Below are 57671 nucleotides of genomic sequence, written 5' to 3'. Positions count from 1 at the left end.
AAGTTTAAACCGGCACGCTTATTCAAGATGGCGCGGTCTAAAGCCTATCTTTACGCCGGCGTTGAAATTCGTTGGAAATGCGATCCAGAACAGGCCAGTGAAGATGTTCCGGCAGAAGCCGTGTTTCAATTTCCTGGTGGCTTATCTGATCATTTGCGCGAACAATTGAGTGGCCGTGAATGTGTCACAACCGACTTTTTCGCGGGTAATCAGGATTTTCCTGATAATGCTGGGCGTGTTGAATGGGCCATAACCTGGCCCATCTGGACCGATGGCAGCTACAGCTGGTATTGCAACACCATTCCGACACCTAATGGCGGCACTCATGAAACCGGCCTGCGGAACGCGCTGGTTAAGGGTATGCGAACCTTTGGAGAATTGGTGCAGCTAAAAAAGGCATCGCAGCTGACTGCCGACGATATTATCTCAGGCGGGGAGATGATGCTGTCCGTTTTCATCCGTGATCCGCAGTTCCAGAGCCAGACCAAGGACCGGCTGACATCTCCCGAAGCCGCGAAATATGTTGAAAATGCCGTGCGCGATCATTTCGACCATTTCCTGACCGATAATATGGACCGCGGCAAGGCGCTGCTTGGTTTTGTCATGGAACGGATGGACGAGCGGCTAAAACGCAAAGCCGAACGCGAAGTCAAACGCAAAACCGCTACCAGTGGACGCAAAGTGCGTTTGCCTGGTAAGCTCACCGATTGTTCTGGCAATGACGCAGACGGCACAGAAATATTTATTGTCGAAGGAGACAGCGCTGGCGGGTCTGCAAAACAGGCGCGAAATCGTAAAACCCAAGCCATTTTGCCCATACGCGGCAAAATCCTCAACGTTGCTTCGGCCAATAGCGCCAAGATTTTTGCCAATTCGGAGATAGCCGATCTGACATTGGCACTTGGTTGCGGTACTCGCAAAGACTGTGATCCGGACAATTTACGCTATGAACGCGTGATCATCATGACGGATGCAGATGTCGATGGCGCGCATATCGCTACGCTGCTGATGACCTATTTCTTTCAGGAAATGCCGGAATTGGTTCGTCAGGGCCATTTGTTTCTTGCCCGTCCTCCGCTTTATCGCCTGACCGCCAGTGGCAAGAGCCTGTATGCACAGGATGATGAAGCACGCGCAGAAATTGAGAACGGTCCGTTTAAAGGAAAGAAAGTTGACGTCAGTCGGTTCAAAGGCCTCGGCGAGATGAACCCGGGCCAACTCAAAGAAACTACGATGGATCCCGAAACGCGGTCCCTGTACCGGGTGACTTTGCCGCAAGAATATGAAAACCGGGCTGTCGTAAAGGACCTTGTCGACCGGCTGATGGGTAAAAACCCCGAACATCGATTTAATTTCATCCAACAAAATGCCGCCAGTCTTGACGAGGAAGCCATTGATGCTTGATCGGCTAAGCCGGTTCTGGATTTTCTTGGCGTTTGCGATTATGGCCGCCGCAGGGGTTCCCTCCCCAGCAAGGGCGGAACAAATGTCGACTGCTTCTTCCGAATATCAAGACCGCGCGTCCCAATTACTCGAAATTCTGAAAGGCTCAGAACAAGAAGAAAGTTTCTTTGCCAGTTCGTTTCTCGATGCAATCCCCGTGACTCAGTTTCGGACGTTGGTGGCACAGCTTGAGACACAATATGGAGAACCTCTCACCATCGCCCGTGTCATTCCTGCGAGCAATCAGGATGGGACGGTCGAAATTGCTTATGCCAAGGCGACTTTGGCAATGCGCATGGTTCTGGATGGCTCTGCACCTTATCCCGTGATCGGACTGCAAGTCACTGGTGCCAATATGACTGACGACAGCATCGAAAAGATCAAGCGCGAGATGGAAGCATTACCTGGCGCTGCTGGATTTGAGATCGCCGAAATCAGCGCCGATCAGACGAGCATCATGGCATCTCTAAATGCTGATCGGCAACTTGCCATCGGCTCAACGTTCAAACTCTATGTCCTTGCCGCGCTCTCATCCAAGATAACCAATAGCGACCGAAGTTGGAGCGATGTTGTTCCACTCTATAGAAAGTCCTTACCGTCCGGAGTTTTACAAACCTGGCCGGACGGAACACCGATGACACTGCAAGCCCTGGCGACGCTAATGATTTCCGTAAGCGACAATACCGCAACAGATATTTTAATGACCGAACTCGGCAGTAAGGCCATTGATGATATGGTGTATAAAAGCGGCCATCGTGCGCCTGACAAGATACTTCCGATGTTGAACACCGTAGAGTTTTTTGACCTAAAAATGCCAAATAGTGCAGATGTTCGGGATCTCTACATTGCTGCAAGCAACAATGAACAAAGGAATTTGCTCAGCAAACATGGCATCGGGCTCTCCCCGGAATCGATCGAAATCAGCAACCTGGCGAACAAACCCCAACATATCGACACGATAGAATGGTTTGCCGCACCTTCCGATATTACCGGGCTGCTAAAGATTATCGAAGAAATTGAGGACCCAGTGGTAAAGAATATCCTCAAGATCAACCCTTTGATCCCGCCAGGAGATGCTTTGCGATGGAGCTATATTGGCGGCAAAGGTGGTTCGGAACCTGGCGTCATTTCCTTGGCCTTTTTGACCAAGTCAAAATCAGGCAGAAGCTATGTGGTTTCGGGAAGCTGGAACAACAGCAAGGCGCCTGTCGATAATGACAAATTCACTTTGATGATGAACCGATTGTTGAACCTGGTTGCGGCTCGTTAGATTACGGACTGACGTTTTGTCAGTCATCTTGCAGCAACCCGAATATCAAACTGTCGCGGATTCCGATATGTGTTTTTGATTCCTGCCGCAAATGCGCTTCCTGTTGAAAACCAAGAACTTTTAATAGCTTGATCGAAGACATATTCTCGGGATCAACATCTGCGTAGATGCGTCGGAGACCTAGTTCTTCGAATCCATATCGGATCACCCGGCTAACCGCCTCTCGCGCTATTCCCGCTCCCCAAGCGGAACGGTTCAAGATATAACCAATTTCTCTAACATTCGGGCGGTCTTTCGAATGAATGAAAACTACCCAACCCAGTGCCGTATCGTCTTGCATTCTGGTTATCGCCCAAGTTTGCCAAGGCTCCCCTTCGCAATTTTGCGCCACATATTCCCGCGTTTCTGAAACAGATTTATGGGGCCCGCTGGACCACCAGCGCATTAGGTCCGCATCTGCAAAGACAGGATGAAGGGCATCGGCATCTTCCAGTCGCAACGGGCGCAAACGCAGCCGTTCCGTCAACAAAACGGAGAAGGTCATGCCGAAAGCGCTGCAACTAGTGCCTTGACCTTTTTCTGCCGCCATTGCGGGAGCGGAGCAACCAACCAATAGCCGCGAGAGGATTTACTATCCTCACCGATCACCTCAACCCGACCTGCTGCAATATCTTGCTGCACCAGCATCTTTGGCACCCATGCATGGCCAAAGTCGTTGGCAGCAGCCTCTATTGCTAATCCGCCATCAGCGACCCGCATCAGCGTTTCTTCGCCTTCAGAAATCGGACAACCGGGCCAGTCAATTTTCTGACCCGCCTTGCCGCCGGGTGCAGCGACTTTAACGAACATGGTGTCGCCAATGATCACGCCTTCGTTATCCCCAGGTCCGTCTGTCAGACCAATTGCCACATCAAGATTGGCTTCGGTAAAATCGGCGCCACCTTCGGAAGCAACAACAGCAAAACTGACGTCTTTATTGTCCTGCGAGAATTTCGCCAGCCTCTCGTTCAACCATTTAGCCGTCAGATCACGCGGTGCAGCGATGGTCAGTTTATGAGAAGACTGACCAGCTTGCATCGCCCGAACAGCATCTTCAAATTCCAGAAAGCCTGACCGCAGCGCGTCCAGACCTGCGGCCGCCTCATCGGTCAGCTCCAGTCCTTTCGGTGTGCGCCGAAACATAACAACGCCCAGCATATCTTCGAGCGCTCTAATCTGCTGCCCGACAGCCGCCGGCGTGACTGCAAGCTCATCTGCGGCCCGTGTGAAGCTGAGATGCCGTGCCGCTGCATCGAGCACACGCAGCCCGTTTAACGGCAAATGGGTACGCTTCATTGCTCTACAGTTGGTGCTGTAAGAGGGAAGTGAGGAATACGAACTTCAAAGGCGTCCGGTGCAGAACCCACAAACATAAAATGACCCGCCATCGCACCGCTTGGCGTATTGAGCGGGCAGCCAGAGACATAGTCATGCGATTTTCCCGGTTGGATGACAGGTTGTTCACCAATCACCCCGTCACCATCGACTCTGTGCAAAGCTCCGCGCGCGTCAGAAATACGCCAATGACGGGTTAGTAGTTGAACCGCGCTATCACGCTCGTTTTCAATACGTATATGATAAGCCCAGAACCAGCGCAGGCCATCTATGTCTGACTGCTCCGGTAAAAACGTGACCGATACCCTTACGGTGACCCCGTCGGTGGTTTCTGAGAATGGGAAGAACGCCTGCATCATCTATTTATAATAGCGTCAAAGACCAACAGACGAAAGGGCTTGATCCAAATCTTCGATCAAATCGATAGGGTCTTCCAGTCCGACATTGATCCTTAACATATCTTCAGTGATCCCGATTTCTAACCGTGCGTCCTCCCCCAGACCATGATGAGTCGTCGACGCGGGATGACACATTAACGATCGACTATCCCCTATATTATTCGATATATCTATAAGATTCAATGCGTTAAGTAGATTATGCGCTTGCTTGCGACCGCCGCCAACATAGAGCGAAAAGATCGGTCCTGCCGCTTCCATCTGGCTCATCGCAAGATTATGTTGCGGATGACTGGGTAGGCCAGGGTGCAATATTTTTTCTACCCGTTGCTCCAAAAACTTACCCACCTCTAAGGCATTATTGCTCTGCTTGCGGATACGCAGGTCAAGAGTCTCGAGTCCTTTCAGAACAACCCAGGCATTAAACGCACTTAGAGTCGGACCTGTGTTGCGGGTAAAAGCCAGCAAAATTTCCTCGATAAACTCTTCCGTACCACAAACAGCACCAGCCAATACGCGCCCCTGCCCGTCCATCATCTTGGTTGCGCTATAGGCTACAATATCGGCACCAAATTCCATCGGCCGCTGAAGAACATTGGTGGCGAAAGCATTGTCGACAACACTTATAATACCTTTCGCCCGTGCCAGATCGCAAACAGACCGCAGGTCGATGACGTCCATGGTCGGGTTCGCTGGCGTTTCAAAGAAGAATACTTTTGTCTTGGGCGTGATCGCTTGTTCCCAATTATCGATATCGCGGCCATCGATAACCGTGGTCTCTATACCGAATTTCGGTAACAGACTGTCGGTCAACCAGCGGCAAGAACCAAAAAGGGCACGGCTCGCCACGACATGATCACCGGCTTCCAATTGGCACAACAATGCGGCAGTCATTGCTGCCATACCGGACGCTGTTGCACGGCAGGCCTCCGCACCTTCCATCACCGCAATCCGCTCTTCCAACATCTGCACCGTCGGGTTTTGCAAGCGGCTGTAAGTCATGCCGGATTGCTCACCATTAAAACGGGCTGCCGCATCTTCGGCACAGTCATAAGTGTAACCGGATGTCAGGAACAAGGCTTCCGATGTCTCGCCAAATTCACTGCGCATCGTGCCGCTACGAATGGCTTTCGTTGCTGGGCGCCAGTTTTTCGTAATCGCGCGATCTTGACCGGTATCTCTTTTCATATCTTTTCTTAAGCCCCTTGGCGCTTAGCTGGCAAGCCGTGCAACAACCGCATCGCCAATTTCACATGTCGATGCCCTGCCGCCCAGATCATGGCCGAGTATCCCCTGCTGCAGAACGTCAGCCACAGCCCTTTCAATCTGCGAAGCTTTTTCTTCCATATCGAAACTGTGGCGCAGCATCATCGCAGCGGACAAGATCATCGCAGAGGGGTTGGCAATACCCTGCCCGGCTATGTCCGGCGCACTGCCATGAATCGGCTCATAGAGTCCGCGGGTTCCGGTGCCCAAAGACGCGGACGCCAGTAGCCCAATCGATCCGACACACATGCTGGCCTGGTCAGAGAGGATATCACCGAAAATATTCCCGGTTAGCATAACATCAAACTGCCCTGGATTGCGCACCAGCTGCATCGCAGCATTGTCGACATACATATGACTGAGTTCGACATCCGGGTAATCGGCGGCAACTTCATTAACGACTGCCCGCCACAAAACCGATGTTTGCAACACATTCGCTTTGTCCACTGAGCATAGCTTTTTGCGGCGCCCCTGTGCCGCATTGAACGCGATATGGGCGATACGGCTGATCTCTTCCTCATCATAGGCCATGATATCATAGCCTTCGCGTAACCCTGCGTCTGTGGTGCGTTGGCCTTTTTCACCGAAATAGATATCGCCGGTCAGTTCCCGGAAAATCAATAGATTAATCGCACCCGCGATATCCGGCTTCAGGGCAGAGAGGTTTTCAAGCCCGGCAAAAGCTTTCGCAGGGCGCAAGTTGGCGAATGTCTGCATTTCCTTGCGCAATCCAAGCACGGCTTGTTCCGGGCGCAAATGGCGTTCCAGATCATCGCATTCGGGATCACCCACCGCTCCAAATAATACGGCATCGGCGGCCATGACCAATTCCAGGGTCTCTGGCGGCAATGGATGACCGTGGTTCTTGTATGCCACGCCGCCGACATCCGCATGATCCAAACGCAAATCAGGGAGTCCCAGAGCGTCCAATACCCGCAAGGCTTCGACCATGATTTCCTGACCAATGCCGTCACCTGCAAGCACCGCAATATGCATGTTATTCTCCCCAGAATTCTTGGCCAAGTTTCCGCTACTCCCTGCCCCGCTCAACGGGATTAGGCAACCACCCTTTTTAATCGATCTACCAAAACCGAGCGCGCCGCCATGACGTCATTCCGGCTGTCTTCGAAAAAGTGACGTTTGAGAAAAAACCCTGTGACCTTCAAACCATCAAAAATATCATCCCATTCAGGACTCGCTGTGCCCTTTAGAAAGTCTGGTAACGGTAAGAGCCTATCCTTGTAAATCTGCCCTGCCCCTTGGCTTACCGCTGTCGCACTTTTGGGACTAATATAGACCAAATCATCCGCGCTGCCCGTCACTGCGCATCTATCGAGCGACAAGCCAAATCCCAGCTCTGACAACAATAACAGCTCATAGCGCACCAACGCTACAGCCCAACCCTTGGCCGATGGCGCACCGCATATTGCATCCAGCAAGGCAGACAGAGCCGAGTGAAGCTGCGGATAATTTTGCTCTTCCGGTAATATCGCAGCGGTCAGCGCGGTTACCCAGCCCAGCGCGGAACTGGCCAAAGGCTCCCCAAGATACGGCCCCCGGCTTTGCTGCAATTCGGCCGTCATCGACGCGAGTTGAGCCTCGGTCCGCACGCGATAATCGGCTTGCACGATGTTGGAAGGAATCAACACCGGTCGCATCGTTCGTGAACGTGCACCGCGTACATAGCCCGCCATCAATCCATTTCTCGGGGTCAGTGAGCGCACCACCGCACCATGTTCGCCATGTTGCCGGACGGAACAGATAATCGCAGAGGTTCGCAGGCTAGCCATGGAAATAGTCATATACTTTTTGCGCCACAGTTGCAGAAACTCCGGGTGCACCCTGCAGGTCTTCCAACGATGCATTCTTCACAGCCCGCGCGGTTCCGAAATGCAGCAACATCGCCTTTTTCCGAGCCGGACCGATACCCGGCACATCATCGAGCGAACTGTGACCAACGGTTTTAGCGCGTTTCTGACGATGCGCGCCAATCGCGAACCTGTGTGCTTCGTCGCGCAAGCGTTGAAGGTAAAACAGCACCGGGCTGTTAATCGGCAAGTTCAGTTCTCGGCCGTCGATAAAATGAAAAGTCTCGCGCCCAGCATTGCGATCCGGCCCCTTGGACACGCCGATCATATTGACATCTTCGACTCCAATTTCCGCTAGCGCGTCCTTCGCAGCACTCATCTGCCCCTTACCGCCGTCGATCAGAACGAGATCCGGCCATTCACCCTTCTCCCGATCCGGATCCTCTTTTTGGGCACGCGCGAAACGCCGTTCGAGCACCTCTCGCATCATCGCGAAATCATCACCGGGCTTGGTGTCAGGGTTTTTGATGTTGAACTTGCGATAAGCATTTTTACGAAAACCCTCGGGCCCGGCAACAACCATACCGCCGACCATATTTGTTCCTTGAATATGACTGTTATCGTAAATCTCGATGCGGTCTGGCACTGTTTCCAGTTCCAGCAGATCGACCATTTCACGCATAATCTTCGCTTGGGTAGATGATTCGGCCAAACGCCGGTCCAGCGCCTCCTCAGCGTTTCGGCTCGCTTGTTTGAGCAGCTTCAAGCGATCACCCCGCTGGGGCTTTGAAACGCTAACCTTGTAATCCGCGCGGGTACCAAGCGCTTCCGACAACAAAGCCTCATCAGGCAGTTCGCGATCCAGCAATACCAGTTTCGGCGGCGGCATCCGATCATAAAATTGCATCAGGAAACTGGAGAACACCTCTTCGATCTCAACATGGGTTGTATGCGCCGGAAAGAAGCTGCGATGCCCCCAATTCTGCCCACCGCGGATAAAAAACGCCTGTACGCAAACCGTAGAACCCTTGGCCGCCAGCGCGAATATATCTGCGTCTGGCAGACCTGCAGCGTTAACAGCCTGATTACCCTGAATGAAGGTAAGCGCCTTTAAGCGGTCGCGATAAAGCGCCGCCATCTCGAAATCGAGATCTTCCGCCGCTTTCTCCATCTGCGCGCCCAGTTTTTGTTGCACCTCCGTAGATTTTCCAGAGAGGAAGTTGCGCGAATCCTCAACCAACTCTGCATAATCATTCTTGGAAATCCGGTCCACGCAAGGCGCCGAGCAGCGTTTGATTTGATAGAGCAAGCAAGGCCGCGAGCGGTTGTTGAAAAAACTGTCGGTACAGGATCTGAGTAGAAACAGCTTTTGCAAAGCGTTCAGCGTTTGATTGACTGATCCTGCGCTGGCAAAGGGTCCGAAATATCTGCCCTTCGCTTTTTGCGCCCCGCGATGTTTCTGGATACGCGGAAAGTCATGATCCTCGCGTAACAAGATGAAGGGAAAGCTTTTGTCGTCGCGCAGTAGCACATTATAGGCGGGACGAAATTTTTTAATCAACTGCGCTTCAAGCAGCAGTGCTTCTGCCTCGCTGCCCGTCGTCACGATGGTCATGGACCGGGTTTGCGCGACCATACGAAGCAATCTGTGCGGTAGTCGGTTCATCTGGACATAGGACCCGACCCGGTTTTTCAGGGAACGGGCCTTGCCGACGTAAAGGACATCGCCGCGACTATCCTGCATCCTGTAGACGCCCGGTCGGGTCGGTAGTGTATTTAAGGTCTCACGGATCGCCGCCATGCCCGTTTCAAGGTCCGGTGTTTCATTGCCGCGTACGGCATAGGTCGCCTTGTCTTCGTTAAAACGGTCGGGAGATTGTGGGCCTGACATGATCTATATCTAAGCGTGAGCGCTGATGATTACCAGCGCCCAATCCAAGCCAAAATGCTCTGAATTAGTTAAGTTTAGTACCCAAATCGCTGATCGTTTTGTCGATCAGGCTCTTGTCTGCAGCTGCATCATGCTTTGCGGCAATTAAGTTCTGCGCCGCAACCGTGGCCGCACTGGCTGCTTTTGCCCGAACATCGGCAACCGCGGCACGTTCGGCAGCGGCAATTTTATCTTCGGCCATTTTTTTGCGGCGAGCGATAAGATCGGTCGTGGCTTTTTTGGCATCCGCAACCACCAATTCGGCTTCGCTTTCTGCTTGCGCCAAGATTTCAGCTGCTTCGTCGTCGGCAGCTCGCAAACGGGATTCATATTTTGCGCGCAGCTCTTCGGATTCTTCACGCAGCTTTTTCGCTTCGTCCAATTGCTCACGAATATCGGCGATTTTCTTGTCCAGTGATGCACCAATAAGCGCCGGCACCTTTTTCCAAAGCACTAGGGCAACGACAACCAACATCGACAATGATACAAAAACGGTTGCATCCAAACCGAATACCGCTGGCGAAACATGCGCGTCGGTTGATCCTGTTTCCAGCGCTTCCACTCCGGTAACAGGCATAGGTTCGTTATCCAACGGCGTATCAAGCCGCTCTGCTACCGTTTCAGACGCCGCGTCCATGGCCTCTGGTCCGGAACTGGATTGATCTGTCTGTGCTTGTGCTTCAACCATGTTTCAAAGCTGCCTTTGTTTCTTTCAATGCTGCCGCTTTGGTTACTTTCGCACCGGAAATTTTGGCAACCATATCCTGCGCCACTTCGGCGGAAACGCCTTCAATCTCTTTTAACGCTTCGCCGGCACGCGCCTTGATGTCCGCTTCTGCTGCCGCCAGTTTGGTGGCAATATCAGCATTGGCTTTATCTTTGCGCTTTTCCGCAGCGGCATTGGCCTTCGCCTTGCTCGCTTCTACCAGGGCCTGCGCTTCGCTACGGTCATTTTCCATTTTGACACGGTAGCTTTCTTCCAGTTCGTCCGCTGTCACATTAGCGGCACGCGCCGCTTCAAGATCATCGGCAATCCGCTTATCCCGGGCATCAACCGTACCTTGAATTTTCGGAAACATGCCTAAACCGATGACAAAAAATGTAATCCCGAATGTCAGCAAAAGCCAGAAAATCTGAGATCCATAGGTTGCGGCGATTTGATCAATTTGTGGCATTGAACCAGAGGCTCCAATATTTTGAAACAGCGGAGCGGTTCAAATGCCGCCCCGCTCGTTTCACATCATTATTAGGCAACGAAAATCAGGATCATTGCGACAACAAATGCCAGCAGACCCAAAAGCTCGGCAGCGGCAAAGCCGATGAACAAACGGCCCTGTTGGCCGTCAGCAGCTGATGGATTGCGCAATGCGCTTTCCAGGAAGCTTCCGAATACGTTACCCACACCTACGGCGGCTACACCGGCACCAATTGCTGCCAGACCTGCGCCCAATAATTTTGCTGCTTCTGCGTCCATGATAATAACTCCTGTTCAAAAATATCGTTTGGAAATAAAGTCTTGTTTCAAATCAATGCAGGTTTTCTGCATCATTTATGTAAAGCGATGTCAGCAACGCAAACACATAGGCCTGCACAACCGCCACCAGCAATTCGAGAGCACTAATACCAATCATTAGCGCAAAACTTGGGATACCGACGAGCACGCCATAACCGGCGCCTGCGTTGGAACTGTTGATGACAAAGCCCGCCAAAACCTTCAGCAATATGTGGCCCGCAGTCATGGCTACAAACAAACGCAGTGCAAGGCTGAAAGGACGAACCAGGAAGGACAATAGCTCAACAATGAAAATAAACGGAATCATTGGGAGTGGCGTGCCATGCGGAACGAATAGTGAGAAAAAGTGAAGCTTATGCTTGGCAAAACCAACGATCAAAACAATCGAGAAGCTGATAATTGCCAATACACCGGTCACCGTCAAATGACTGGTCACTGTAAAGGGATGCAGACCCAGCACGCCTACCGGCAGCAGGCCCAAAACGTTGGAAAATAATATGAACATAAAGAGCGAAAATACATAAGGCGCATATTTCCGGCCAGCCGGACCGATATTCGCATCCATCATATTGTCGATAAAGCCGGTAAAGCCCTCGACCATCATTTGCCAGCGCCCCGGCACGAGCTCGCGCTTCATACCGCCAAGCATAAAAGCCCATAAAGCGGCTACGGAAAACATCATCCATACGGCGCTATTGGTTAAAGCGATCTGTTGACCGCCCAACGAAAAGCCCTCAAAAATCGTCTGTACCTCGAACTGGTACATTGGATCGATTTTACCTTCTTCAGTCGCCACGCAAGGGACCCCTGTTTTTCAAATGGTACGCAAAATCACTTGTGCTTTTTTGCGCTCTCATTTGAGAGTTTAATAATATTTCTGAACGCCACGATGATCCCTAGAAACAGGAATACCAAAAGAAGCCAAGGCGAGGTTCCGATAAAATGGTCCAGCACCCAGCCGACCAATGCACCGCCACCAATACCCGCAATCAAATCCGCCAAAACCCGGTTTCCGAGCCGATAATTATCATCGACCCCTTTTTGGGTTTTGCCTGATCTAACGGCTTCTTCCGACGTCGCTTGATCGATCCGCTTTTTTAACGCGTCTATCTTAGCATCATCGTCCATCAGACTTACCGGGTCCATTCTCTGTCGTGATTCTGTGAAAAACTGTTGAAAATCAGCGACAAAGCCGATTAACTTGGTTCTACTCACGACAGCGAGTAGCCCCGCTAACCGCGCCCGTTTAGAAAAGCGGGTGCGCCAAGTCAACAGCGATGCTGCACTGCAGAAATTTCGATAAAAATTCAGGAATTTAAATCAAAAAAAAGCGCGCCAAAATTGCTGGCGCGCTTGATGTAAAAATATTGTGTTCAATTGAACTTAAGGGCAACGCGAATCCCGCGTGGGAGCTGCCGATGTTCTGGTCTGCCAGCTGCCGTCCGGAGCCTGGTATTTCTCGCCAGCATCCGTGCGCATGATTAAATTGCACCCAGAAGTAAATGCAAATTGCTCCACTGTGGAATTTGTTTCCTGCGCCTTCCGGGTGTAAGCCGCCTTACGCTTAATATTCAAATCCTCGACCATGGCTTTAACAGACGCTGATGGCGATGTCACATAACCCAGATATCCATCGGGCTTCTCACCAATCACGCCAGAAGAACGCGCTGCAGCATAGGCGGGATCGCGCTGTGCCATTACCGGCGTCGCAACTATTGCGGTCAAAGCCAATCCGCCAACAACGGCAACTGCTCTATTTTTCCGTATAAACTCAAACATCAGAAAATCTCCGCTTCACTGTTAATCAAATCTTTTGCGTCGCCATCCAGCCGATAGACGACTTCCTGTTTTATGTTGATATTCAAGTTGATCACGATGGGTTTGTCGGGCGCAGAAACCTGCACACATCCTGCCAGAACGGCACTTAGCCCCAAGGTGACACCCGATATCAGGCCAGATGTCTTCCTACTCTTCATAATTGAACGAATCGCATTTCCAGATGCATCCGTCAATTGACTTATCTTATGGTTCATTGTCGCTTTCCCGTGGCTGAACAGTTGATTCAGAATTGTTTTCCAATGCTTTGGCGGCCTCCGCAGCCCGCTCTTCCTGCGCCCTGAGCAAAGCCGGTAAATTTTGACCGACTAATATTTCTGGCTCGTAAAAAGCCTTTGCACTGCTCATTAGCTGCATGAAGGGTGCCTGGATCCGCACATTAAATTCCAGCGGAATTTTGGCCAGTTGCTTGGTAATGAAGTTCTTACTCGCATCATCTCCCTGTTGGAGCCCGGCAAACTTTACTTCGGTGATAATTTCGCCGTCAATTGCGCCATCCATGCCGATCGTCAATTGCTGGTATTTTAACGATTTCAGAGCGTTAAAGGCAAAATTTGCAAAAGTGCCCATATCTTCATAGGTCAACTCACCAATATAGGCGAGCGAACCACCGCCTTTTCGTGCGACCAAATAACCACCGGCGATCCGACCACCATCCTGATCGAAGATCATCGGCAATTTCCCGTCAAAAACGCCTGTGGCGGTCAGATTTTCAAAATCAAATTGAGTCAGAAACTGCGCTGCATCGACACCCACAACTGTAAATTCTAGCCTTCTCTCCGCATCCTCTCCAAGGTCAAGGATCGTGGGTTCCAGATACAGCATCCCGCCGGCGAACGGCCATTGGCCTCCCTCAACCTGCATTTTATAGTCCGGCAGCAAACGATAGAAAAGCTCGCCATTAAAAGCCGCTACACCAGGATTGACCTCGGCCATTCGAACCTGTTGGCCCGGTGCTGTCTCCAGACTGAGCAAGTCCGAAAACCTGATTTCCCCCGCAAGACCGGTGACTGGTCCAAATGCTGCTGCAAGATTAATAGAATCGGTGCGAAAAACGCCCGTACTCTGAACGCCGTCTTTTTGCGCGTCCCAGTTAATTCTTCCGGTACCGGTCACCGCGCCATTGACATTTGCGATGACACCAAGCGTCAATGGCGTGAGCATTTCGGGTTGAAGCTGATCATCAAAAGTCAGCCCTGAGACATCGATAATTGCCTCTCCTGTAGTGTTGTCAAGCCTATGGTTCATGCTGACAGTTGCGACTGCGCGCTGGGTCGTCGGCTCTCGCAAAAGACCATCTGCGGTAATTTCCCCGTCGGCAAATTTCAACTGTACATTGTTGCTGATCAATGGCCGATAGCGCTCTACTTGTTTGGCGTCGCGCACCCGAAGCTGTGCATCTGCCAAAAAGGCCCCGTCAACGAAACGCCAATCTCCATCTACATCGTCAAACAATAACGGAACATTCGCTATCTGCCCCTCACCACCCTTGATTTTGCCGGTAACGACGCGGCCAAATGCAGCACTTACCAAGGCCATATCGAACTTTGTCATGCTGTCCGGTGTACCCATGCGAACAGAGACATTTTCAGCGGTCATGCCTTTGCTCATTGAAAAACCGAGTGCACCGCTGGACAGGGCAAGCGGTGTGCCGCCAACTGCACCGTTAAGGTCAAATGACGGAGCATTGGCTGCGATATTCACTCCGCTACCACTATTTGAGACGATGCCTGCATTCCCGGCCGGACATAATCTTGTCCGCGTCGGACCAGCGACAAAAGCAGCTGTTCGCAAGCTGGCAAATTGCAGGTCGACACATTCACGATAAAGGGAAAATCCACCACGTCCGCCAATCACACCTTTGATTGGAATTTGCAGCCCGGTGACTTGCCCATCGGCGAACGGCCCCGACAGCATGATACGGCCATCGATATTAGTGCCGCCGCCACTGGAGGGCGAAAAATCAAGGTTAGGGATATTAAGCTTTGCTGTGCCCGCTTGATAAGCAGCCATTTGCAGGCTGCCGGAAAAACCGTTTACCAGACTGCCATCATTTAGGTCGATTTGTGCATCCGGAAAGCCGCCACCATTCAAAAGAAGGTCGCCTTCTGCCAGCATCTTCACATCATCGCCGATAAAGGTTAGTAAAATGGCGTCATCCAGCATCATCTCTCCACCGGACCGCGATGTTGCGTTTAATGCGTTGATCGCCAACTTGGTTCCATCTGCCTCCATCTCAAACTTCACATCACCAGTGAGATTGAGCGAGTTGCCAGCATTCCGGATCGCATTGGCAAGTTTTTTGGCAATTGGTCCTATTGGTGTTTCGTCAGTTGATGCTGCCCAACCAGCGGTTTGCTTCATCAGGCCATTAGATATTTTTGCAGACCGGATTTCAGGAGTGCCTTCAAACCGTGCTGTCATAGGATCATCGCCATAGCCGATTTGAAATGGTCCGCTGACTCGTCCAATTTCGGCGCGGCCATATGGTGATGTCACGTCATTTGTCGTGAGGTCGATATTCCCGCTGCTGCGATCCAGGTCACCGGTAAAGGAAATAGTCGATTTAACTGCTTTGGCACTGTAATCTGAAAAAACTGCAGGTCCGCTTGATATCCCCGCATCGCCAGTCCAGCTCGTAAAATCCTGTCCCAACTCCAAAGCCAGCTGAACACCGACATCTTGTGCAGAAACATCCAATTCCGGACATTGGACGGTTGGCAACCGCAATGGACCATCCAAGCGGGGCTTGCGCTCGCTAATCGCGATTTCACCAAAGTAGCTGAGCTTCGAAATTGCGCAGCCGCCCAATTCGAGCTCTTCGCTCAAAGCAGCAAGTTCGCCTTCAAAGCCATTATGCAAATTGCCGGCTCCGTTCAGCGCCAGCCCAATCGGACCGTAGTCGCTGTCGATCCGCAGTTGGGCCTTTTCAAGCGTCAGCGAAATATCGGGTAGCGCCAAAGGGCTATCATCCTCTGGGTCAGAAAACTTATCGAGCGCCCCAAAGGATAGCTTGCCATCGCGCAAGCGACCAAAGGCCTTGACCCCAGTGGCTCTCACCCAGTTTATGCCAGCGCCGTCAGTGCCCAGGCTGTTGCCGATTTCAACCAGATCAGCGGTCAGGTCAGGCTTGTCGGGATCGCCAATCACCAGATTGCGAATGGTCTGTTTGCGAAAACCGATATCTTCAATTTCGTAACTGGCTTCCACGCCCCGTTTATCCAACTCGCCACGAACAAAATTGTCAGCAATGGTAATCCGACTGAACCACAGCACAATGAAACCAACAAGCAATAGAAAGAGGATCAGATAGACGAATAGCCTTGGCCGCAATCGGCTGCCCAAAGGGCCTGGTTCAATTTCTTCCTCCATCCCAGCTGAAATGCAGAAGTCTAGCTTAAGTTGCAATGTACAAGTGGAGCAACTGTACAGTTTTTATGATATTTATTCACGATTGGACATATTCGGCCAATTAATACTAAAAATCGGCTTTCTTATCCCATTTGCGCGCAAACTGGCTATGTTTCGTTATGGCCAAATTGGATGATGCAGAAATTTCCAAAATCCATCATGGAAAAGGCCATCGCGCGAGGCTGCGCGGACGGCTACTCAATGGCGGCGGCGATACGCTGCTCGATCATGAATTGGTTGAATATCTGCTGGCCATTGCCATCCCACGCCGCGATACCAAGCCGCTGGCAAAGGAACTGATCGAAACATTTGGTGGTCTATCGGCTTTGTTAACTGCCGACGGACAATCGATTCAGAAAGTCCCAGGCATGGGCGAGACCAGCGCTGCGGCCATCAAGATTGTTCAAGCGGCTGCATTGCGGCTTATTTCTGAACCCATCCGCGAGCAGCCAATCCTGACCAGCTGGCAGGCTCTGCTGGACTATCTCCGTGCCGATATGGCGCATCTGGTCCATGAACGGGTCCGGGTGCTGCATCTCAACAGCAAAAACCGTTTGATTCGCGACGAGTTGGTCAGCGAAGGGTCGATCGATCAGGCTGCTATATATACGCGAGAAGTGATCAAGCGCGCGCTGGAGCTGGGGTCAGCGGCAATTATATTGGTCCATAATCATCCCAGTGGAGACAGCGCGCCCAGCCGCCAGGATATCGCGATTACCAAAGATATATGCGATGCCGGACGTAAATTGGGTATCGCGGTGCATGATCATATCATCATCGGCAAGGACGGACACACGTCCTTCCGGTCAAAAGGCTTGATTTAAACACATCTCTAAGCGCCGCTATCCTTGCCTGTGATCAGCCGGATACCGAGCTGCAGTGTGAAATAGGACCATATCCAGTTCACCAATACCGCTATCCGGTTCCGCATGCCAGAAAGGAAGCCAACGTGCACCGCGCCCCAAAGCCACCAGGCGAGCGCCCCGTGTAATTTCATAAAGCCAAAATCGGCGACCGCGCTTTTCCGACCGATGGTCGCGAGGCTGCCTTGATGCTTATATTTGAAAGGAGCCATTTGTTTGTCGTCGAGAAGCTGGTTTTGAATGTAGCTGGCAACATATGCGCCGGCTTGCTTGGCTGCAGGTGCCAGTCCCGGAACCGGATTGCCATCCCAAGCGTTGCTGCCCGCTGTATCACCTATTGCAAAGACATTTTCGTGCCCCGCAACCCGCATATAGTCGTCTACTGCGACCCGCCCTGCCCGATCGGTATCGGCTTCCAGCCATTTTCCTGCCGGAGATGCAATCACCCCTGCAGCCCAAAGTACGGTCTCGGTCGCGATCTCCATATCGTCGCCAATTTTCACCCGATCAGCTGAAATATCTGTCACGCGTGATTTCAAGCGAATATCCACGCCCAAATTGCTGAGCGAGGCCGCAGCATGAGCCGACAACTCTTCGGGAAAGGCTGGCAATATCCGATCACCCGATTGCACGAGAATGATCTGCGCCTGCGCGGGATCAATCCGGCTAAATTCGTCTTTCAGACCATGATGCGCGAGTTCGGCAATGGCACCAGCCAGCTCAACACCGGTCGGCCCCGCACCGACAATCACAAAAGTCAGCAGACGTTTAACCCGTTCCGAATCATTGGATGATTCTGCCCGCTCAAACGCGCGCAGCACATGACCTCGGACCGAAACGCCATCCTCGATAGTCTTCAAGCCAGGCGCAAAAGGCGCCCATTCATCTTTGCCGAAATAGCTGTGCGATGCACCTGTAGCCAGCACCAGATGATCGTAGTCCAGGCCATTCTGGCCATAGGTCAGTGTTTTCTTGGCGCTATCAATACTGCTTACTTCGCCCAGCAATACGCGGACGTTACCATCGTTGCGGAACAACCCCCGTATAGGAGTGGCCACATCCGCTGGCGACAGCGCAGCCGTTGCAATTTGATAGAGCAGCGGCTGAAACAAATGATAGTTATGTCGGTCAATTAGAGTGATACGCACTGGCAGGTTCTTGAGTTTACCAACGCAGGCCAGACCGCCAAAGCCAGCGCCCACAACAACAATATGCGGCCAGTTCTCGGGCACATCCTCATATTTCCGGTCGAACAATATATTGGATTCCAGCCAGCCGGAAATCATCCGGTCGACCGACAAATAGCCCGCACCAAATATGGCGATCAATCCAAAGAGCAACATCGGATAAAATGTGAGATCAGGATGCAGCCCCATGACAGCCAATGTGCTGAGCGAGAGTATAAGCATTAGACCCGTTACAGGAACAACGAGTCCGATGATGAGTAACACCGCCAAACAGACAGCCAATGCGGGATTAATATCGGCAAAGCTTTTGACCGGCAGAAAAACGTCCGGACCTGCCAAACCGATGATGCCAACCACGGCAAGCAATGTTACTGCTAACCATATCCGAATGGCGAGCAACCATACAGGTGCTACCTTATCGGTCAAAAACCGGAACAAGCCCATGACTGGCCGCGCAAATGGCAAAGCGCTGTCGCCCAATCCGCCGGCAACGGCGCGATCAAAGGAAAAGCCTCCTGCTCCGCGCAAAACATACCATCCCGATATGGCAATCAACCAAAGATTCAGATCGGTCGGAATATATTCAATCTGACTAATTGCCAACAGGGTCAAGATCGCCAAGGCTGCGCCACGCGTAAACAGGCCCGCTAACAGCAATATCGGCGCTATAATTTCTATGGTTACGCCAACCACAGCAGCCGTTTCAGGAGCCATCCATGACACCGGATATTCAAAGCGTGCGAGATTGAGAGCTGTATCCCAATCAGACAATTTTACGACGCCCGAGCGGAATATAGCCTGCGCGACAAATAGTCGAACCAGTAGATCAAAAAGCGGGCTGATCAACGATATGATTGAGCGATAGGTCTTTACCCATATTCGGAGTGTAACTCGCAAAAATGGTGACAGGCGTTCTTCTTGCAAAACAGCTTGGTCGATAGTCATTTCGTGATCCCCTCATCACCCTATTCGTCGCGACGGCTTAATAGTTACAGCCGTCCCCATGCGCTCAATATAGAAACATCGGCATGTCCTCTATCTGCACAAGATTGGCGCGATATTGACGCGCATCATATAAACCAGAAACATTCACGCCTTTGGTGCCTTCCAGCAGCGTTCCAATAGGCACAACGCCATAATTGCCGTCGGTCAGGCAAACCATGTTGGACGTCCGGCCCTCCTCTATTAGCTGCACCGCCAAAGCGCCAAATGCAAAGCCGACCATCCGATCCATCGCATCGGGTTCGCCAGCGCGCATCAGATAGGCCAATTCCTGCACGATGGTGCGTTCGGGCGACCGCGCCTCGATTTCTCTCGCCAATTGAGTACCGATATTCACGCCGATACGATTGGTGTTGGATTTGCTGATCTCGGCGTCATCAACTTCGTTGCCTGCCAACTTGGCGCCTTCTGACACCAGGCAAATGGCGTAACTTTCCGGATTATTTGCTTTGTCTGCAAGCAATAGCGGCAATAGCTGATCAATATCCACCGGTACTTCTGCAATAACGGTACGATCAGCCTGAGACAGAAAACCGGATAACAAAGCGGTCTCTCCGGACCGGCGCCCGAACAGCTCGATAACGGCTATCCGTTCATGGCTCGCTACCGTGGTTCGGAGCGCATTAATCGCTTCCACTGACCGTGTGACAGCAGTGGAAAAGCCGATACAATAATCGGTACCAAAAACATCGTTATCCATCGTCTTCGGGATGGAAATCACATTGCGCCCCAAACTGGCGAGATGGGCTGAAAACCGCAATGTACCATCACCGCCCATTGTGATGAGAGCATCCACTTTCAGTGCATCCAATATGTCGAGAACCTTTTGTGTCTGATCTCCGTCGGGGGTTACCCGCGGGTCACACCGAGAGCTGTGCAATATGGTTCCACCTTGCCGGTCAATCCCGCGCACCGCATCCTTGTCGAGCACCATCGCGGAATTTTCCAGCGACCAGGGATCCGTCGGATCGGTCTCCAGCACCCCTTCCCAGCCCCGGCGCAGGCCAATAACATCCCAGCCGCGCTGCCAAGCCGACATCGCAATTGACCGGATGCAAGGGTTGAGGCCCGGAACGTCGCCGCCGCCGGTTAATACTGCCAGACGCATATTATTCTCCCTGTTGTGCCATTCCCTCAGCGCCACACATTGCCGACTCATTATGTAGCTGCTAGCGGGGCGGCAATTCTCAGATCATCTAAAGTCTGGATTAAACCAGCTTTTTCAGTTTCAAGGAAAGAAAAAATGATACCGCGCTATTCCCGCCCCGAAATGGTTGCCATTTGGGAGCCTGAATCCAAGTTCCAAATCTGGTTTGAAATAGAAGCGCATGCCACTGATGCGCTCGCTGAATTAGGCGTGGTTCCCAAGGAAGCAGCAGCAGCGATCTGGGCCAAAGGGAAATTTGACGTTGCGCGGATTGACGAGATTGAACGCGAAGTGAAGCATGATGTCATCGCCTTTCTGACGAATGTTGCCGAAAATGTCGGTGAAGAGGCGCGTTTCATGCATCAAGGCATGACGTCGAGCGACGTACTCGACACGTGCGTTGCGGTGCAGCTGACCCGCGCCACCGATATTTTGCTGGCCGATATGGACAAGCTGCTCGCGGCGATCAAAACCCGTGCTTATGAGCATAAATTGACCCCGACCATCGGCCGCAGCCACGGTATTCATGGCGAGCCCGTCACCTTCGGAATGAAACTGGCGCAGGCTTATGCCGAATTTGAACGAAATCGCGATCGACTGGTCCTCGCGCGCAAGGAAGTCGCAACCTGTGCCATATCCGGCGCGGTCGGCACGTTTGCCAATATCGATCCCAAGGTCGAAGCGCATGTGGCGGAAAAAATGGGTCTCGAAATTGAGCCTGTCTCAACACAAGTCATTCCCCGCGACCGCCATGCACAATATTTTGCCACGCTGGCGGTTGTAGCTTCCTCCGTAGAGCGACTTGCGGTTGAAATTCGCCATTTGCAACGCACCGAAGTGCTGGAAGCCGAGGAATATTTTTCGCCGGGTCAAAAAGGCTCCAGCGCAATGCCGCACAAGCGCAACCCGATTCTGACCGAAAATCTGACCGGTCTTGCTCGCATGGTGCGCAGCTATGCTCTGCCCGCGATGGAAAATGTCGCCTTGTGGCATGAGCGCGATATCTCGCACAGTTCGGTCGAGCGCATGATCGGCCCTGATGCCACGATCACCTTGGACTTTGCCCTCGCCCGTCTAACCGGAGTCATTGAAAAACTGCTCATCTATCCAGAGCGTATGCAGAAAAATCTCGATCGGATGGGCGGCCTTGTGCACTCTCAGCGGGTTCTGCTGGCGCTGACTCAAGCGGGTATCAGCCGCGAAGACAGTTACCGGATTGTTCAACGCAACGCTATGAAGGTTTGGGAATCGGATGGCGAAATCGCACTGCTCGATCTGCTCAAAGCCGATCCTGATGTCACCGGGAAGTTGTCAGATGCCGAGCTGGAAGAACGGTTTAATCTGGATTATCACTTCAAGCATATCGATACGATTTTTGCCCGCGTTTTTGGTGAATAAGTCTTTAGCTTAACCCTAAATAGTAACAACTCTGGTCACTGATCGAATTTACGCGTAATATGTAAAAAAATGCGCAAATGAGGGTTTCGTATGCAGTTTATTAAAACGCTTTTCTGGGTCATATTGGCGGTCATATTGGTTGTATTTGCAGTCAATAACTGGTCGCCCACATCCGTGTTGATCTGGGAAGACGTCCGCGTTGATACCAAATTACCGGTACTTGTAATTGGCGCCTTTTTGCTGGGTTTTGTGCCTTTATGGCTGATCCACCGTACATCGAAGTGGCGTTTGAACAGGCGGATCAAGACATTGGAAGCGGCAGCGCGGCCAGCACCGACACCGGCTACGCCGACGACACGTCCAGCAACATCTGCTCCGGCGGCCCCGGCATCACCGAAGCCGCCCGCATCGGCGCCACTCGATCTCGGCAAAGACCAGATTGCTGAACCGGCACCAGCGGTTTCGCCGATCACAGCTTCCGCCGCTAAAGATGACAAGGCAGCAGGCACATGACCAACCCCATATTTGTTGCGCTCGACACACCGATACTGGACAATGCGATTGAGCTAGCCCAATCCGTAAAAGGTCATATTGGCGGCCTGAAACTTGGCCTGGAATTTTTCTGCGCCAATGGTCATCATGGCGTACATGAAATCCAGAAAATCGGCCTACCGATTTTTCTGGACCTCAAGCTTCATGATATTCCCAATACCGTCGCGAAAGCCATGCAGGCCATCAATGTCCTGGAGCCGGCCATTGTCACGATCCACGCGTCAGGCGGGCGGGCGATGATGGAGGATGCGAAAGCCGCAGCGGGTAGCCATACCAAGGTTGTTGGCGTCACACTGCTCACCTCGCTGGACGAGCGCGACATGGGGGCGGTCGGCTATAGCGGGAGTCCCCATGATCAGGTGGAGCGACTGGCTAATCTGGCTGGCGAAGCGGGGTTGGATGGTATTGTCTGTTCCGGCAATGAAGTTGGTGCAGCGCATAAAATTTGGAAAAATGGCTATTTTGTTGTCCCCGGGCTGCGCCCTGCTAACGGCAAGGCCGGCGACCAGAAACGGACGGTAACGCCGCGTGCAGCGCGTGATGATGGCGCCAGCGTGTTGGTAATCGGTCGTCCGATTACTGCAGCAGAGAACCCCAATGCGGCGGCGCGGTCAATTGAGGCCACGCTCTAAGCCAGCCGATGAAGACTGAAATCAAAATATGTGGCTTGTCCAACGAAGCCAGCATCGCAGCTGCTGCTAAGGCAGGAGCCGACTATATCGGCCTTGTGCATTTCGAGAAAAGCCCGCGCCATGTATCACTGGAACGTGCTGCGGAATTGCGGGAAGCCACGCTGGGGGCGATGAAAACGGTGCTCTTGCTGGTCAATGCAGACCCAAAGCTCACCGGGCAAGCGGTGCATATCGTTCGCCCTGACGTTATCCAATTTCATGGCAGAGAGACACCTGAGTGGATCAAACTGGTACGCGATCAGAGCAATGTTGAGGTCTGGAAAGCCCTCGGTTTGCGAGACCAAGCGACATTGGCAAAGAGCAGCCGCTTTGAGGGCGCTGCCGACCGGCTGTTATTCGATGCTCCGGCCAAAGCCCTGCCCGGCGGCACAGGAACAAGTTTTGATTGGACTGTGCTGGAAGGCCATAAGCATAAGGTGCCATGGGGCCTTGCTGGCGGTTTAGATTCCGACAACATAGCGCAAGCCATCGAAGCCACAAACCCGCCGCTGGTCGATGTTTCCTCAGGCGTAGAATCCGCGCCGGGCGTCAAAGATGTGGACAGAATCGCTGCCTTTTGCCAAGCGGTTCAGGACTTTGATAACCGCCGTTCGTCCTGAGCCTGTCGAAGGATGATTGGCAAAACGCCACCGATAAATATGTTTCGACAGGCTCAGCATAAGCGGAAATTTGAAAAATGAACGACCAACCTAACAGCTTCCGCAACCAACCCGACGATCGCGGCCATTTCGGCCAATTTGGTGGGCGTTATGTGGCCGAGACGCTGATGCCGCTGATTCTCGACCTGGAAAAGCATTATCGCGCGGCACAGGCCGACCCGGCTTTTGCGGAAGAATTTGATGACCTGCTGGAGCATTATGTCGGTCGTCCCAGCCCGCTCTATTTTGCCGAGCGCCTGACCGAGCACGTCCGGAAAGACGCGCCAGAAGGCAAAGGCGCGCAAATCTGGTTCAAGCGCGATGAGCTCAACCATACCGGCGCGCACAAGATTAACAATTGCATCGGCCAGATATTGCTCGCCAAACGCATGGGCAAGACGCGGATCATCGCGGAAACCGGCGCGGGTCAGCACGGTGTGGCAACGGCGACTGTCTGCGCCCGCTTTGGCCTGCCCTGCGTGATCTATATGGGCGCGACCGATATTGAGCGGCAGAAGCCGAATATTTTCCGGATGCGGTTGCTAGGCGCAGAGGTCGTGCCAGTGACCAGTGGCTCGGCGACGCTGAAGGACGCCATGAACGACGCTTTGCGCGACTGGGTCGCCAATGTGCATGATACTTTCTACATCATCGGAACGGCCGCTGGCCCCCATCCCTATCCTGAACTGGTTCGCGATTTTCAAAGTGTCATTGGCCGCGAAGCGCGCGAACAGATGCTGGCGCGTACAGGTCGCCTGCCCGACATGCTGGTTGCAGCCATTGGCGGGGATCTAACGCTATTGGCCTGTTCCATCCATTTCTGGATGATCCCGATGTCGAAATGCTCGGCATTGAGGCGGCGGGCCATGGCCTGGAAAAAGAACATGCTGCATCGCTGGCGGGCGGGAAACCCGGCATTTTGCACGGCAACAAAACATATTTGCTGCAGGACGAAGACGGGCAGATTGACGAAGCCCATTCGATCAGCGCCGGTCTCGACTATCCCGGCATTGGTCCGGAACATAGCTGGCTGAAAGAATCCGGCCGAGTGCGTTATGACAGCGTGACCGATACCGAAGCGCTGGAAGCGTTTCAACTGCTCTGTGGCACGGAGGGCATCATTCCGGCGCTGGAGCCGAGCCATGCGATTGCCGCCGTGGCACGGGAAGCGGTCAAGATGGACAAGGATCAGATAATCTTGGCCAACCTCTGTGGGCGCGGGGACAAGGATATTTTCACGGTCGCTGAGGCTTTGGGGACGGAGATATGACTGAGCGAACGAAGGCATTTCTCCTTTATTTGTCTGTTGCGCTTCCACTTGGTGTCGTTTTCATTTGGCTGTTGAAACAGGTTCCTCAACTCGGAAACAACGAGTATTTTACGACTTTGCCAGCTGTCTTAGTTGCGATCACAATCGCTCACTGGGTTAGAAAAAGGGTCTTTGGAGAACATGGCCTCGGAGAAGGCAAATGACCCGCCTGGCCTCTGCCTTCCCAACGGACCGCGCAGCCCTTGTCGCATTCGTAACCGGCGGTGATCCGACCGCTACCGATACTGGCGCTGTCCTTGACGCCCTAGTCGATGGCGGTGCCGATATTATCGAACTCGGCATGCCGTTCACCGATCCCATGGCCGATGGTCCCGCCATTCAGGCAGCAAATATCCGTAGCCTCAGCGCAGGTACAAAAACCGCGGACATATTGAATATCGCCACAGCCTTTCGGGAACGCCATCCTACGGTGCCGCTTGTTTTGATGGGCTATGCCAATCCGATGACGATCCGCGGGGCCGACTGGTTCGCCGATGCTTGCGTCAACGCAGGCGTTGATGGCGTTATCTGTGTCGATATTCCCGTGGAGGAAGATGACAGCTTGGGCGATAGTCTGCGCGCAAAGGATGTCGCTGTAATCCGTCTCGCCACACCAACGACCGATGCCGAACGCTTGCCAGAAATCCTCAACAACGCTTCGGGCTTTCTCTATTATGTTTCTGTCGCCGGGATTACCGGGCTGCAACAGGCGGCACAGGCCAGCATCGAGGAAGCGGTCTCTCGCCTGAAAGCGGGCACAGACCTGCCCGTCGCCGTGGGCTTCGGGGTTCGCACGCCGGAGCAAGCCGCTGATATCGCGCGCGTTGCCGACGGCGTTGTCGTTGGCTCCGCGATTGTCGAGATCATCGCCGAACATGGCGCCGACGCTGCTCCACATGTCAAAGACTATGTAAAATCACTTTCTGATGCTATCAGAAGCGCACGCTAAAAAATCTGGGGAATTGACGCATGTCTTGGCTTAGCAATGTCCGTAACAAGATCGCTTCGATCACCAAGAAAGAATCGCCGGATAATCTCTGGCACAAATGCAAAAAATGCGAAGCCATGGTCTTCCTCAAGGAGTTTGAGGAGAATATGCAAGTCTGCCCGAAATGCGAGCATCATGACCGCATCGGGCCGATGATCCGCTTTGAGCAGATTATGGACGAGAATAGCTGGAAGATTATTCCCTTCACATTAGTCAAAGAAGATCCTCTGCGCTTCAAAGACCAGAAAAAATATACCGATCGCCTGAAAGCCGCACGCGCCAAGACCGAGGAACAGGATGCACTGATTACGGCCACTGGCACTATCGACAATATTCCCTGTGTGGTCGGTGTTCAGGACTTTGCTTTCATGGGTGGTTCGATGGGTCTCGCCGTAGGTCAGGCTTTTGTTGACGGCGCAAACCGTGCGTTAGAAGAGCAATGCCCCTATATTATTTTCACAGCGGCAGGCGGCGCACGGATGCAGGAAGGCATTTTGTCGCTGATGCAGATGCCCAAGACCACCGTGGCCATATCGATGCTGCGCGAAGCGGGTCTGCCGTTTATCGTTGTGCTGACCGATCCGACCACCGGCGGCGTTACGGCAAGCTATGCAATGCTTGGCGATGTCCAGATATCAGAGCCCGGCGCTCTGATCGGTTTTGCTGGCCAGCGTGTGATTGAAAACACCATCCGGGAAAAACTGCCTGAAGGGTTCCAGACCGCAGAATATCTGCTGGAACATGGCATGATCGACATGGTTGTCCACCGCAAGGAGTTGCGCAACCAATTGGCGCAAGTCATGTCTTACCTTATGGCCTGGAAGACAGCGGCTTAAACCAGCCGTATTCACTCATGGCAGACGGCGCACGATCCGACCATCCGGCGGTTCAGAAACAACTCGATCGGCTTTCGCTGCTATCGCCCGGACGCGATGTTCTGGGACTGGAGCGGATCAGCGCGGTTCTGGAACGCGTGGGCAACCCGCATCTGAACCTGCCACCGGTTTTTCATGTCGCCGGAACCAATGGCAAAGGGTCCACCTGCGCCTTTTTGCGCGCGGCAGTGGAAGCCGAAGGCCTGAAAGCACATGTCTATTCCAGTCCGCATCTGGTGCGTTTCAATGAACGGATCAGGCTGGCCGGGACATTGATCGAAGACGAATATCTTGCGGCGTTGTTGGCGCGTGTCCTCGACGCCAGCGAAGATATCAATCCCAGCTTTTTCGAAGCGACCACCGCGGCGGCCATGTTAGCATTTGCCGAAACACCCGCCGATGCCTGCATATTGGAAGTCGGTCTGGGCGGCCGGTTGGACGCGACCAATATCGTGGCGGCCCCTGCGGCAACCGGCATGGCCGCGCTTGGCATCGACCATAAGGAATTTCTGCTGTCCCCCGAAAAGGGGACCCCGACTGATCCATTGGTGCGCATCGGCTGGGAAAAAGCAGGTATTGCAAAGCCCGGAGTGCCGTTGCTCACGCAAAAATATCGCAACAATGTGGCGCAGGCAATTGCGGATCACGCTGCTGCGACCGGCGCACACTATCTACCGCGCGGCGAAACTTGGGATGCCGCAATTTACGAAGACCAGCTCCACTATTGCGATGATCGGGGGAAATTGAAACTTCCCCTCCCCGCCCTGCCCGGCGTGCACCAGGCCGATAACGCCGCGCTCGCTATTGCCATGTTGCGGCATCAAGATGAGATCGCAATTTCCGAAGCCGCCTTCCGCGCCGCCATGGGATGGGCGAAATGGCCCGCACGATTGCAAAAATTATCACCTGGGCCCCTACGTGATTTACTGTCGGAAACAGCTGAATTATGGCTCGATGGCGGGCATAATGTAAACGCAGGCGAAGCGCTGGCCGCGCATTTTGATAGCTATGATGATAGCTCAATCCATCTCATAACCGGCATGCTCGCCAATAAAGATCCGGCAGCGATCATAGATCCACTACGATCCAAAATCGCCAGCGTCACTGTCGTCCCCATTGAGGGGCATGCATCCCATGCCGTGGGCGATTTCCCCGAAACCGAGGCCCCGATTTCAAGCGCAGCGAATGTCGCAAGTGCTTTGAAAGCAATCGCCGAACGAGAGCCGCAAACCGTCCTGATTGCCGGGACGCTCTATCTTGCTGGCGGAGTGTTAGAGGATAATCGGCAAGCGCCAGATTAAGGTACTTCTTTGACCTCACTATCCGTCGCATGCTCTGTACCGGCCGTGCCCAAGGATCGATCGACCAATCCAGACCGGATCATCAGCCAGAACATAATGACACCAGGAAACGCGGCTAGCGTGGTCAGCAGGTAAAAATTAACATAGCCCATGGCTTCGATCAAAGACCCTGCGGTTGTCCCGGTCAGGAAACGCCCTAAAATGCTCGCCGCTGCCGAAAGCAACGCAAATTGGGTAGCTGTGAAGCTGAGATTACAAAGCGCTGAAAGATAGGCAACAACCGCCACTCCGCCAATGCCACTGGCGAAATTCTCGAATCCGATCGCGGCCGCCATTGCCCAATTATTGTGACCGCTAGCAGCAAGACCGGCGAAAGAAAGATTGCTAACGGCCATGAGCACAAGGCTCAACATCACCGCCTTTTTCATGCCCAGGCGCGAATAGACAATGCCGCCAACGAAGATACCGATCAGGAAGGCGAAAAAGCCCAGGCTGACATCATAAAAGGCAATCTCATCATTGGTAAACCCAAGATCTTCGAACAATAACCGGAACGTCAAGTTGGCCAACGTATCACCGATTTTGTGGACCAACACAAACAGCAGAACCACCGGAGCGCCAGAGCGCTTGAAAAATTCAACAAGCGGGCTAAGATAGGCCCTTACCGCTTCAATCGGCCCCTTCAACGGTTTTGGTTCCTGCCGCCGAGCAGGCTCGCGCATGACCAATCCGACAAACACGGCAAATAACGCGAAGAGCGAGCAGACATAATAGGCAATGGACCAGTTGCTGCGCGCCGCGATCACCAGCGCGACTGCGCCTGCTGAGGCCGCGCCGATACGCCAGCCATATTGCGACATGCCTGATCCGACACCCAATTGTTCAGGTTCCAGTAGTTCGATGCGATAAGCATCAATCACAACGTCAAATGTCGCCCCTGCTATGCCCACCATGATGGCGGCAATGGCAACCGCGACAATGTCCGCTTGCGGATCCAATGATCCCAAATAAATAATCGCTGCCATGGCCAGCGCCGCGGTCAGGATCAACCAGGACAGGCGTTGCCCCATCCGGCCAATTATCGGCAGTTTGACGACATCGATAATCGGAGCCCAAAGCCATTTAAAATTGTAGGCGAGAAACGTCAGCGCAAAAGCCGTAACGGTAGATTTCTCAATCCCGGCCTGTGCCAAACGCGTTGTCAGGGTCGCCGCGATCATGGTCAGCGGCAGCGCCGACGAAATGCCCAGGAAAAAAGCCGCTAGCGGGGCGGCCTCACTGTAAGGCCGGACACCTGAGGGTAAAATTTTACGCCATCCGATGTCTGCTGTCTGTCCACTCACGCGATACTCTCCCTTGAACTGAGAGAAACACTAGCGGCAAATGCTTTGAATACCAGTCAGATTTTTCGAATGCGCTTAAATATCGAGCAGCTTGGCGCCGACAATGGTTCCGGCACCGGGACGCTGGACGATAATCGCGTATTTATCGGCGCCTGCTACGCTCAGGTCCGTGCTCGACAATTTGACGCGCATCGATGTGCCGTCCCAGCTACCCAGATTGCGCTCGCTTTTAACAACGTTGGTATAATGCAGCTTGCGGCCACCATTTTCGCCGCGACCAACCTGAACGGTTTCCGACGAGCTTAATGCCAAGAGCGAAACGCCGGCCATATAGCGGGATTTCCCCTTGATGGTGACCGTAACATCACCATTATCCGCGCGATTGGTTTCGATAACAGGACCGGTGTCGTTTTTCGCCAAGCGAACCAATGATCGAATATCGCCCTCGCGCGAACCCACGGCTCCACCACCGCCATTGACCACCATCTGCGGTGTATAAACGCCGGAACCGGCTTTGCCTTTACTGGCATAGGTGCGCTGAAGCCGCGTGTTATCTTCTCTTGCCAACGTATCCTTCCAGCCGAGCCGGTCCCAGTAGGTAACGGGCCGCGAAATCACCAGCAGGGCGCTATCTTTGGCTAGCCGGGACGCTAGCATGTCTGCAGGGGGGCAGGATGAGCATCCCTGACTGGTGAAGAGTTCGACGACGACCGGATTAGAGCCCGGATTAGGGGAAACCGTTTCGTCGCCAAAATTTTTCGCGCCATTAGACGCTGCGGGTGTAGTCACTTGTGCGGAAGCGCCGCTAGATGATTGGGCGATTTGGGCACCCATAAAGCCAGCAAATGCTGTTGCTGCAACCATTGCTGGCAATATTATATAACGCATCGTGACACCTTCCAAACAAGTAACTATCCAGCCATTCGCCTGCATCACCCAATCGGTTACAGATTGCAGCAAAGTTTTTTTTCCGCCATGCGAAATAGCATGACCGATAAAGAAACCAAGAGCGATTCTGGCAAAGTTTACAAAGCCAAGCCTACACGCGGAGCAAAGCAAGAACCTGCCAAGGCCAAACCGCCAGAAGCGCAAGTCCGCGAAGGGCAACGCATTGCCAAATTGCTGGCCCGCGCTGGCGTGGCATCACGCCGGGAAATTGAGCGGATGATTGGAGAAGAACGGATCGCTCTAAACGGGGTTACCGTCGATCATCCATCCTTACTACTCAAAAATCTCACCGGGATCACAGTCGACGGCAATCCCGTCGCGGAGCCCGCGCCTGCCAAGCTGTTTCGTTTTCACAAGCCTAATGGATATATTACCGCGGAGCGCGATGCCTCGGGCAAGAAAACCATCTATGATGTGCTGCCGGATGATCTGGAGCGGGTCATGCCGATTGGACGGCTCGATTTGAACACCGAAGGCTTGCTTTTAATGACCACCGATGGCGAGTTTAAGCGAGAGATGGAACTCCCCAAAACTGGCGTCGAGCGCACGTATCGCGCGCGAACTTTTGGCGACATCACGCAGAATCAGCTCGAAGAGCTGTACCGGGGCGTCATTGTCGAAGGCATGCACTATGGCCCGATTGAAGCCAATCTGGAGCGCCGCACCGGCCGCAATCAGTGGATTGAAATGACTTTGACCGAGGGTAAAAACCGCGAAGTCCGCCGTGTATTGGAATATCTCGGCCTAAAAGTCTCGCGCCTGATCCGCACCCGCTATGGCCCTTTTATACTTGGCAATCTCGCCAAGGGAGACATAGAAGCTGTCCGACGGCACGATCTGGTCAAATTTCGACGGACGTTGAAATAGAACAGACCGAGCGGCTAGTCGCAAATCGGGTTCTTGCCATAGAGATCGCTACGCTGCATCCGCCGGCTTAAGTCTTCCGACTTTGCTGCTTTTACGCTTTCGCATTTATCATCTGACTCCACGATATCAGACAGGTCTTCCAGCATATCTTCAACCCGTTCCAACTTTTTGACAGTGGACGCAGGCATCCCGCGCGCTTCAATTTCCGCTTCGATGATTTCCAGCAATCGCTTGGCAAAGTCGAGCTCTTCCGACACCCTTTGATCCACAGGATCATCTGATTTTTTTTGCTTCGGTTTCGAGAAACTTTCTCGAAGGGTCAACAGATCATCAATCCGCATTTTGCGTATCTCATCCTCTGTTACTGGAGTGCCGCCTGACACCGCCTTACCAAAACCAAACTGTTCCATCTTACGACCTTTGTAATTATGTTGTTACTGACTATTACGGCAAAGCGTGAAGGACTTAATAAAAAGCAGATGAAAAGAAATATTTTATGAGAATAATCGCGGGCGATTGGCGCGGCCGGAAAATTGTCGCGCCCAAGGGGGATACCACGCGTCCAACCGCCGATCGCACGCGAGAACGGTTGTTTTCCATGCTCACCAGCCGATTGGGTGATTTTGCCGATTTACAGGTCCTGGATCTGTTTTCTGGTGCTGGCGCGCTTGGTTTGGAAGCTTTATCGCGCGGCGCGGCGCATTGTACTTTTGTCGAACAAGACCGCGAAGCGCTGAAGGCTCTCGAAAAAAACATCGAAACGTTGGATGCCAAAGCAGATGTTCGTATCGGTTCAGTGCTGGCTCTTGGCCTCGCCCGCCAACCTTATGACTTAATTCTGATGGACCCGCCTTATGGAACCGGGGCCGGCGCGGTTGCGCTCGATAAGTTGAATCGCCACGGCTGGTTTTCGCCTTCCAGTTGGATTGCGATAGAAACGTCCCGCAACGAGAACATAGCTGTTAAGGGTTTTGAATTGGAAAGTGAACGGGATAGCGGCAAAGCAAGACTCCACATATTGCGCCCCGCCTGATTATTGGCCTAGCTGTTGGCGGTCTCGTAAGCCGTTGCTGTTTCGGCACTGTCATTTTGCATATGCGAATAAGCCGTGGTTGTCGCCATCATTACGGTCGCGATAATTGCACTAAACATCAAACGTTTGCTCATATTCATTTCCTGTCTTTGGCAGCATTTTAAGTATGATTTGCTTATGCTGCATCGCAACATGATCCACAACCTGCACCTTGGGTCATGTCAAAACTGATATTAGCCTTGCCGCCGCTGCGGATGTTCCCTAACTGTTCACCTGTGTCCAACGCTGTAAACATGCCCGCTGAATCGGATCCGCCTTACGTGCGTGGCCTTAACACGCCGCAGCGCGATGCGGTGCTGACCACCGAAGGGCCGGTATTGGTTCTGGCCGGTGCCGGCACTGGCAAAACCGCCGCTCTTACTCGGCGGCTGGCGCATTTGGTTTATTCCCGCAAGGCCTGGCCGTCCGAGATTTTGGCCGTAACCTTCACCAACAAGGCTGCGCGCGAGATGAAAGAGCGGATCGGCACAATTGTCGGCGATGCGGTCGAAGGCATGCCCTGGCTCGGCACATTCCATAGCATCGGGGCCAAAATGCTGCGCCGCCATGCGGAACTGGTCGGGCTGCAAAGCAACTTTACGATCCTCGACACCGATGACCAGCTGCGGCTACTGAAACAGCTCATTCAGGCCGAAGAACTGGACGAAAAGCGCTGGCCTGCGCGGTCACTCGCTAGCCTGATCGATCAATGGAAAAACCGCGGGCTAAACCCTGCGGATCTCGATGCCAATGAGAATGAACGCTACGCCAACGGCCGTGGTCAGGAATTTTATGCCGCCTATCAGGCGCGGTTAAAGGTACTCAACGCCTGCGATTTTGGCGATCTTTTGCTGCATATCCTTAATCTGCTCAAAACCGACCGAGAGATTTTGAAACTCTACCAGGAACGTTTTAAATATATCCTTGTCGACGAATATCAGGATACGAATAGCAGCCAATATCTGTGGCTGCGGCTGCTCGCGCAGGAGCGCAAGAATATCTGCTGTGTCGGCGATGATGACCAGAGCATTTATTCATGGCGCGGAGCAGAAGTCGCCAATATCCTGCGCTTCGAGAAAGATTTTCCGGATGCCAAGGTCATCAAGCTGGAGCAAAATTATCGCTCCACGCCGCACATATTGGCGGCTGCCTCTGCGCTGATCGCCAATAATAGCGGGCGCCTTGGCAAGACCCTTTGGACCGAGGAAGAAGAGGGTGACAAGGTTCAGGTCACCGGCGTCTGGGACGGTCCCGAAGAAGCCCGCCGCACCGGCGAAGAAATGGAGAGCCTTCAAAACAAGGGCGTTTCGCTCAACGACATGGCGATCCTCGTTCGCGCGCAGTTTCAGACACGCGAATTTGAGGACCGGTTTATCTCCATCGGCATGCCGTACAAGATTATCGGTGGTTTTCGTTTTTACGAGCGGGCGGAAATTCGCGACGCCCTCGCCTATCTGCGAGTCATTGCGCAACCCGCCGATGATCTGGCCTTTGAACGGATCGTCAACGTGCCCAAGCGCGGCCTTGGGGATAAAACTGTGGAAAAAGTCCACCGGCTCGCACGGGCACAGAGCATTCCGCTGGCCGCAGCGGCTTTGAGCATCTGCGATACGGATGAATTGCCGGCCCGAGCACGCAATACGCTGCAGGAGCTGATGCGCAATTTTGCCAGATGGCAGACCAATGCCGAGGAGCTACCGCATGCGGAGCTGGCACGGGTAGTGCTCGACGAATGTGGTTATACCGCCATGTTGCAGGCCGACCGTACGCCAGAAGCCGCTGGACGGCTCGAAAACCTGACCGAACTGACGCGCGCGATGGAGGAATATGAGACGCTTGGCGACTTCCTTGAACATGTGTCGCTGGTCATGGACAATGATGCAGCAAGTGACGAAGCCAAGGTCACGATCATGACCATGCATGGGGCCAAAGGTCTGGAATATGACCATGTTTTTTGCGCCGGATGGGAGGAAGGTGTCTTCCCGTCCCAGCGCAGTCTTGACGAAGGCGGCAATGCCAGTCTGGAGGAAGAACGCCGCCTCGCCTATGTTGCGATTACCCGGGCGAAGAAAAAATGCACGATCTTCCACGCAGCCAATCGGCGGATTTATGGTCAGTGGACCAGCTCTATCCCGTCCCGCTTTATCGGCGAATTGCCGCCGGAACATATCGAAGAAGAATCCAGCATGATGGGCGGCGAAAGCCTGTGGCGCGCCAATTGGTCGGAACGTGCTGATCCCTTTGCCGACGCCGCGCGTGGGACTACGCGCGGCCCAGGCTGGAAACGGGCGCGTAATACAGGCGGCTTCGACAGCACGCCCAAAAATATCAAGGAAGCACGGCGCAGTGCCGTCTCGCTGGGCAATAAAGGCCGCGATGATGTCACGGTTGGCATGCGCGTTTTCCACACGAAATTCGGCTATGGCGAAGTGATGGAGAAAGAGGGCAACAAGCTGGAAATCGAGTTTGAAAAAAGCGGCCAGAAGCGCGTACTCGATAGTTTTGTCGAAGTGGCTTGAGCGAACAGCTTGATCTTTAAGCAAAAACAAGGGAAGTAAAGCGGCATGCCTGCTCTCCATAATCGCGCCGCCCATTTCATCCTCAAGCGCCTCGGCCTGTTCAATCGCAGCTATACCGAAGAAGCTTTTGGCCGCCATTTTGTGGTGCCGATTATCAACGGCCGGAAAACCTATATTTCCGAACCGTGGATGGCAGAAATGATTGCGCGGCTATTCAAACAGAAAAAGGGCGCCTTTATCGATGTCGGCGTCAATCTCGGTCAGACTATGTTGAAAGTCGCAGCGGTAGACCCTGATCGCGGCTATGTTGGCTTTGAACCCAACCCGGCTTGCGCGGATTATGCACAAGCGCTGATCACCGCAAACCACCTGCCCTATACGGTTATACCAGCAGGGTTGAGTGTCAAAACAGATATCCTGCAGCTGCAGATTTACCGCAATGAAGACACCGACCCCTCAGCCAGCTTGGTCGAAGGCTTTCGCGACGGTGCCATTGCAACGAAATCCGTTGTCGTTGTGGGGCTTGATGATCTTCCTGACGGATTAATCCCAGACGACATAGCCATCGTCAAAATCGATGTTGAAGGCGGTGAGGCTTTCGTCATTCAAGGCATCCAGTCTTTGCTGGAGGGTCCGCGCCCTTACGTGCTGGTCGAAATACTGCCAGCTTATAACAAAGAAAACGCACCACGGCTTGCACAGCAGAAGATCATCGAAGACCATTTGGCCAAAGCAAATTATGTGATGTTCCGGATCAGGCGCAATGCAGATGAAGCCTTATCTAAGATCGAGCAGATTGATGAAATCGGCATTCACGGTGATCTCGCACTCGCTGATTATCTGATGGTGCCGGTTGAAGAAGTGGACAGTGTAAAAGCTCAATTTTGACATTTTCGGCCAAATACGGCGAACCCTTGTAATTCGCTTACCCAAAATGATATATTATAACTGGTAGGGTCGAAGCTCGTGCAAAATGCGCGAGTCTAGTTGTTTGAGGCTGGCTAGTGATTATTGACCTGAGGGAATCCGACCCTTTTACACGCTTTGAAGCGGACATATGTATAGTGGGATCAGGCGCAGCGGGCATCACGCTGGCGCGGCAACTGGCACGTTCCGGATTACAGATATTGCTGCTCGAAAGCGGCGGCATCGACTTTGAAGCTGATATTCAGGCATTGGCCGACGGCCCATCCATTGGCCATGACTATTATCCCCTGGTCGATGCGCGGCTGCGTTTCTTTGGCGGAACCACAGCGATCTGGGGCGGACGCTGTGCCGAGTTTAATCCGATTGATCTCGAACGGCGCGATTGGGTTCCACATAGCGGTTGGCCGATATCGCACGGTGACCTGTTACCCTATTATGATCATGCGCGCACGCTGCTTGGTCTGCCACCGCGACAATTGACCGCAGCGCTTTGGCCCCGACTTGGCCGTACGATGCCTGGATTTGCCAAGGACAGCCTGACTACCGATTTCTGGCAATTTACATCGCAAACTGAGCAGTTCACTCTGCGCAAATGCGGTGATCTGGTCGAAAGCGGGTCCGTTCGCATATTGCTTCATGCAACGGTTACGGCCATCAACACAGAATATGGCAACAACGCTATCGAAAGCATTACGGTCGGCGATGTAACGGGTTACAATGCCACCATCAAAGCCAAGCAATATATCCTGGCCGCCGGTGGTATCGAAAATGCGCGACTGATGCTGGCGTCCAATATTGGCAATAATCATGACCAGGTCGGCCGCTATTTTATGGAACATCCTCATGCGCGCGGTGGGCGCATGGCTGAGGGCCGGTTTTGGCAGCTGTTAAAAATGCTCCACGGCCGTATGCGCGACGACAAGGGCCATATGCACGCGCCGCTTATCCGGCCTTCCGCAGCCATGCAGAAGCGTGAGGGCATATTGAACAGCGCCTTCTCGCTAGCCGCGCGCCAGGCACCGCAGGCCAATATGGTTGCACCAGTCAAAGCCTATAATGGCCTTAAACATGCACTTGCTCCGACCAAGACCAACCGGTCCCTTTGGCTGAATGTCAAAAAAGTCATGACCCGGTTCAATGAAATGGCTGGACCGCTCCGCCCGCGGGCGCTTACCGCAATGGGTTGGGACTTGACCGCTATTATGCGCGCGGAACAGGCACCCAATCCCGATAGCCGCGTAAAACTGGCACAGCAGCGCGACGCGCTGGGCATGCCGCTGACCGAATTGGACTGGCGCTTTTCAGAACTCGACAAGCATAGCGTCAAAGTCATGATGCAGGAATTTGCTACCCAGCTGGAGCTTATGGGTATCGGCCGGTTTGATCCGGCCCCGTGGCTTGACGAAGCCGCCACACTCTGGACTACGGACCCGCTCATCTCAGCCCATGCGAAAGGTGGCTATCATCACATGGGAACGACCCGCATGTCCGGATCACCGCGAACTGGCGTGGTCGATGCGGATTGCCGGGTTCATGGCGTACACAACCTCTATATCGCTGGCAGTTCCGTTTTTGCGACCTCGGGATGGGCTAATCCCACCCTCGGTATCATGGCATTAAGCCTGCGGCTTGCCGATCATCTTACGGATAAAAACACCAAACAGACACAACAATTGTCGATGGTCAAAGCCTGACCATAACTATCGTCCAAAAACCATCGACCAAAAACCATCGTCTAACAATTTTATCCAGCAACGATCTGTTCGCCGAGATCAAGCATTTTGCCATTGGTGACGATGACGCGGTCACCAAGTCTGACTTGCTCGAACAGGCGCCGGGCAAATTCCTCCGGCACGCCGATACAGCCGCGCGTGCCATAGCCCCATTTCACTTCGGCCGCGTGTATTGCAATCCCGTCATTGGTCAGTCGCAACATATAGGGCATCGGTACATCATATATATTAGAGATATGGTCCTTGCTCTTCTGAGTAATCGGAAAAACCCCGGTGGGCGTGGGTTTCAGCGCATCGCCAAATTTGATCACCGCCGCTCCGATTTCATAGCCATCCCGAAATACCGATAGCGATTCAGCCTTCAGATCAACCGTAATGACAATCTCTCCGTCCGGCACGCCTTCATCATCCCATTTATAATAGCCATGCACAAAAGGCTCATCAATTTGCAAAATGCGCTTAACAACGAAGGGAGAATCCGAAATAACCGGTGAAACTGGTTCCGGTTCGATAGACTCCGGCACCGCGGAAATAGCCGCCGGGACCATATCCCGCTCCATCGCCGCCAATGGTTCGGCGGACACGGGTTCCGCAGCGACAGCGCGAATGAGAGCCAGCGTCATCAATCCCAAAACGGCAAAACCCGCGACTGCCAGTATCCCGCCGGTAATCCGCATCATCAGCTGTTTTGTCATATTTCGCGCCTCTTCATCTCTTAGGACTTTCTTTACCAAAATCCAGACGAGACGACGAATGGTCTATTCGACCTGTGCCGGTTGGAGACGCCCAAAACCCAAAGCTTAAAGGATGAGGTTAAGCAGCCCGGACTACCCGGCCTTGCATGCCCGGATTGTTCCGATATATCGGGCAGATGACACGCACACGATCAGAAGCAGAAACCGTTTTACAGGATGGTATAGCGGCACTGCGAGCAGGCAATGCCAAGCAAGCCCGGCCGTTGTTTGAGCAATTATCACAGCCCGGCAATGATATTGACCCACCCTGGCTGCTGCTCGCTCATGCGTGCCGGATGATGGATGACAATGCAGCCGAGGAACAAGCGTTGCAGGCGTTACTGGCAACCGACAAGCGACATTTGGCCGCGTTGCTATTGATGGCGGAGTTAAAGGCGCGCCAGGATGATGATCGCGCCGCAAGTGCTTTCTATAAGGCTGCGCTCAACATGGTCGGTGTCGGTGCGCGAGTCAGCGACGACCTGCGTCCCAAGCTGAAAGAAGCGGAAGAATTTCTGGCCGGCGCGCATGGCCGCTTTGAAAATTATCTGCTGCGCCAATTGCGTGAAACTGGCCTGCAGGGAAACGACACACCCATCCCGATCCGCAATGCTCTTGACCTTTTGATGGGCCGCAAGGAGATTTTCTACCAGAAACCATCGATGTTTTACTATCCCGGCATGCCGCAACGGGAATTCTACGAGCGCGAAGAATTTCCATGGGTGGAGCAGATGGAAGCGGCCATTCCGGACATGCAGGACGAGCTGGCACAGGTGCTGAGTCAAACCACGCAATTTGATCCCTATGTCAAATCCCATCCCGATCGCCCTCGTCCGAATAATCCTCTATTGGACGATTCAAATTGGGGCGCGCATTATTTCTGGAAAAATGGCGAGGCGATCACTGATAATATCGCCCAATGCCCAAAAACAATCGCTGCGCTGGAAACCGCGCCTATCCCGGTCATTCAGGACCGCTCTCCCATGGCGCTCTATTCGGTGCTGGAACCGGACACGCATATTGCGCCGCATTTCGGTCTGCTCAATACGCGCCTGATTTGCCATATACCGTTAATCATTCCGTCCGATTGCGCCCTGCGCGTGGGCAGCGAGACACGGCCTTGGAAAGAGGGCGAAGCGCTGATTTTCGACGATAGTTTTGAGCATGAGGCCTGGAACCGCAGTCAGGAACGGCGCGTCATCCTGCTCTTTGAAGTGTGGCGGCCAGAAATATCGGAAACAGAACGCGCAGCACTGACGACCATATTTGAAGCGATTAACGAATATCAAAAGCCGGTAGATATCGGGATATAATCTCCTCGCACAAAGAACAAAGTTCCTATTTTGTTCTTTCCTACAAAGCCGCCGCTGTGCAACGCTGTGGCCATGACTGATATATCCCCCGCGCCCGATGCGCCCATCGCCGATGAGGACGATCCGCTCGCCTTCATCCCTGTTCCTTTTGCTGTGAAACATTATCGCGGCTGGACGCCCGATCGCCAGCGTCAATTTATTCATCAGCTATCGCGCATCGGTGTCGTTTCTGCGGCGGCCAAAGCAGTCGGCATGACTCGCGACTCCGCCTATAAATTGCGGAAGCGCAAAGGCGCAGAGAGTTTCGCTGCCGCTTGGGATATGGCGTTGGAAATGGGTTGTGACAATGGCCACGACCACGCCATCACAAGGGCGATCGAGGGTTATACTGTGCCCTATTTCTATGGCGGCCTGATGCGGGGGGAGGTTCGGCGCTATGACAATCGGCTGTTATTTGCCCTCATGGCATCGCATAGCAAACGAAACGACTGATCGATGATAGAGAACGGTTCAACAGAATTTCACCCCCGTTTTGCGTATTATTTGTATAATTTCTTACGGTGCGCAAAGACGCTTTACCATCCTGTTTGGTGACCGTTTACAGAGCAAGTCATCATCACAATATCCTTCGGCGGACAAAGAAATTTTTGCTGTTCTGCAAAGGGAGACTTGCCTAGAACCGATTGTAATTACTGATCATCATAGAAAATACAAATCATCGAACAGCGCGCGCCTCATCCTTTTACGATAGCCAATTACCGCTACCTGTGGTTCTCGCGACTATCATCAATGTTCGCGCTCTATGCGATGATGCTGATCCTCGGCTGGCAGGCTTATAACCTTGCCCGCGAGGATATGGGTGTCGGTGCATCGGCTGGCATACTGGGATTGCTTGGGCTTTTGCAGTTCGTGCCGCTGTTCATCCTGACGCCGGTCGTCGGATGGGTGGCAGATCATCTGGATCGCCGCTGGATCGCGCGGATTGTCCTTGGCGCACAGGCCGTCATCGCTCTGGTGTTGGGATTGTTGACGGTCAGCGGTGAGATTTCCTTGTGGGCCATCTATATTATCTCGGTTCTGCTTGGCATCTGCCGTGCGTTTCTGGGACCGGCGGTCACTTCGCTGGCCCCCAATCTGGTGCCGAAAGAGTCGCTGCCCCGCGCCATCGCATTGTCTACCATCGCCTGGCAGGTTGGCGTTATTGCCGGACCTGGCATGGCCGGGCCGCTTTACAAGATCGCGCCCGCCCTGCCCTATTTCGTTTGCACAGCACTCTACACGCTGGCGATGCTAGCGATCTTCATGATCGGACCGGTCACGCGCAGCGCGATTGATCGGACCAAAGGCCCCTTGCGCCAAGTCATGGATGGGATGTCCTATGTCTGGACCAATAAACTGGTGCTCGGGGCAATAACGCTTGATCTGCTGGTGATGTTCCTCGCCGGTGCCACCGCGATGATCCCGGTCTTTGCGAAAGACATATTGGGCGCAGGAGAAATCGGCCTGTCGCTGCTTGCCGCGTCCCCGGCAGTAGGCGCGGTTATTGTCGCCGGTATATTTTCCTTTGCGCCGCTGTCGCGCAACGTTGGCAACATGATGCTGATCGCGATGGCTGTTTTCGGCGTCGGCACTATCGGTTTTGGCCTCAGCACATCGCTGCCCCTCTCCATGGCCTGTCTCGCGCTTTGCGGCGCGGCAGATATGTTCGGTGTCTATGTGCGCAGCTCGCTGATTCAGCTGCATACACCCGATGACCGGCGCGGCCGCGTGAATGCGGTTAGCCAGATGACGATCAGCGCCTCCAACGAGCTGGGCGACGCGCTTTCGGGCGGACTGGCCGTCCTCTTTGGCCCGATCGCAGCCATTGTCGCAGGCGGTGCTGGTGCTATAGTGGTAACCGGAATTTGGTCGCGCCTGTTCCCCCAACTCGGTGCTGCCAAGACTTTTGATCCGCCGCCGGATTTGGAAGCGGATGGAAAAATAGAAGACAAATCAAACACTAGTGCTAAAGATTGAAATCTAGGAGAACAGAGAAATGATCGCCGATACTATTCTCGATACGATTGGGAACACGCCCCATATCAAAATGCAGCGCCTCTTTGGTGATGCCAATGTCTGGATCAAGTCCGAGCGGTCTAACCCCGGCGGTTCGATCAAGGACCGGATCGCCATGGCGATGATAGAAGATGCCGAAAAATCCGGTGCGCTGAAGCCCGGCGGCACGATCATTGAACCGACATCAGGTAATACCGGTGTCGGCCTTGCGATGGTGGCGGCCGTCAAAGGCTATAAGCTGATCTTGGTCATGCCTGAATCCATGTCTTTGGAACGCCGCCGGTTAATGCTGGCTTATGGTGCGAGCTTTGATCTCAGTCCCAAAGAAAAAGGCATGAAGGGTGCCATTGAGCGCGCACAGGAATTGATCGATTCCACGCCCGGCGCATGGATGCCGCAACAGTTTGAAAATCCGGCCAATTTTGAAGTGCATAAACAAACCACAGCGCAGGAAATATTGGCCGATTTTAAGGATAACCCGCTCGATGCGATTATCACTGGCGTCGGCACAGGCGGCCATATCACCGGTGTCGCCGAAGTTCTAAAACAGGAATGGAGCGGCCTGAAAGTCTATGCTGTCGAGCCTGCCGGATCACCCGTGATCAGCGGCGGACAACCCGGACCACATCCGATTCAGGGCATTGGCGCTGGTTTCATTCCCGGCAACCTGCACACCCAAAGCATTGATGGCGCGATTCAGGTCGAACCGGCAGATGCAAAAGCGATGGCGCTTCGCGCAGCGAAAGAAGAAGGCATGCTGGTCGGCATCAGTTCTGGTGCCACGATGGCAGCGATTGCGCAGAAGCTGCCCGAACTGGATGACGGTGCCAATATTCTCGGCTTTAATTATGATACCGGTGAGCGTTATCTCTCGGTGCCGGAGTTTCTACCCGAAGAATGAGCTCCATCGAAGTCAATACCTTCACCTATCATCACGGTGATCTAGAACTCGCGGGCTATATGGCCCAGCCGAGCCGCTATCCGCGCGCCGGTATATTGATCGTTCCGACCATTGCTGGTCCGAACAAGATTATGTTTGATCGCGCACGGTGGTTGGCGTCCATTGGCTATTCGGCAATGGTTTGCGATCTGTATGGTCAGGGGGAAATCACTGATCATCGGACTGCTTCCACAATGGCTAACGCTTTGAGGGCAGATCCGGAAAATTACCGGGAACGGTTTCGCTGTGCGCTGGATGAACTGCGCCAACGGTCCGGACTCGCTAACCATCGGATTGCAGCCATTGGCTACTGTATGGGCGGTGAGATTGTGTTGGAAATGGCGCGCGGTGGTGAAGATATCGCATTGGTGGTCAGCTTTCACGGCCTGTTGGCGACCCCGCTGCCGGCCAAACGCGGCGCAATCAAAGCGCGGCTACTTGTCTGTCACGGGCGCGCCGATCCGCTTGTCCCGCCGAAACAGGTGCGGGCGTTTCTGGAGGAAATGGATTTTGCGGGAGCGGATTGTCACATGCACATGTATACCGGCGTGGTGCACGGTTTTACAGACCCTGCCAGCGACGGGAAGCCACTGGACGCGGTGGCCTATAACAAGTCCGCTGATGTGCAGAGCAAAGCCGCCATGCTGAGTATGTTTGAAGAGCTTTTTTAAAATAAAAGCGCCGGGCGGAATATATCCAGCCCGGCGCTTTTGCGACCCTATAGTTTGGCGAAATATTTAGTCTGGTTTGCCGTCGCCATCATCATCAAGCAAATCGGGCTTGCCATCAGCATCGGTATCCCAGGCATCGGGCTGGCCATCGCCGCTGCGATCCCAGGCATCCATGGTACCATCGCCATCGGTATCAATGGTTGGTGCAGGAATTTCCGATTCCATCGGCTCTTCCTGGGTATCCTGCGCAGCAACGGCACCGGTCGCCATTGAAAAGCCGACGCCGACTGTTACAAGATAAGGCGTTATCCGCCGTTTTGGTTTTATAGTCTGTTTGGAATGCATTGCATCTACTCCTAATGCAGATCACTCCCCTGTCATATACAATGATGTGCTACCGCCGCCTTCCATTCAAGAAGGCAGCGGTTAAGCGAGGTAGAAATCAGACTTTTCGGCGACTTTTGGAGACTATCGCACAGCAGCCACTGTCTATCGCGAGACCGAAGCCCGGTTAGGCGACAGCAAACATCTCGGGTTCCAGCGCCATGATCGTCTCACTACCGCCTTCAATCTTGCGCCGCAGCGAACCCGCATCCGGGAAAAAACGCTCCGCAAAATATTTGGCGGTGACCAACTTCGCTTCATAAAAGGCTGGATTATCTTCCCCAGCCGCCAATGCTTCGGAAGCGGCTTTGGCCATCCTCAGCCACATCAGACCGAGAGCGACAATACCCATGATATGCATATAGTGATGCGCGCCTGCTCCGGCATTATTGGGGTTGGCCATTGCGTTTTGCATGAACCACATGGTCGACTTTTGCAGCTCCCCATTGGCTTTTTCCAGGCCCTCAGCAAAGTCTTTCAACTTGTCATCAGCCTTGGCTTCTTCGACTTCTTTCGCGATCACGGCAAACAGCGCCTGAACACCGCGGCCGCCATTTTGCGCCAATTTGCGACCGACCAAGTCCATCGCCTGAATACCATTTGTGCCCTCATAGATCATGGCGATGCGCGCATCGCGGACATATTGTTCCATGCCCCATTCGCCAATATAACCATGACCGCCATAGACTTGCTGTGCATTGGTGGCAATTTCATAGCCCTTATCGGTACCATAGCCCTTGATCACCGGCGTCAAAAGCGACAGCAGATCATCGGCCAACTGACGCTCTTTTTCGGTCTGCGCCTTATGGATCAGGTCAGCTTGCAAAGCGCCCCACAGGCACAGGGCGCGCATGCCTTCGGTAAAGGCCTTTCCGTCCAACAGCATCCGGCGGACGTCAGGGTGCACGAACAATGTATCTGCCTTAGCTTCTGGGTCTTCGGGACCGGTAAGCGCCCGGCCCTGACGCCGATCATTGGCATAGTGAACAGCATTTTGATAAGCGACTTCGGCGACGCCAAGACCTTGCTGACCAACGCCCAATCGCGCGACGTTCATCATAATGAACATGGCGGCAAGACCTTTAGCTTCTTCACCGACAAGATACCCGGTCGCTCCATCATAGTTCATGACGCAGGTCGAGTTGCCGTGAATGCCCATTTTATGTTCGATCGAACCACAGGACACGGCGTTTTTATCCCCGAGCGAACCATCTTCATTGACGATGAATTTGGGGACGATGAACAGGGAAATACCCTTTACGCTATCCGGTGCGTCCGGTGTCTTAGCGAGTACAAGATGGATAATATTATCCGCCATGTCATGCTCACCGGAAGAGATGAAAATCTTGGTTCCGGTGATGGAATAGGAACCGTCGGAATTTGGCTCTGCCTTGGTTCTGATCAGTCCCAGGTCGGTGCCGCAATGCGGTTCGGTCAGGTTCATTGTGCCCGTCCATTCGCCAGACAGCATTTTGGGTACAAACTTGGCTTTTTGCTCTTCGCTGCCTTTCGCAAGAATCGATGAAATCGCACCATGGGTAAGACCGGGATACATCGCAAAGGCCATGTTGCCGCTTGCCATATATTCTTCAAATGCCATGGAAACGATATGGGGCAGACCTTGGCCGCCAAATTCCTCTGGCCCGGACAAGGTGCCCCAACCGGCTTCGCAATATTGTTTATAGGCGTCCTTGAAACCGGTCGGCGTGGTTACGCTGCCATCTTCGTGACGGGTACAGCCCTCGAGATCACCGACCTGATTGAGCGGGAACAGCACGTTTTCGATAAACTTGCTGCCTTCGGTAAGAATAGCATCAATCATTTCCGGCGTGGCATTTTCGAAACCGGGCAGGTTGGAAAAGCGTTCGACGTTCAAAACATTGTTGATGATGAATTGCGTATCCCGGACTGGGGCTTGATAATTAGGCATTATCTATGACTTTCTTTTTAATGGGGTGCGGCCAGAAAATACTGGCGGATGATCCTCTAATGTTGTTGCGCTTTTGCGTCGGTCACGGCGTCCTGCACAATCTTGATAAATTCAGTGAGCTCTTTAATCGAGCTGTCGATGTCGCTGCGTTGTTGCTTTAGAAGGTCCACCTTTTCCTGGCATCTTTCGAGCGTCACTTCCATCTGGGTGATACGCCCGTCGCCAAGATCATAGAGATCAATCATTTCGCGAATTTCGGTAAGACTGAATCCGACATTTTTAGCACGCATGATCCACGCAAGGCGCGCGCGATCGCGTTTCGTGTAGATACGCGAGAGACCTTTGCGATGCGGAGCGATAAGCCCCTCATCTTCATAGAAACGGAGTGCACGAGCAGTGACACCAAATTCCTCGGACAAATCGGAAATCGTAAAAGTTTCGCGATTTTTAAGGTCAGGCGTATCAATCTCGGCATGATTGAGCGGTTTCGACATGCCACCGATATAGCTTACGCTAACGTAAACGTCAATACTAACTACCCGGACACAGATTCTCGATTGATCGGCCACGCGTTGATCGTGCCACCGCATCCCCTTCGCCTACCAGATAAAAACTGACGCCGCCCAACACCGCCCGCGGCGTGCAGTAGCTTGCACAGGATTCTGGTAAATTGCCCGGTATTCGCAAAGCAACGCCATCAAAGCTTGCCGTGAAACTGCATCGTTGTTCGCTATCCAACGTGATCTGAATGTCCTCGCCATTCCGCTGGGCAGCGCCCAGACCTTCGCATTTGCTGTCCGGCCCAAATACTGCGAGCAGGCCAATTTGATAGCCGCTTTCATCGCTCCCAACCGCGCAAAAACGGTCTTCGCCGAGATCACTCTGCCTTTCAAAAGCGCCGGATAAGCTGACATTGCGAGCATCGGGAATAACGCCTGCTTCAATCGCCGCTTTCTCAAGCATAGAGAGTTCTTCTGACGAGTCCGCGCGAGATTGCCCCGTCTCATTGCCGGCTTGACCACAAGCGGCCAACAGCAAAGCAGCCATTAAGACGGAGGTTCGCTTCACTCAACGGGCTCCAACTGGCCATCTTTCAATATCCGATAAAAACAGCTGGGTACCCCGGTGTGGCAAGTCGGACCAGCGGGTTTTGCCTTGATCCATACCGCATCCTGATCGCAATCAATCCGCATCTCGACAACATTTAAAATATTGCCCGACGTCTCCCCTTTTTTCCAAAGCGTTTGACGGCTGCGAGAATAAAAGTGAGCAACGCCAGTTTCCTGTGTCAGATGAAGCGCTTCGGCATCCATAAACGCAATCATCAGGACATCGCCTGACGAATCATCCGTGACCACGGCTGAGACCAAACCATTCGAATCATATTTGGGGCTAAGCCGCGATCCGGACTCGCGGTCGATATTTTGATCATTTGTCATCCGTATGAATTAGAGTTGTCATGCACGCCGTGCAACGCAAAACCGGTCTTTCTTCAAATGGGACGATTGGGCGTCAATAAATATGATATTTTTATGACCAGGGGGGAAGACAAAGTCGGGAATCAAATCTATATCCCTGCCATCCCCTGTACGTGCCATTTGAGGCGCATATATTTTGGGCAGCAAACAAGGTGCGATATGCTTACAACCCACCCGTTTGAAGATGACAAGCTACGTGAAGAATGCGGTGTTTTCGGTGTCGCTGGAATAGACGACGCTGCGGCGATGGTTGCGCTGGGTTTGCACGCCCTGCAACATCGCGGACAGGAAGCAGCGGGAATCACCTGCCGAAACGGCCGTGAATTTTACAGCCACCGTGCGCTCGGTCCTGTCGCAGGTAATTTTGACAGCGCCGAAGTCATGGACAAACTGCAAGGCGATTATGCCTGCGGGCATGTCCGCTATTCTACAACCGGGGCCGGAACACTAAGAAACATTCAACCGCTAGAAGCCGACCTCGCTTCTGGCGGTTTCGCTATTGCCCATAATGGCAACATATCCAATGCGCTGAAACTGCGGCAGGAGCTGGTACAAAGCGGTTCCATTTTTCAATCCACTAGCGATACCGAAGTGATCATTCATCTGCTGGCGACCTCAAAATATCGCACGCTGCTCGATAAATTTATTGATGCATTGCGCAAAGTGGAAGGCGCTTATTCGCTTATTTGCATGACCCCCGATGGAATGATTGCTTGCCGCGATCCGCTGGGTATCCGACCCCTTGTTATCGGTAAAATCGGTGATGCTTATGTCTTTGCATCGGAAACCGTTGCCCTCGATCTGGTTGGCGCGGAATATGTACGCAGCGTCGATGCCGGAGAATTAATCGTGGTTGCCAACGGTGAAATGCGTTCGCATCGCCCCTTTGGACAAACCAGCGCGCGACCCTGCATCTTTGAGCATGTCTATTTTTCAAGACCCGATTCTATTGTCGACGGATCGTCGGTCTACAGTGTGCGCAAGGAAATCGGCGCGCAGCTCGCCATAGAGAATCCCGTTAATGCGGATTATGTTATTCCGGTTCCAGATAGCGGAACACCAGCGGCCATTGGTTATGCCGAACAGTCGGGCATTCCATTTGAGCTGGGCATCATTCGCTCTCACTACGTCGGGCGAACGTTCATTCAGCCTGGTGACGGAGTCCGCCATCTCGGGGTGAAGCTCAAGCATAATGCCAATAGACCACTGGTGAATGGCAAGAAAATTGTCCTGATTGATGACAGCATTGTGCGCGGGACAACCAGCTTGAAGATCGTGCAAATGATGCGCGAAGCAGGTGCGGCAGAAGTGCATATGCGCATCGCAAGTCCGCCAACAATGCATAGCTGCTTTTATGGTGTGAACACGCCAAAACGCGAAAAACTGCTCGCCGCGATGAAGTCTGTTGAACAAATGTGCGACTATATTCAGGCAGATAGTTTATCCTTTATCTCTATTGATGGCCTTTATCGCGCCGTTGGCGAAGATATGCGGGAGGAAGCCCAGCCCCAATATTGCGATGCCTGCTTTACGGGTGCCTACCCTACACCGTTGACTGACCAGGAAGGGGAGCAGCAACCCGATCAGCTAACGATGTTGAACGAGAAGGTGGGAGTAAAAGAAGAGCCGATATTGGCCGAGCAAATTGGATAAGTGAGACATTTTTGAGTGATATTTGCCAATGAGTTTTGAAAACCAACTAGCGCTCGTCACCGGGGCAAGCCGAGGCATTGGCGCTGCGACGGCAATTGCCCTAGCCGCAAAAGGTGCGCATGTCATATTGACAGCGCGAAACGCCAAAGACCTGGAAGCGGTCGAAGAAACAATTCATCAAGCAGGTGGCCATGCAACAATTGCTCCGCTGGATCTAACGGATGGTGACAGTATCGGCCGACTTGCCCAAGCTATTTCGGAACGCTGGGAAGCGCTTGATATCATGGTGCTAAATGCCGCTATGCTGGGAACATTGACGCCAGTTCCCGCTATTGATGGCAAGGAATTTAACAATGTTCTTACCCTTAATCTCATAGCTCAACAGGCTTTGATTGCCGCATTTGATCCGATGATGCGTAAGAGTGAGGATGCACGGCTATTGGCCATAACCAGCAGCGTCGGTCGATCTCCCCGCGCCTTTTGGGGCGCCTATGGCGCATCCAAAGCCGCGTTGGAAACGCTCGTGATCAGTTACGGCGAAGAAATGCGCAACCTTGGGAAATTGCGCACCGCGATCATCAACCCCGGCCGCACGCGCACTGATATGCGGGCCCGTGCTTATCCGGGTGAAGACCCACAATCAGTTAAATCGCCAGAGGTTGTGGCCAATCGTATGGTTGAATTTCTAGCCAGTGATTTTGAGACTGGCGAGAATTTTGACATTAGCTAGCGGTTTCGCCGGATGCAGCCGCTTCGCCATTCTCTGAATCCAGATATTTTTTCACCGCATTGAAAAAAGCGATCCGCTGCGCCCCTTGGGCTTCTGGGGTTGCGCTTGGCCAATTGCCGTTACTCGCGATTACCAGTTTGCGCGCTGGATCAATGAATATGCCCTGCCCAAAAATTCCCTGACCGGCAAAGCTGCCATCATCAAAGGTCCACCACTGATAACCATAGCCGCGGCCTGGAGCACCGATATCTGCCTGTTTTGTTCCAGCTTTGGCAAACCATCCGTCAGGGACAACGGACTGATCACCAATTTTTCCGCCATTCATCGCGAATTGACCGAACAGCGCATAATCTCTGACGGTCGCTGAGATACAACAACCGCCAATTTCCTTACCGCCTTCATTGAGCAACCATTCGCCATCCTGCGACATGCCATAAGGAGCCCAGACTTTTTCCGAGAGATATTTGGAGATAGTCTTGCCCGTTGCCTTTGCTACCAGCACGCCGATGAGATTGGTTTCACCGGTATTATATTGCCAGCGCGTGCCGGGCTCTGCCTCATTCTTCAGTGTTTTCATGTAAACGATAATCGGATCAACGCCATCAACCGGCTTGGTGTTGTTGAACAATGCCACATCGGATTTGGGATCGGCATAATCCTCATTCCATTTCACGCCAGAAGTCATAGTCAAAAGCTGCTGCACGGTGACACCGTCATATCCACTGCCTTTCAGCTCAGGAATATAGTCTGTCAGGGGATCATCAATAGACTTTATGAAACCGTCTTTGATGGCAGCGCCTACCATGGTTGAAACCAATGACTTGGCCACAGAGAAAGACGTCCAGCGGTCATCCTTTTCAAAATCCATCCGATATTCTTCCAGCCGGATCTTCCCGTCCTGCAATATCACGATGCCTGCTGTGCGCTGGTCATCCATATATTGGTCGACGGATAACATCTTGCCGTCCACTTCGAATTCTTTCGGAAGGGCTTCGCCCTGTTCCAGTACCTTGGCATCTGGTCCCGCCGCGATCGTGTTGGACGGCACAAGCGTATCCATCATCCGAAAGGCTTTGTTGCGCTGATCATCGGTCCAGAACAGAATGTTTTTATCTGTTGGCAGTCCAGCCGCATCGGCCGCGACTTCCTTGACCTTCTGACAAGCCGGCAACGCCAAACACAGACCGATACCTGTCATCGCAAGCGTCAGCTTTTTCCCTAACCCCATAATCCACTCCCGTTTTTCATTGTTCTTTTATCAAAGTAACTTGCGAGACATTGATACCGCCACCAGCAAAACCGCCTTCACAATAAGTCAGGTAATAGCGCCATAACCGGACGAAATGCTCGTCAAATCCAGCCGGCAATTTGCCTTGCTCCACAACAGCATCAAAACGTTCGCGCCAAAGCCGAAGTGTTTCGGCATAATCCGAACCAAAATCATGTTGATCCGACCAAGCCAATCCGCGGTCTTCTGCCAGCGCGCGAAACCGGCTTTCGGAAAGTAGCATCCCGCCGGGAAATATGTAAGTCTGGATAAAGTCGGCACTGGCCGCATATTGTTCAAAAATGTCGTCAGCAATGCTGATATATTGGATCGCGGCTCGCCCACCGGGTTTCAAATTGTGGGCGACACAGTCGAGGAAATCGGGCCAATATTTCTGCCCCACCGCTTCGACCATTTCGACGCTGGCAATGGCGTCATATTGATCAGCGACATCGCGATAATCCTGGATACGATATTTTGCTTCAGCATGATGCTCTCGTGCCCATTCGGTTTGTTCATCCGACAAGGAAATGCCGGTGACATCCAGATCATAGTCCCGAGCCAAAGTTCCAGACAGATATCCCCATCCGCAACCTATTTCCAAAACTCTATCGCCTGGCTTCGCATTTAGACGTTCCGCTATGGCTTTGACCTTTTTGGCCTGGGCTTCTTTGAACGTCTTCGCTTTTCCTGTTTTGTCCTCAAACAGCGCACTGGAATAGCTCATGCTTTCATCTAGCCACAGCCGATAGAAATCATTACCCAGATCATAGTGATATTGGATATTCTGCCGCGCACGGACTTTGTCGTTGTGCCGCCGCGAATGGCGTAGTTTGGCAATCAAGCGAAAAATACCGGCTGCACGCCCGGTGTTTTTTAACCCAGCCCTATTGCGGGTAAACAGATCAAAGACTGTGACCAAATCCGGGCTTTCCCATTCCCCCAATTCCCAAGCGCGATACCAGCCGACCGAACCGCTATTCACCAGACGGAGCAAAGCGTTCCAGCTATGCAGCGTGATCTCTGCCATCGGTCCCTCACCGCGGCCACCGACAATGCGGGTCGTACCATCGGGCAATTTGCCTTCAAATGTGCCGTGATCAAGACCCAGATCGATCCGGTCCAATATCCGATGAAACCCCGGAGCAGCGAGACGCGCAAGCAGACCACCCCCTGTCCCGAAGCGCTTACGCGCATCGAGCAGGTGGTTGCCACGCTTTGGTGCTTCAGCATTCATCCGGCAAATATGGACCAGCGGTAACTACTTGGCAATGCGGAACTATCCCTAAGAAATTGTCCGGCCTTCATGAACCGGGGGCAGCCGCAGAGCCAGCAAGAATACCCCCGTCGATGGTCATCTCCGCGCCGGTAATATAGCGCGCCTCGTCGGAAGCCAGCAGCACCGCGACCGATGCTACCTCATCGGCTTCACCGAAACGCCGCAATGGTGTATCTTTCACCAAAGCCTCTATCGCCGCCTCTCGCTGTTCACCGTCGCCCAGCATCGGCTCCCACATTGGGGTCATGATCGCAGCCGGATGGATAGAATTACACCGGATATCCCATCCCAATTGCGCGCAATACAGTGCCACCGACTTGCTGTGGTTCCGGATCGCCGCCTTGGACGATGCATAAGCCGCAGCTCCCGGAATGCCGACCATGCCAGAGCGCGACGATATGTTGATAACAGACCCCGCCCCCTTTTCTTTCATCGCGCGGATTGCATAGCGGCAACCCATGAACGTGCCATCAAGGTTTACCCGGTGCACATCTCGCCAGTCTTCGAGCGAAGCATTTTCCGGATCATGCGGTGCCGGGCCTTTTTCAAATCCGGTTATACCAGCATTATTCACGACAACATCTGCCGTGGGATGAAGGTCAGCGAGACGATCCCAATCTGCCTCCTCTTTTACATCAAGAACAAAGGTCGCGCTGTCGAGCTCCTGCCCGACCTTTGCCAGTTCTTCGGCATCATAGTCGGTCAACAAGACGGTCGCGCCTTCTTGGATAAAAGCCTGAGCAATGGCTTTGCCAATACCGCGGGCGGCCCCAGTGATAACGCAAAATTTTTCTGAGAGTCTGTGCATAAAAGATCCTGAATATAGGTGTCAAAATATCCAGCCCAGGGACTGAACAGCTTTCATTTTTGAATGCGCCTGATGGCGACCTATGTATTCATCGACCTGATATCCTTCTTTGACCAAGTGCGGCTATACGGAGGTGTCATAAGCATTTCAATAGCCTCGTCACTTCACCACCGCATAAGCATCCAGAGCGCGGGCACGGGCATCTTTGTGCCCGATAATTTTTGACCGATAGCTCGCCGGTTTAGCGCCGTGTTCCTCGGGATCATGGATATAGGGATCGCTCACATCCGACAGTTCCGGCACCCATTTGCGGATATAGTCACCCGCATTGAATTTCTCTGACTGCGTCAGCGGCGCCATGATCCGGACAAACATATTGCTGTCGACGCCAGTGCCTGAAACCCATTGCCAATTGACGCTGTTCGAAGCAAAATCGGCATCGACCAACGTGTCCCAGAACCATTGCTCGCCCTTGCGCCAATCGATCAGCAAATGCTTGATCAGAAAACTCGCCGCGATCATTCGGACGCGGTTGTGCATCCACCCGGTTGCCCACAATTCCCGCATACCGGCATCTACAATGGGATAGCCCGTTTTGCCGTGGCACCAGGCCTCGAAATCTTTGGCAACCTTAGCATCATTCATGTCCCGCCACGGAAAATCACGGAACTTCTCGCGGTAGCTTTCCCCGCCATATTGCGGAAACTGCCAAATTACGTTTTGCGCGTAATCGCGCCAGACTATTTCCTTGAGATAGGTTTCGACTTGCCGTCCGCGTCCTGTCACCCGGTGCCAGACATAGGCTGGACTGACCTCGCCAAAATGAAGATGCGGCGACAGCCGCGACACCAGCTCTGCAGAGGGTAGATTGCGGCCTTCGTCATAACGGGTGGCCTTGTCAATAAACGCGTCGACATTGGCCCGTGCGCCTTCTTCGCCCGGCGTCCAAGCTTTTGTAAAGCCGGTCGCCCAGTCGGGCTTGGTCGGTAACAAGTTCCAGTCATCCAAGCTATCGCTGACTGGCCATTGATCAGGTGTATCGATTTTTTGCGGAACAGGCGTCGGTTCTGCTGGCGGCATCCGCTCGCGGACCGATTTCCAAAAAGGGGTGTAAATTTTATAGGGGTCGCCGCCGCCAGTGGTCACCGCACCGGGCGGCAATAGGTAGTTGCCGTCATGCAATATCAACTCGACGCCGTCTGCCAAAGACTCCCGCAGATGCTTTTCAGCGTTGAGCCACCAAGGTTCATAATGATGGAGCGCATGTATCTGTTGCGCGCCAGCCTTGTGCGCGATGTCTGCAAGGATCGTGGCGGCATTGCCTTGGCGCAATATCAGCCGCGAACCCTTGTCCCGCAGATGCTGGTCGAGAGATTTCAGGCTATGATGGAGCCACCAGCGCGAAGCCCCGCCCATTTTGCGATGCTTTGGCGTTTCGTCGTCGAGTATATAGACCGGGATGACCGGGCCTTCCGCAGCGGCGGCGGCAACGGCGGCTTGATCGGAAAGACGCAAATCGCGGCGGAACCAGAGGATGATGGGGCTATTCATGTGACTTTACTATTTCTGCTCTCAACCTTCGCACCGTCTGCTCATCAATATAAGCTTCGACAGAAAAACGATCGGCTACTAACGGAGAATCAAACCTTTGATCTTTTATGACAAACTCATAACCATTTTTCGATCGATCGTCTTCGAATCGCCATCCAATTAAGGGCATTCTTGACCAAAACAGAAAAGCATCTACATCTTGATTGCTAGACTTAAGGTAATCCAAATGGATGTTGGCAGCGCCAGAAGTGCGAGCACGATGACCATTAAGAATTGGGCCACCATCATCGATCTTTCTGTTGAGCGACAATGCAGTAGAGTGGTTCCTACCTTCATCAAGACTCGCGCCTTCTAACAAACTATAGTTTCCACTCCCCACAAGAGCGCCGGTCCCACTTTTATCAATCAGTTCAAATCGCCACAATATCTCCCGCTTCCAAAAAGTAATCGGGACCGGGTTTGCAACAACTAAAGTCGGCTCCAATTGATAAATATATTGCACGGTCTTCGTAGCTTCATCTTCCGCCTTGCCGGTAATCAACCCGTTGGCAAAGATATACGCGCAAATCGCCGCAAAGCTCACCCATGCCGGCCGCTGCCAATCGTCCCTGCCCTTTTTCTCGCGTCGCCGTGAAATCCAGACGCCGGTAATCAGCGCTGCCCAGATCCAGATATCGATGATGAAGATGCTGTCGCCATAAAACCATTGTGATGAAAAGGGCTCCAGCAGACGAATGCCATAGCTGTTGAGCCAATCCAGCGCGGGATGGCTCAAACAACCGATATAAGCGAGCGCCAATAGCCAGCCCCTATGAATGGGCAGCCGGTCCGCTGGGCGTTTCCCGCGCTTCGTCTGCCAACCATCGAACAGGATCATAGTCCCGGTTAGCAATAGCGGTAGTATCACCATAGCAATCGGGCCATGTGTAATACCCCGGCGGATGGCGAGATGCTGCACCCCGTCAAGAAGTGTCGCGATGGCATCAATATCTGGAATATTGGCGGCGATAATCAATGTCGCCATGCCAAGGCCGGTTTTCTTTTTCAGACCGAGTTGACCCAAAACGGCCCCGGCAAGACTGTGCGTCAGATTATCCATGTGACAGACAGAGCCCCGAAACCGCACTGAGAAAATATACAAATAATACGCGAATCGGTGGTCGAATTCGGTTCAACTGTTCCATATGAGCGACGAAATGTCCGTTCCCAATTCGGCCCGCCCCATAGCGGATGACCAAGACTCAAGCCTTGACGCTAGGGTGGCAAACCAATTCCTACATTGCAAGCCCCAAGCGTCCATATCGGTGATTATAGGTTGTGCTGGCTCTCCGGGACGGTCCAGGTCTGCCCCTTGTTCAGCAAAGCCTGCAAATCGCGCTTCTTACCTTTCGATGCTTGTTCATTCTGCGCGATGACGGCCGACTCAAACGTGGGCCGCGGATCGTCATAGAGTACGCCAATGGCCATAGGAAATTCTCCAAAAGGCATTTCGATCAGCATATAGGCCACTGCTCTGTTGGTGACATCATGTACGATAACCTTAGCGGCCTCCCAATCGCCATCAACAACATCGACCACTTTCAGGGACAATGTGTCGCGGTCCAGCGTGATCCCTTTTTCGCCTTTTTCAAACAACATAGGCTCACCGTCTGCCAACAGCAGCTGCGTTGATGGTGCGGTTTTCTTCGCCGCGAATTCATCGAAAACGTCTTTATTATAGACGATACAGTTCTGAAAAATCTCGATAAAGGAAGCGCCTTCATGCTTATGCGCAGCTTTCAGAACATTCGTGAGATCCTTGTGCACATCGATCGCACGCGCAATGAACCGGGCGCCTGCGCCCAGCGCAAATGCACAAGGCGACGCCGGTCGATCCACCGATCCATAAGGTGTCGAAGGACTGTTCGTTCCCACCCGAGATGTCGGTGAATATTGTCCCTTTGTCAGACCGTAAATCTCGTTGTTGAACAACATGATCTGACAATCCAGATTCCGCCGGAGCAAATGCATGGTGTGATTGCCGCCAATAGAAAGCGCATCACCGTCGCCGGTGACGATCCAGACATCCAGATCCGGATTGGCAAGCTTCGCACCGGTGGCCACCGCTGGCGCACGGCCGTGAATAGTATGAAAACCGTAAGTCTCCATATAATATGGGAAACGGGAAGAGCAGCCAATCCCGCTAATAAACAAGGTATCTTCGGGACGTACACCCAGTTCCGGCATGGTCCGCTGCACCGCTTTCAGGATCGCATAGTCGCCGCAACCCGGGCACCAGCGGACTTCCTGATCGGTTTCCCAGTCTTTCAGCGTCGTGATTTTTGTCATCTCGTTCATATTTTCTTCCCGTTCGGGCTGGGCCTGTCGAAGCCCACCTCTAAATCTTGCAAAACGCCCTTCGACAAGCTCAGGGCGAGCGGATGATTGCTCACCCCAAATTCTCCTCAATCGCCGTTTCAATTTCGGTAATGGTAAATGGCTGGCCAGAGACTTTGTTAACCGGCTTCGCATCGATCAGATATTGATCGCGCAGGACGGTTTTCAGCTGCCCCGTATTCATTTCCGGTACGATTACCCGGTCATAGCTTTTCAACAAGTCACCAAGGTTTTTCGGCATCGGCCAAATGTTGCGAATATGAATGTGGCTGACGTCTTTCCCAGCGGCAATGGAGCGGCGAACCGCTTGATGGATCGGTCCAAAGGTAGAGCCCCAACCAACGACCGCCAGTTTGCCGCCCTCTTTTCCGAGGGAAACACCCTGATCAGCGATGCTTTCAGCAACACCCAATACTTTATCCCGCCGGATCTCGGTCATTTGCTGGTGATTTTCCGGCGCATAATCAATATGCCCGGTATCAACACCTTTTTCGATACCGCCAATACGGTGCATCAATTCTGGCGTTCCCGGCTTAATCCATGGCCGCGCCAGTTTTTCATCGCGAGCATAGGGTTTCAAGCCGCCTTCGGGCATCTTGTCCATGAAACTCGTCGGGAAGGGCTCCAATGTATCGACATCTGGGATCTTCCAGGGTTCAGCAGCATTGGCGATATAACCATCGGTCAGCAACATGACCGGGGTCATATATTGCACCGCAATCCGCACAGCTTCTATTGCACATTCGAACGCGTCGCCGGGTGAACATGCTGCAATGATCGGCATCGGCGCATCCCCGTTGCGACCATAAATCGCTTGATAGAGGTCAGACTGTTCCGTCTTGGTGGGAAGGCCTGTCGACGGCCCGCCGCGCTGTGAATTGACAATTACCAACGG

56 protein-coding genes and 1 pseudogene (2 of these 57 only partly in view) are annotated in these 57671 nt (G+C 53.1%); 23 read left to right on the top strand and 34 right to left on the bottom strand.

Going from position 1 to position 57671, the window contains the following annotated elements; genetic code table 11:
- Together parE and J4G78_RS17910 are read left to right on the top strand one after the other, a co-directional pair.
- Nucleotides 1-1404, top strand: partial view of a DNA topoisomerase IV subunit B gene (parE, locus tag J4G78_RS17915; RefSeq protein WP_207987841.1) — the 3' portion only. The gene continues 597 nt to the left of window position 1, outside the view; only the last 1404 of its 2001 coding nucleotides appear in the window; the start codon falls outside the window, past its left edge; the stop codon is at nt 1402-1404.
- Complete coding sequence (locus J4G78_RS17910) at nt 1397-2713, top strand: serine hydrolase (protein WP_207987840.1); 1317 nt, start codon at nt 1397-1399, stop codon at nt 2711-2713. The genes parE and J4G78_RS17910 overlap by 8 nt, the downstream gene beginning before the upstream one ends.
- Nucleotides 2714-2732: 19 nt before the next feature.
- Here the strand turns inward: J4G78_RS17910 and J4G78_RS17905 are convergent, their stop codons facing one another.
- From J4G78_RS17905 to J4G78_RS17835, 15 genes are all read right to left on the bottom strand, one after another.
- A complete protein-coding gene (locus tag J4G78_RS17905) occupies nt 2733-3257 on the bottom strand; it encodes a GNAT family N-acetyltransferase (RefSeq protein ID WP_207987839.1) in 525 nt (174 codons plus the stop codon).
- The gene (locus J4G78_RS17900) at nt 3254-4048 is read right to left on the bottom strand and encodes a LysR family transcriptional regulator (protein WP_207987838.1); all 795 of its coding nucleotides are present in this window, start codon (nt 4046-4048) and stop codon (nt 3254-3256) included. Before J4G78_RS17900 ends, J4G78_RS17905 begins: the two co-directional genes overlap by 4 nt.
- Nucleotides 4045-4443, bottom strand: coding sequence for a Co2+/Mg2+ efflux facilitator ApaG/CorD (gene apaG / locus J4G78_RS17895; RefSeq protein WP_207990863.1), 399 nt, complete (start codon nt 4441-4443; stop codon nt 4045-4047). Before apaG ends, J4G78_RS17900 begins: the two co-directional genes overlap by 4 nt.
- A gap of 18 nt (nt 4444-4461) precedes the next feature.
- Nucleotides 4462-5670 (bottom strand): trans-sulfuration enzyme family protein, encoded by a 1209-nt coding sequence (locus J4G78_RS17890; protein ID WP_207987837.1) that lies wholly within the window; start codon nt 5668-5670, stop codon nt 4462-4464.
- A 24-nt stretch (nt 5671-5694) separates the two neighbouring features.
- Nucleotides 5695-6744, bottom strand: coding sequence for a 3-isopropylmalate dehydrogenase (leuB, locus tag J4G78_RS17885; protein ID WP_207990862.1), 1050 nt, complete (start codon nt 6742-6744; stop codon nt 5695-5697).
- 59 nt (nt 6745-6803) lie between these two features.
- Nucleotides 6804-7538, bottom strand: coding sequence for a DNA repair protein RecO (recO, locus tag J4G78_RS17880; protein WP_207990860.1), 735 nt, complete (start codon nt 7536-7538; stop codon nt 6804-6806).
- Nucleotides 7531-9447, bottom strand: a complete 1917-nt coding sequence (uvrC, locus tag J4G78_RS17875; RefSeq protein ID WP_207987836.1) for an excinuclease ABC subunit UvrC — start codon at nt 9445-9447, stop codon at nt 7531-7533. Before uvrC ends, recO begins: the two co-directional genes overlap by 8 nt.
- Before the next feature lie 64 nt (nt 9448-9511).
- The gene (locus tag J4G78_RS17870; protein WP_207987835.1) at nt 9512-10174 is read right to left on the bottom strand and encodes a F0F1 ATP synthase subunit B family protein; all 663 of its coding nucleotides are present in this window, start codon (nt 10172-10174) and stop codon (nt 9512-9514) included.
- Nucleotides 10167-10661 (bottom strand): F0F1 ATP synthase subunit B family protein, encoded by a 495-nt coding sequence (locus tag J4G78_RS17865; RefSeq protein ID WP_207987834.1) that lies wholly within the window; start codon nt 10659-10661, stop codon nt 10167-10169. The genes J4G78_RS17870 and J4G78_RS17865 overlap by 8 nt, the downstream gene beginning before the upstream one ends.
- Before the next feature lie 71 nt (nt 10662-10732).
- Nucleotides 10733-10960 (bottom strand): F0F1 ATP synthase subunit C, encoded by a 228-nt coding sequence (locus tag J4G78_RS17860; protein ID WP_108809819.1) that lies wholly within the window; start codon nt 10958-10960, stop codon nt 10733-10735.
- Between the two features lie 52 nt (nt 10961-11012).
- Entirely contained in the window at nt 11013-11795 is a 783-nt protein-coding gene (locus J4G78_RS17855) for a F0F1 ATP synthase subunit A (RefSeq protein ID WP_207987833.1), read from the bottom strand.
- Nucleotides 11796-11830: 35 nt separating this feature from the next.
- Nucleotides 11831-12145, bottom strand: coding sequence for an AtpZ/AtpI family protein (locus J4G78_RS17850; protein WP_207990858.1), 315 nt, complete (start codon nt 12143-12145; stop codon nt 11831-11833).
- A 237-nt stretch (nt 12146-12382) separates the two neighbouring features.
- A complete protein-coding gene (locus tag J4G78_RS17845; RefSeq protein ID WP_207987832.1) occupies nt 12383-12778 on the bottom strand; it encodes a YdbL family probable chaperone protein in 396 nt (131 codons plus the stop codon).
- Entirely contained in the window at nt 12778-13032 is a 255-nt protein-coding gene (locus J4G78_RS17840; RefSeq protein WP_375140344.1) for a YnbE family lipoprotein, read from the bottom strand. The genes J4G78_RS17845 and J4G78_RS17840 overlap by 1 nt, the downstream gene beginning before the upstream one ends.
- Nucleotides 13022-16207, bottom strand: coding sequence for an intermembrane phospholipid transport protein YdbH family protein (locus tag J4G78_RS17835; RefSeq protein WP_207987831.1), 3186 nt, complete (start codon nt 16205-16207; stop codon nt 13022-13024). Before J4G78_RS17835 ends, J4G78_RS17840 begins: the two co-directional genes overlap by 11 nt.
- 158 nt (nt 16208-16365) lie before the next feature.
- Here J4G78_RS17835 and radC point away from each other — a divergent pair, with 158 nt between their 5' ends.
- The gene (gene radC, locus J4G78_RS17830; protein ID WP_207987830.1) at nt 16366-17070 is read left to right on the top strand and encodes a RadC family protein; all 705 of its coding nucleotides are present in this window, start codon (nt 16366-16368) and stop codon (nt 17068-17070) included.
- Between the two features lie 8 nt (nt 17071-17078).
- On the opposite strand, the gene J4G78_RS17825 is transcribed toward radC, so the two are convergent.
- The gene (locus tag J4G78_RS17825) at nt 17079-19241 is read right to left on the bottom strand and encodes an FAD-dependent oxidoreductase (RefSeq protein WP_207987829.1); all 2163 of its coding nucleotides are present in this window, start codon (nt 19239-19241) and stop codon (nt 17079-17081) included.
- Between the two features lie 64 nt (nt 19242-19305).
- A complete protein-coding gene (locus J4G78_RS17820; protein WP_207987828.1) occupies nt 19306-20406 on the bottom strand; it encodes a 6-phosphofructokinase in 1101 nt (366 codons plus the stop codon).
- Nucleotides 20407-20541: 135 nt separating this feature from the next.
- On the opposite strand from J4G78_RS17820, the gene purB reads away from it, so the two are divergent.
- The 8 genes and pseudogenes from purB (at nt 20542) to J4G78_RS17780 (ending at nt 28198) form a co-directional block, all read left to right on the top strand.
- Nucleotides 20542-21843, top strand: coding sequence for an adenylosuccinate lyase (gene purB / locus J4G78_RS17815; RefSeq protein WP_207987827.1), 1302 nt, complete (start codon nt 20542-20544; stop codon nt 21841-21843).
- Nucleotides 21844-21933: 90 nt separating this feature from the next.
- Nucleotides 21934-22356: a hypothetical protein gene (locus tag J4G78_RS17810; RefSeq protein ID WP_207987826.1), complete on the top strand. Its 423-nt coding sequence runs from the start codon at nt 21934-21936 to the stop codon at nt 22354-22356.
- Nucleotides 22353-23027 (top strand): orotidine-5'-phosphate decarboxylase, encoded by a 675-nt coding sequence (pyrF, locus tag J4G78_RS17805; protein ID WP_207987825.1) that lies wholly within the window; start codon nt 22353-22355, stop codon nt 23025-23027. The genes J4G78_RS17810 and pyrF overlap by 4 nt, the downstream gene beginning before the upstream one ends.
- A gap of 8 nt (nt 23028-23035) precedes the next feature.
- Nucleotides 23036-23686: a phosphoribosylanthranilate isomerase gene (locus J4G78_RS17800; RefSeq protein ID WP_207987824.1), complete on the top strand. Its 651-nt coding sequence runs from the start codon at nt 23036-23038 to the stop codon at nt 23684-23686.
- A 77-nt stretch (nt 23687-23763) separates the two neighbouring features.
- Nucleotides 23764-24995: pseudogene (trpB, locus tag J4G78_RS17795) on the top strand (tryptophan synthase subunit beta).
- 199 nt (nt 24996-25194) lie between these two features.
- Nucleotides 25195-25983, top strand: a complete 789-nt coding sequence (gene trpA / locus J4G78_RS17790) for a tryptophan synthase subunit alpha (protein WP_207987823.1) — start codon at nt 25195-25197, stop codon at nt 25981-25983.
- 20 nt (nt 25984-26003) lie between these two features.
- The gene (gene accD, locus J4G78_RS17785) at nt 26004-26858 is read left to right on the top strand and encodes an acetyl-CoA carboxylase, carboxyltransferase subunit beta (protein ID WP_207987822.1); all 855 of its coding nucleotides are present in this window, start codon (nt 26004-26006) and stop codon (nt 26856-26858) included.
- 17 nt (nt 26859-26875) lie between these two features.
- Nucleotides 26876-28198, top strand: a complete 1323-nt coding sequence (locus tag J4G78_RS17780; RefSeq protein WP_207987821.1) for a bifunctional folylpolyglutamate synthase/dihydrofolate synthase — start codon at nt 26876-26878, stop codon at nt 28196-28198.
- On the opposite strand, the gene J4G78_RS17775 is transcribed toward J4G78_RS17780, so the two are convergent.
- The gene (locus tag J4G78_RS17775; protein WP_207987820.1) at nt 28195-29541 is read right to left on the bottom strand and encodes an AmpG family muropeptide MFS transporter; all 1347 of its coding nucleotides are present in this window, start codon (nt 29539-29541) and stop codon (nt 28195-28197) included. The genes J4G78_RS17780 and J4G78_RS17775 overlap by 4 nt on opposite strands.
- A gap of 75 nt (nt 29542-29616) precedes the next feature.
- Complete coding sequence (locus J4G78_RS17770) at nt 29617-30429, bottom strand: DUF1223 domain-containing protein (protein ID WP_207987819.1); 813 nt, start codon at nt 30427-30429, stop codon at nt 29617-29619.
- 99 nt (nt 30430-30528) lie between these two features.
- Here J4G78_RS17770 and J4G78_RS17765 point away from each other — a divergent pair, with 99 nt between their 5' ends.
- Nucleotides 30529-31356, top strand: a complete 828-nt coding sequence (locus tag J4G78_RS17765; protein ID WP_243457155.1) for a pseudouridine synthase — start codon at nt 30529-30531, stop codon at nt 31354-31356.
- A 14-nt stretch (nt 31357-31370) separates the two neighbouring features.
- Here the strand turns inward: J4G78_RS17765 and J4G78_RS17760 are convergent, their stop codons facing one another.
- Nucleotides 31371-31766 (bottom strand): hypothetical protein, encoded by a 396-nt coding sequence (locus J4G78_RS17760; protein WP_207987817.1) that lies wholly within the window; start codon nt 31764-31766, stop codon nt 31371-31373.
- Nucleotides 31767-31852: 86 nt separating this feature from the next.
- Here J4G78_RS17760 and rsmD point away from each other — a divergent pair, with 86 nt between their 5' ends.
- Nucleotides 31853-32389, top strand: coding sequence for a 16S rRNA (guanine(966)-N(2))-methyltransferase RsmD (gene rsmD, locus J4G78_RS17755; RefSeq protein WP_207987816.1), 537 nt, complete (start codon nt 31853-31855; stop codon nt 32387-32389).
- Between the two features lie 8 nt (nt 32390-32397).
- Here rsmD and J4G78_RS18320 read toward each other — a convergent pair whose 3' ends face one another.
- A complete protein-coding gene (locus tag J4G78_RS18320; RefSeq protein WP_259371344.1) occupies nt 32398-32523 on the bottom strand; it encodes a hypothetical protein in 126 nt (41 codons plus the stop codon).
- 159 nt (nt 32524-32682) lie between these two features.
- Here J4G78_RS18320 and J4G78_RS17750 point away from each other — a divergent pair, with 159 nt between their 5' ends.
- The 3 genes from J4G78_RS17750 to J4G78_RS17740 all read left to right on the top strand — a co-directional run bounded on the left by J4G78_RS17750 (nt 32683) and on the right by J4G78_RS17740 (nt 37568).
- On the top strand, nt 32683-34947 hold the full coding sequence (locus J4G78_RS17750) for an ATP-dependent helicase (protein WP_243457154.1): 2265 nt from the start codon (nt 32683-32685) through the stop codon (nt 34945-34947).
- A gap of 45 nt (nt 34948-34992) precedes the next feature.
- On the top strand, nt 34993-35835 hold the full coding sequence (locus tag J4G78_RS17745; RefSeq protein ID WP_207987815.1) for an FkbM family methyltransferase: 843 nt from the start codon (nt 34993-34995) through the stop codon (nt 35833-35835).
- Between the two features lie 176 nt (nt 35836-36011).
- A complete protein-coding gene (locus J4G78_RS17740; protein ID WP_243457153.1) occupies nt 36012-37568 on the top strand; it encodes an FAD-dependent oxidoreductase in 1557 nt (518 codons plus the stop codon).
- A 50-nt stretch (nt 37569-37618) separates the two neighbouring features.
- Here the strand turns inward: J4G78_RS17740 and J4G78_RS17735 are convergent, their stop codons facing one another.
- Entirely contained in the window at nt 37619-38302 is a 684-nt protein-coding gene (locus tag J4G78_RS17735) for a L,D-transpeptidase family protein (RefSeq protein WP_243457152.1), read from the bottom strand.
- A gap of 176 nt (nt 38303-38478) precedes the next feature.
- On the opposite strand from J4G78_RS17735, the gene J4G78_RS17730 reads away from it, so the two are divergent.
- From J4G78_RS17730 to J4G78_RS17710, 5 genes are all read left to right on the top strand, one after another.
- Nucleotides 38479-39654: an aspartyl/asparaginyl beta-hydroxylase domain-containing protein gene (locus tag J4G78_RS17730; protein WP_207987814.1), complete on the top strand. Its 1176-nt coding sequence runs from the start codon at nt 38479-38481 to the stop codon at nt 39652-39654.
- Between the two features lie 72 nt (nt 39655-39726).
- The gene (locus tag J4G78_RS17725) at nt 39727-40146 is read left to right on the top strand and encodes a hypothetical protein (protein WP_207987813.1); all 420 of its coding nucleotides are present in this window, start codon (nt 39727-39729) and stop codon (nt 40144-40146) included.
- 216 nt (nt 40147-40362) lie between these two features.
- Nucleotides 40363-41670, top strand: coding sequence for an MFS transporter (locus tag J4G78_RS17720; RefSeq protein ID WP_310737263.1), 1308 nt, complete (start codon nt 40363-40365; stop codon nt 41668-41670).
- A gap of 19 nt (nt 41671-41689) precedes the next feature.
- A complete protein-coding gene (gene cysK, locus J4G78_RS17715) occupies nt 41690-42610 on the top strand; it encodes a cysteine synthase A (protein ID WP_207987812.1) in 921 nt (306 codons plus the stop codon).
- A complete protein-coding gene (locus J4G78_RS17710; RefSeq protein WP_207987811.1) occupies nt 42607-43320 on the top strand; it encodes a dienelactone hydrolase family protein in 714 nt (237 codons plus the stop codon). Before cysK ends, J4G78_RS17710 begins: the two co-directional genes overlap by 4 nt.
- Nucleotides 43321-43386: 66 nt before the next feature.
- On the opposite strand, the gene J4G78_RS17705 is transcribed toward J4G78_RS17710, so the two are convergent.
- From J4G78_RS17705 to hisI, 5 genes are all read right to left on the bottom strand, one after another.
- Nucleotides 43387-43665 (bottom strand): hypothetical protein, encoded by a 279-nt coding sequence (locus tag J4G78_RS17705; RefSeq protein ID WP_207987810.1) that lies wholly within the window; start codon nt 43663-43665, stop codon nt 43387-43389.
- A 166-nt stretch (nt 43666-43831) separates the two neighbouring features.
- Nucleotides 43832-45634 carry an acyl-CoA dehydrogenase C-terminal domain-containing protein gene (locus tag J4G78_RS17700; RefSeq protein ID WP_207987809.1) on the bottom strand — a complete coding sequence of 601 codons (1803 nt, stop codon included), beginning with the start codon at nt 45632-45634 and terminating at the stop codon, nt 43832-43834.
- Nucleotides 45635-45690: 56 nt separating this feature from the next.
- Nucleotides 45691-46128, bottom strand: a complete 438-nt coding sequence (locus J4G78_RS17695) for a MerR family transcriptional regulator (protein ID WP_207987808.1) — start codon at nt 46126-46128, stop codon at nt 45691-45693.
- Nucleotides 46129-46165: 37 nt separating this feature from the next.
- Nucleotides 46166-46702 (bottom strand): hypothetical protein, encoded by a 537-nt coding sequence (locus J4G78_RS17690; RefSeq protein WP_207987807.1) that lies wholly within the window; start codon nt 46700-46702, stop codon nt 46166-46168.
- Nucleotides 46699-47073 (bottom strand): phosphoribosyl-AMP cyclohydrolase, encoded by a 375-nt coding sequence (hisI, locus tag J4G78_RS17685; protein WP_207987806.1) that lies wholly within the window; start codon nt 47071-47073, stop codon nt 46699-46701. The genes J4G78_RS17690 and hisI overlap by 4 nt, the downstream gene beginning before the upstream one ends.
- A 198-nt stretch (nt 47074-47271) precedes the next feature.
- Between hisI and purF the strand changes: the two genes are divergently transcribed.
- The gene (gene purF / locus J4G78_RS17680; RefSeq protein ID WP_207987805.1) at nt 47272-48765 is read left to right on the top strand and encodes an amidophosphoribosyltransferase; all 1494 of its coding nucleotides are present in this window, start codon (nt 47272-47274) and stop codon (nt 48763-48765) included.
- 28 nt (nt 48766-48793) lie between these two features.
- On the top strand, nt 48794-49495 hold the full coding sequence (locus J4G78_RS17675; RefSeq protein ID WP_207987804.1) for an SDR family NAD(P)-dependent oxidoreductase: 702 nt from the start codon (nt 48794-48796) through the stop codon (nt 49493-49495).
- On the opposite strand, the gene J4G78_RS17670 is transcribed toward J4G78_RS17675, so the two are convergent.
- The 7 genes from J4G78_RS17670 to J4G78_RS17640 all read right to left on the bottom strand — a co-directional run.
- Nucleotides 49488-50723 carry a serine hydrolase domain-containing protein gene (locus J4G78_RS17670; protein ID WP_243457150.1) on the bottom strand — a complete coding sequence of 412 codons (1236 nt, stop codon included), beginning with the start codon at nt 50721-50723 and terminating at the stop codon, nt 49488-49490. The two genes, J4G78_RS17675 and J4G78_RS17670, sit on opposite strands and share 8 nt — an antisense overlap.
- Before the next feature lie 16 nt (nt 50724-50739).
- A complete protein-coding gene (locus J4G78_RS17665; RefSeq protein ID WP_207987803.1) occupies nt 50740-51999 on the bottom strand; it encodes an SAM-dependent methyltransferase in 1260 nt (419 codons plus the stop codon).
- A 67-nt stretch (nt 52000-52066) separates the two neighbouring features.
- Nucleotides 52067-52849 carry an SDR family oxidoreductase gene (locus J4G78_RS17660; protein ID WP_207987802.1) on the bottom strand — a complete coding sequence of 261 codons (783 nt, stop codon included), beginning with the start codon at nt 52847-52849 and terminating at the stop codon, nt 52067-52069.
- A 159-nt stretch (nt 52850-53008) separates the two neighbouring features.
- A complete protein-coding gene (locus J4G78_RS17655; RefSeq protein WP_207987801.1) occupies nt 53009-54400 on the bottom strand; it encodes a cryptochrome/photolyase family protein in 1392 nt (463 codons plus the stop codon).
- The gene (locus J4G78_RS17650) at nt 54393-55499 is read right to left on the bottom strand and encodes a metal-dependent hydrolase (protein ID WP_207987800.1); all 1107 of its coding nucleotides are present in this window, start codon (nt 55497-55499) and stop codon (nt 54393-54395) included. The genes J4G78_RS17655 and J4G78_RS17650 overlap by 8 nt, the downstream gene beginning before the upstream one ends.
- A gap of 209 nt (nt 55500-55708) precedes the next feature.
- On the bottom strand, nt 55709-56737 hold the full coding sequence (locus J4G78_RS17645) for a 2-oxoacid:ferredoxin oxidoreductase subunit beta (protein ID WP_207987799.1): 1029 nt from the start codon (nt 56735-56737) through the stop codon (nt 55709-55711).
- Nucleotides 56738-56828: 91 nt separating this feature from the next.
- Nucleotides 56829-57671 carry the 3' end of a 2-oxoacid:acceptor oxidoreductase subunit alpha gene (locus J4G78_RS17640; RefSeq protein ID WP_207987798.1) on the bottom strand. Its footprint extends 1047 nt past the window's final position, so the window shows 843 of its 1890 coding nt (coding positions 1048-1890); its start codon lies beyond the right edge, outside the window; its stop codon occupies nt 56829-56831.

The organism is Parasphingorhabdus cellanae, assembly GCF_017498565.1.
Taxonomy (GTDB): Bacteria; Pseudomonadota; Alphaproteobacteria; order Sphingomonadales; family Sphingomonadaceae; genus Parasphingorhabdus; species Parasphingorhabdus cellanae.
This window is presented reverse-complemented; position numbering and strand designations above follow the sequence as displayed.

Excerpts from the sequence above, each read along its gene's own strand:
- J4G78_RS17900 (WP_207987838.1), bottom strand. The coding sequence starts at position 4,048 with ATGAAGCGTACCCATTTGCCGTTAAACGGGCTGCGTGTGCTCGATGCA.
- J4G78_RS17850 (WP_207990858.1), bottom strand. The coding sequence starts at position 12,145 with ATGGACCCGGTAAGTCTGATGGACGATGATGCTAAGATAGACGCGTTA.
- J4G78_RS17800 (WP_207987824.1), top strand. The coding sequence starts at position 23,036 with ATGAAGACTGAAATCAAAATATGTGGCTTGTCCAACGAAGCCAGCATC.
- leuB (WP_207990862.1), bottom strand. The coding sequence starts at position 6,744 with ATGCATATTGCGGTGCTTGCAGGTGACGGCATTGGTCAGGAAATCATG.
- purB (WP_207987827.1), top strand. The coding sequence starts at position 20,542 with ATGATACCGCGCTATTCCCGCCCCGAAATGGTTGCCATTTGGGAGCCT.
- J4G78_RS17835 (WP_207987831.1), bottom strand. The coding sequence starts at position 16,207 with ATGGAGGAAGAAATTGAACCAGGCCCTTTGGGCAGCCGATTGCGGCCA.
- J4G78_RS17745 (WP_207987815.1), top strand. The coding sequence starts at position 34,993 with ATGCCTGCTCTCCATAATCGCGCCGCCCATTTCATCCTCAAGCGCCTC.
- J4G78_RS17700 (WP_207987809.1), bottom strand. The coding sequence starts at position 45,634 with ATGCCTAATTATCAAGCCCCAGTCCGGGATACGCAATTCATCATCAAC.
- cysK (WP_207987812.1), top strand. The coding sequence starts at position 41,690 with ATGATCGCCGATACTATTCTCGATACGATTGGGAACACGCCCCATATC.
- J4G78_RS17910 (WP_207987840.1), top strand. The coding sequence starts at position 1,397 with ATGCTTGATCGGCTAAGCCGGTTCTGGATTTTCTTGGCGTTTGCGATT.
- J4G78_RS17675 (WP_207987804.1), top strand. The coding sequence starts at position 48,794 with ATGAGTTTTGAAAACCAACTAGCGCTCGTCACCGGGGCAAGCCGAGGC.
- purF (WP_207987805.1), top strand. The coding sequence starts at position 47,272 with ATGCTTACAACCCACCCGTTTGAAGATGACAAGCTACGTGAAGAATGC.
- J4G78_RS17840 (WP_375140344.1), bottom strand. The coding sequence starts at position 13,032 with ATGAACCATAAGATAAGTCAATTGACGGATGCATCTGGAAATGCGATT.
- J4G78_RS17645 (WP_207987799.1), bottom strand. The coding sequence starts at position 56,737 with ATGAACGAGATGACAAAAATCACGACGCTGAAAGACTGGGAAACCGAT.
- J4G78_RS17825 (WP_207987829.1), bottom strand. The coding sequence starts at position 19,241 with ATGACTATCGACCAAGCTGTTTTGCAAGAAGAACGCCTGTCACCATTT.
- J4G78_RS17735 (WP_243457152.1), bottom strand. The coding sequence starts at position 38,302 with ATGACAAAACAGCTGATGATGCGGATTACCGGCGGGATACTGGCAGTC.
- uvrC (WP_207987836.1), bottom strand. The coding sequence starts at position 9,447 with ATGTCAGGCCCACAATCTCCCGACCGTTTTAACGAAGACAAGGCGACC.
- recO (WP_207990860.1), bottom strand. The coding sequence starts at position 7,538 with ATGGCTAGCCTGCGAACCTCTGCGATTATCTGTTCCGTCCGGCAACAT.
- J4G78_RS17770 (WP_207987819.1), bottom strand. The coding sequence starts at position 30,429 with ATGCGTTATATAATATTGCCAGCAATGGTTGCAGCAACAGCATTTGCT.
- J4G78_RS17765 (WP_243457155.1), top strand. The coding sequence starts at position 30,529 with ATGACCGATAAAGAAACCAAGAGCGATTCTGGCAAAGTTTACAAAGCC.
- J4G78_RS17725 (WP_207987813.1), top strand. The coding sequence starts at position 39,727 with ATGACTGATATATCCCCCGCGCCCGATGCGCCCATCGCCGATGAGGAC.
- J4G78_RS17905 (WP_207987839.1), bottom strand. The coding sequence starts at position 3,257 with ATGACCTTCTCCGTTTTGTTGACGGAACGGCTGCGTTTGCGCCCGTTG.
- J4G78_RS17860 (WP_108809819.1), bottom strand. The coding sequence starts at position 10,960 with ATGGACGCAGAAGCAGCAAAATTATTGGGCGCAGGTCTGGCAGCAATT.
- J4G78_RS17845 (WP_207987832.1), bottom strand. The coding sequence starts at position 12,778 with ATGTTTGAGTTTATACGGAAAAATAGAGCAGTTGCCGTTGTTGGCGGA.
- J4G78_RS17710 (WP_207987811.1), top strand. The coding sequence starts at position 42,607 with ATGAGCTCCATCGAAGTCAATACCTTCACCTATCATCACGGTGATCTA.
- apaG (WP_207990863.1), bottom strand. The coding sequence starts at position 4,443 with ATGCAGGCGTTCTTCCCATTCTCAGAAACCACCGACGGGGTCACCGTA.
- J4G78_RS17865 (WP_207987834.1), bottom strand. The coding sequence starts at position 10,661 with ATGCCACAAATTGATCAAATCGCCGCAACCTATGGATCTCAGATTTTC.
- J4G78_RS17760 (WP_207987817.1), bottom strand. The coding sequence starts at position 31,766 with ATGGAACAGTTTGGTTTTGGTAAGGCGGTGTCAGGCGGCACTCCAGTA.
- trpA (WP_207987823.1), top strand. The coding sequence starts at position 25,195 with ATGACCCGCCTGGCCTCTGCCTTCCCAACGGACCGCGCAGCCCTTGTC.
- J4G78_RS17655 (WP_207987801.1), bottom strand. The coding sequence starts at position 54,400 with ATGAATAGCCCCATCATCCTCTGGTTCCGCCGCGATTTGCGTCTTTCC.
- accD (WP_207987822.1), top strand. The coding sequence starts at position 26,004 with ATGTCTTGGCTTAGCAATGTCCGTAACAAGATCGCTTCGATCACCAAG.
- pyrF (WP_207987825.1), top strand. The coding sequence starts at position 22,353 with ATGACCAACCCCATATTTGTTGCGCTCGACACACCGATACTGGACAAT.
- rsmD (WP_207987816.1), top strand. The coding sequence starts at position 31,853 with ATGAGAATAATCGCGGGCGATTGGCGCGGCCGGAAAATTGTCGCGCCC.
- J4G78_RS17750 (WP_243457154.1), top strand. The coding sequence starts at position 32,683 with ATGCCCGCTGAATCGGATCCGCCTTACGTGCGTGGCCTTAACACGCCG.
- J4G78_RS17870 (WP_207987835.1), bottom strand. The coding sequence starts at position 10,174 with ATGGTTGAAGCACAAGCACAGACAGATCAATCCAGTTCCGGACCAGAG.
- J4G78_RS17660 (WP_207987802.1), bottom strand. The coding sequence starts at position 52,849 with ATGCACAGACTCTCAGAAAAATTTTGCGTTATCACTGGGGCCGCCCGC.
- J4G78_RS18320 (WP_259371344.1), bottom strand. The coding sequence starts at position 32,523 with ATGAGCAAACGTTTGATGTTTAGTGCAATTATCGCGACCGTAATGATG.
- J4G78_RS17695 (WP_207987808.1), bottom strand. The coding sequence starts at position 46,128 with ATGTCGAAACCGCTCAATCATGCCGAGATTGATACGCCTGACCTTAAA.
- J4G78_RS17705 (WP_207987810.1), bottom strand. The coding sequence starts at position 43,665 with ATGCATTCCAAACAGACTATAAAACCAAAACGGCGGATAACGCCTTAT.
- J4G78_RS17820 (WP_207987828.1), bottom strand. The coding sequence starts at position 20,406 with ATGCGTCTGGCAGTATTAACCGGCGGCGGCGACGTTCCGGGCCTCAAC.
- J4G78_RS17650 (WP_207987800.1), bottom strand. The coding sequence starts at position 55,499 with ATGGATAATCTGACGCACAGTCTTGCCGGGGCCGTTTTGGGTCAACTC.
- J4G78_RS17670 (WP_243457150.1), bottom strand. The coding sequence starts at position 50,723 with ATGGGGTTAGGGAAAAAGCTGACGCTTGCGATGACAGGTATCGGTCTG.
- hisI (WP_207987806.1), bottom strand. The coding sequence starts at position 47,073 with ATGACAAATGATCAAAATATCGACCGCGAGTCCGGATCGCGGCTTAGC.
- J4G78_RS17780 (WP_207987821.1), top strand. The coding sequence starts at position 26,876 with ATGGCAGACGGCGCACGATCCGACCATCCGGCGGTTCAGAAACAACTC.
- J4G78_RS17665 (WP_207987803.1), bottom strand. The coding sequence starts at position 51,999 with ATGAATGCTGAAGCACCAAAGCGTGGCAACCACCTGCTCGATGCGCGT.
- J4G78_RS17810 (WP_207987826.1), top strand. The coding sequence starts at position 21,934 with ATGCAGTTTATTAAAACGCTTTTCTGGGTCATATTGGCGGTCATATTG.
- radC (WP_207987830.1), top strand. The coding sequence starts at position 16,366 with ATGGCCAAATTGGATGATGCAGAAATTTCCAAAATCCATCATGGAAAA.
- J4G78_RS17730 (WP_207987814.1), top strand. The coding sequence starts at position 38,479 with ATGACACGCACACGATCAGAAGCAGAAACCGTTTTACAGGATGGTATA.
- J4G78_RS17890 (WP_207987837.1), bottom strand. The coding sequence starts at position 5,670 with ATGAAAAGAGATACCGGTCAAGATCGCGCGATTACGAAAAACTGGCGC.